The organism is Chitinivibrionales bacterium (assembly GCA_014728215.1).
Classification (GTDB): domain Bacteria; phylum Fibrobacterota; class Chitinivibrionia; order Chitinivibrionales; family WJKA01; genus WJKA01.
The window spans coordinates 1-54,394 of record WJLZ01000143.1 but is presented as its reverse complement, the minus strand read 5'-3'; the positions used below and the strand labels follow the sequence as shown (position 1 = coordinate 54,394).

The 54,394-nt window shown below is 48.9% G+C and carries 47 protein-coding genes; 22 read left to right on the top strand and 25 right to left on the bottom strand.

The genetic code is table 11. The features are described 5' to 3' along the window. The coding region (locus GF401_12635; protein ID MBD3345902.1) for a single-stranded DNA-binding protein at positions 1 to 376 on the top strand (376 nt) is incomplete at its 5' end. 86 nt (positions 377 to 462) lie between these two features. On the opposite strand, the gene GF401_12630 is transcribed toward GF401_12635, so the two are convergent. After that, on the bottom strand, positions 463 to 1,227 hold the full coding sequence (locus GF401_12630) for a hypothetical protein (GenBank protein MBD3345901.1): 765 nt from the start codon (positions 1,225 to 1,227) through the stop codon (positions 463 to 465). A gap of 21 nt (positions 1,228 to 1,248) precedes the next feature. Further along, positions 1,249 to 3,675, bottom strand: coding sequence for a glycoside hydrolase family 65 protein (locus tag GF401_12625; GenBank protein ID MBD3345900.1), 2,427 nt, complete (start codon positions 3,673 to 3,675; stop codon positions 1,249 to 1,251). 447 nt (positions 3,676 to 4,122) lie between these two features. On the opposite strand from GF401_12625, the gene GF401_12620 reads away from it, so the two are divergent. After that, positions 4,123 to 5,589 carry a radical SAM protein gene (locus GF401_12620; protein ID MBD3345899.1) on the top strand — a complete coding sequence of 489 codons (1,467 nt, stop codon included), beginning with the start codon at positions 4,123 to 4,125 and terminating at the stop codon, positions 5,587 to 5,589. A gap of 4 nt (positions 5,590 to 5,593) precedes the next feature. On the opposite strand, the gene GF401_12615 is transcribed toward GF401_12620, so the two are convergent. Then, positions 5,594 to 6,046, bottom strand: a complete 453-nt coding sequence (locus GF401_12615; protein MBD3345898.1) for an archaemetzincin family Zn-dependent metalloprotease — start codon at positions 6,044 to 6,046, stop codon at positions 5,594 to 5,596. Next, entirely contained in the window at positions 5,974 to 6,159 is a 186-nt protein-coding gene (locus GF401_12610) for a hypothetical protein (protein ID MBD3345897.1), read from the bottom strand. The genes GF401_12615 and GF401_12610 overlap by 73 nt, the downstream gene beginning before the upstream one ends. 405 nt (positions 6,160 to 6,564) lie before the next feature. Between GF401_12610 and GF401_12605 the strand changes: the two genes are divergently transcribed. From GF401_12605 to GF401_12585, 5 genes are all read left to right on the top strand, one after another. Continuing rightward, positions 6,565 to 6,951 (top strand): Rubrerythrin, encoded by a 387-nt coding sequence (locus tag GF401_12605; protein MBD3345896.1) that lies wholly within the window; start codon positions 6,565 to 6,567, stop codon positions 6,949 to 6,951. Between the two features lie 9 nt (positions 6,952 to 6,960). Then, the gene (locus GF401_12600; protein MBD3345895.1) at positions 6,961 to 7,791 is read left to right on the top strand and encodes a DUF2184 domain-containing protein; all 831 of its coding nucleotides are present in this window, start codon (positions 6,961 to 6,963) and stop codon (positions 7,789 to 7,791) included. 43 nt (positions 7,792 to 7,834) lie between these two features. Beyond that, the gene (locus tag GF401_12595) at positions 7,835 to 8,230 is read left to right on the top strand and encodes a Neelaredoxin (GenBank protein MBD3345894.1); all 396 of its coding nucleotides are present in this window, start codon (positions 7,835 to 7,837) and stop codon (positions 8,228 to 8,230) included. A 220-nt stretch (positions 8,231 to 8,450) separates the two neighbouring features. Continuing rightward, positions 8,451 to 9,656: an NAD(P)/FAD-dependent oxidoreductase gene (locus GF401_12590; GenBank protein MBD3345893.1), complete on the top strand. Its 1,206-nt coding sequence runs from the start codon at positions 8,451 to 8,453 to the stop codon at positions 9,654 to 9,656. 140 nt (positions 9,657 to 9,796) lie between these two features. Then, on the top strand, positions 9,797 to 10,669 hold the full coding sequence (locus GF401_12585; GenBank protein ID MBD3345892.1) for a hypothetical protein: 873 nt from the start codon (positions 9,797 to 9,799) through the stop codon (positions 10,667 to 10,669). 7 nt (positions 10,670 to 10,676) lie between these two features. Here the strand turns inward: GF401_12585 and GF401_12580 are convergent, their stop codons facing one another. Beyond that, positions 10,677 to 11,360, bottom strand: coding sequence for a BON domain-containing protein (locus GF401_12580; protein MBD3345891.1), 684 nt, complete (start codon positions 11,358 to 11,360; stop codon positions 10,677 to 10,679). Positions 11,361 to 11,536: 176 nt separating this feature from the next. Between GF401_12580 and GF401_12575 the strand changes: the two genes are divergently transcribed. From GF401_12575 to GF401_12565, 3 genes are all read left to right on the top strand, one after another. Further along, positions 11,537 to 12,199 carry an isochorismatase family protein gene (locus GF401_12575; GenBank protein ID MBD3345890.1) on the top strand — a complete coding sequence of 221 codons (663 nt, stop codon included), beginning with the start codon at positions 11,537 to 11,539 and terminating at the stop codon, positions 12,197 to 12,199. A 156-nt stretch (positions 12,200 to 12,355) separates the two neighbouring features. Continuing rightward, the gene (locus tag GF401_12570; protein ID MBD3345889.1) at positions 12,356 to 12,826 is read left to right on the top strand and encodes a superoxide dismutase family protein; all 471 of its coding nucleotides are present in this window, start codon (positions 12,356 to 12,358) and stop codon (positions 12,824 to 12,826) included. A gap of 87 nt (positions 12,827 to 12,913) precedes the next feature. Further along, complete coding sequence (locus GF401_12565; GenBank protein ID MBD3345888.1) at positions 12,914 to 13,639, top strand: rhomboid family intramembrane serine protease; 726 nt, start codon at positions 12,914 to 12,916, stop codon at positions 13,637 to 13,639. 87 nt (positions 13,640 to 13,726) lie between these two features. Here the strand turns inward: GF401_12565 and GF401_12560 are convergent, their stop codons facing one another. Continuing rightward, positions 13,727 to 14,572: a hypothetical protein gene (locus GF401_12560; GenBank protein ID MBD3345887.1), complete on the bottom strand. Its 846-nt coding sequence runs from the start codon at positions 14,570 to 14,572 to the stop codon at positions 13,727 to 13,729. A 55-nt stretch (positions 14,573 to 14,627) separates the two neighbouring features. Between GF401_12560 and GF401_12555 the strand changes: the two genes are divergently transcribed. The 4 genes from GF401_12555 to GF401_12540 all read left to right on the top strand — a co-directional run bounded on the left by GF401_12555 (position 14,628) and on the right by GF401_12540 (position 19,116). Then, on the top strand, positions 14,628 to 15,452 hold the full coding sequence (locus GF401_12555; protein MBD3345886.1) for a rhomboid family intramembrane serine protease: 825 nt from the start codon (positions 14,628 to 14,630) through the stop codon (positions 15,450 to 15,452). A gap of 81 nt (positions 15,453 to 15,533) precedes the next feature. Further along, complete coding sequence (locus GF401_12550; GenBank protein ID MBD3345885.1) at positions 15,534 to 17,390, top strand: BamA/TamA family outer membrane protein; 1,857 nt, start codon at positions 15,534 to 15,536, stop codon at positions 17,388 to 17,390. Positions 17,391 to 17,502: 112 nt separating this feature from the next. Further along, a complete protein-coding gene (locus tag GF401_12545) occupies positions 17,503 to 18,006 on the top strand; it encodes a hypothetical protein (GenBank protein ID MBD3345884.1) in 504 nt (167 codons plus the stop codon). 216 nt (positions 18,007 to 18,222) lie between these two features. Beyond that, complete coding sequence (locus tag GF401_12540; GenBank protein ID MBD3345883.1) at positions 18,223 to 19,116, top strand: diguanylate cyclase; 894 nt, start codon at positions 18,223 to 18,225, stop codon at positions 19,114 to 19,116. Positions 19,117 to 19,150: 34 nt separating this feature from the next. On the opposite strand, the gene GF401_12535 is transcribed toward GF401_12540, so the two are convergent. The 6 genes from GF401_12535 to GF401_12510 form a co-directional block, all read right to left on the bottom strand. Then, on the bottom strand, positions 19,151 to 19,573 hold the full coding sequence (locus GF401_12535; protein MBD3345882.1) for a polysaccharide deacetylase family protein: 423 nt from the start codon (positions 19,571 to 19,573) through the stop codon (positions 19,151 to 19,153). A 369-nt stretch (positions 19,574 to 19,942) separates the two neighbouring features. Continuing rightward, entirely contained in the window at positions 19,943 to 20,515 is a 573-nt protein-coding gene (locus GF401_12530) for a hypothetical protein (protein ID MBD3345881.1), read from the bottom strand. Positions 20,516 to 20,534: 19 nt separating this feature from the next. After that, complete coding sequence (locus GF401_12525) at positions 20,535 to 22,835, bottom strand: T9SS type A sorting domain-containing protein (GenBank protein MBD3345880.1); 2,301 nt, start codon at positions 22,833 to 22,835, stop codon at positions 20,535 to 20,537. A gap of 338 nt (positions 22,836 to 23,173) precedes the next feature. Further along, positions 23,174 to 26,320 carry an MMPL family transporter gene (locus tag GF401_12520; GenBank protein ID MBD3345879.1) on the bottom strand — a complete coding sequence of 1,049 codons (3,147 nt, stop codon included), beginning with the start codon at positions 26,318 to 26,320 and terminating at the stop codon, positions 23,174 to 23,176. Beyond that, positions 26,317 to 27,543 (bottom strand): efflux RND transporter periplasmic adaptor subunit, encoded by a 1,227-nt coding sequence (locus GF401_12515; protein MBD3345878.1) that lies wholly within the window; start codon positions 27,541 to 27,543, stop codon positions 26,317 to 26,319. The genes GF401_12520 and GF401_12515 overlap by 4 nt, the downstream gene beginning before the upstream one ends. Next, complete coding sequence (locus tag GF401_12510; protein MBD3345877.1) at positions 27,536 to 29,035, bottom strand: efflux transporter outer membrane subunit; 1,500 nt, start codon at positions 29,033 to 29,035, stop codon at positions 27,536 to 27,538. Before GF401_12510 ends, GF401_12515 begins: the two co-directional genes overlap by 8 nt. Before the next feature lie 506 nt (positions 29,036 to 29,541). Here GF401_12510 and GF401_12505 point away from each other — a divergent pair. From GF401_12505 to GF401_12480, 6 genes are all read left to right on the top strand, one after another. Further along, positions 29,542 to 29,985, top strand: a complete 444-nt coding sequence (locus GF401_12505) for a hypothetical protein (GenBank protein MBD3345876.1) — start codon at positions 29,542 to 29,544, stop codon at positions 29,983 to 29,985. Between the two features lie 147 nt (positions 29,986 to 30,132). Further along, a complete protein-coding gene (locus GF401_12500) occupies positions 30,133 to 30,546 on the top strand; it encodes a hypothetical protein (protein ID MBD3345875.1) in 414 nt (137 codons plus the stop codon). A gap of 182 nt (positions 30,547 to 30,728) precedes the next feature. After that, positions 30,729 to 31,169 (top strand): OsmC family peroxiredoxin, encoded by a 441-nt coding sequence (locus GF401_12495; protein ID MBD3345874.1) that lies wholly within the window; start codon positions 30,729 to 30,731, stop codon positions 31,167 to 31,169. A gap of 180 nt (positions 31,170 to 31,349) precedes the next feature. After that, the gene (gene nifJ / locus GF401_12490; protein ID MBD3345873.1) at positions 31,350 to 34,949 is read left to right on the top strand and encodes a pyruvate:ferredoxin (flavodoxin) oxidoreductase; all 3,600 of its coding nucleotides are present in this window, start codon (positions 31,350 to 31,352) and stop codon (positions 34,947 to 34,949) included. Between the two features lie 54 nt (positions 34,950 to 35,003). Continuing rightward, positions 35,004 to 36,032 (top strand): dihydroorotate dehydrogenase-like protein, encoded by a 1,029-nt coding sequence (locus tag GF401_12485; GenBank protein ID MBD3345872.1) that lies wholly within the window; start codon positions 35,004 to 35,006, stop codon positions 36,030 to 36,032. 11 nt (positions 36,033 to 36,043) lie between these two features. Then, on the top strand, positions 36,044 to 37,090 hold the full coding sequence (locus GF401_12480; protein ID MBD3345871.1) for a hypothetical protein: 1,047 nt from the start codon (positions 36,044 to 36,046) through the stop codon (positions 37,088 to 37,090). Between the two features lie 93 nt (positions 37,091 to 37,183). Here the strand turns inward: GF401_12480 and GF401_12475 are convergent, their stop codons facing one another. The 7 genes from GF401_12475 to GF401_12445 all read right to left on the bottom strand — a co-directional run bounded on the left by GF401_12475 (position 37,184) and on the right by GF401_12445 (position 44,650). Beyond that, positions 37,184 to 37,600 carry a DUF1318 domain-containing protein gene (locus GF401_12475; protein MBD3345870.1) on the bottom strand — a complete coding sequence of 139 codons (417 nt, stop codon included), beginning with the start codon at positions 37,598 to 37,600 and terminating at the stop codon, positions 37,184 to 37,186. 24 nt (positions 37,601 to 37,624) lie between these two features. Then, the gene (locus GF401_12470; GenBank protein ID MBD3345869.1) at positions 37,625 to 37,855 is read right to left on the bottom strand and encodes a hypothetical protein; all 231 of its coding nucleotides are present in this window, start codon (positions 37,853 to 37,855) and stop codon (positions 37,625 to 37,627) included. 58 nt (positions 37,856 to 37,913) lie between these two features. After that, positions 37,914 to 40,472, bottom strand: a complete 2,559-nt coding sequence (locus tag GF401_12465) for a hypothetical protein (protein MBD3345868.1) — start codon at positions 40,470 to 40,472, stop codon at positions 37,914 to 37,916. Between the two features lie 235 nt (positions 40,473 to 40,707). Continuing rightward, the gene (locus GF401_12460; protein ID MBD3345867.1) at positions 40,708 to 41,460 is read right to left on the bottom strand and encodes an outer membrane beta-barrel protein; all 753 of its coding nucleotides are present in this window, start codon (positions 41,458 to 41,460) and stop codon (positions 40,708 to 40,710) included. Between the two features lie 347 nt (positions 41,461 to 41,807). Then, positions 41,808 to 43,328 carry an FAD-containing oxidoreductase gene (locus tag GF401_12455; protein MBD3345866.1) on the bottom strand — a complete coding sequence of 507 codons (1,521 nt, stop codon included), beginning with the start codon at positions 43,326 to 43,328 and terminating at the stop codon, positions 41,808 to 41,810. Between the two features lie 85 nt (positions 43,329 to 43,413). Beyond that, complete coding sequence (locus GF401_12450) at positions 43,414 to 43,857, bottom strand: hypothetical protein (protein MBD3345865.1); 444 nt, start codon at positions 43,855 to 43,857, stop codon at positions 43,414 to 43,416. 112 nt (positions 43,858 to 43,969) lie between these two features. Continuing rightward, the gene (locus GF401_12445) at positions 43,970 to 44,650 is read right to left on the bottom strand and encodes a DUF1614 domain-containing protein (GenBank protein MBD3345864.1); all 681 of its coding nucleotides are present in this window, start codon (positions 44,648 to 44,650) and stop codon (positions 43,970 to 43,972) included. Positions 44,651 to 44,853: 203 nt separating this feature from the next. Between GF401_12445 and GF401_12440 the strand changes: the two genes are divergently transcribed. Continuing rightward, positions 44,854 to 45,693: a DNA-binding protein gene (locus GF401_12440; protein ID MBD3345863.1), complete on the top strand. Its 840-nt coding sequence runs from the start codon at positions 44,854 to 44,856 to the stop codon at positions 45,691 to 45,693. A gap of 104 nt (positions 45,694 to 45,797) precedes the next feature. Here the strand turns inward: GF401_12440 and GF401_12435 are convergent, their stop codons facing one another. Continuing rightward, positions 45,798 to 47,342: a nicotinate phosphoribosyltransferase gene (locus tag GF401_12435; protein MBD3345862.1), complete on the bottom strand. Its 1,545-nt coding sequence runs from the start codon at positions 47,340 to 47,342 to the stop codon at positions 45,798 to 45,800. A gap of 272 nt (positions 47,343 to 47,614) precedes the next feature. Further along, positions 47,615 to 48,496 carry a DUF91 domain-containing protein gene (locus GF401_12430; protein ID MBD3345861.1) on the bottom strand — a complete coding sequence of 294 codons (882 nt, stop codon included), beginning with the start codon at positions 48,494 to 48,496 and terminating at the stop codon, positions 47,615 to 47,617. Positions 48,497 to 48,919: 423 nt separating this feature from the next. Between GF401_12430 and GF401_12425 the strand changes: the two genes are divergently transcribed. Next, positions 48,920 to 49,132, top strand: coding sequence for a helix-turn-helix domain-containing protein (locus GF401_12425; GenBank protein MBD3345860.1), 213 nt, complete (start codon positions 48,920 to 48,922; stop codon positions 49,130 to 49,132). 98 nt (positions 49,133 to 49,230) lie between these two features. Here GF401_12425 and hypE read toward each other — a convergent pair whose 3' ends face one another. From hypE to hypF, 4 genes are all read right to left on the bottom strand, one after another. Further along, on the bottom strand, positions 49,231 to 50,238 hold the full coding sequence (gene hypE, locus GF401_12420) for a hydrogenase expression/formation protein HypE (protein ID MBD3345859.1): 1,008 nt from the start codon (positions 50,236 to 50,238) through the stop codon (positions 49,231 to 49,233). A gap of 168 nt (positions 50,239 to 50,406) precedes the next feature. Continuing rightward, the gene (hypD, locus tag GF401_12415) at positions 50,407 to 51,489 is read right to left on the bottom strand and encodes a hydrogenase formation protein HypD (GenBank protein MBD3345858.1); all 1,083 of its coding nucleotides are present in this window, start codon (positions 51,487 to 51,489) and stop codon (positions 50,407 to 50,409) included. Next, complete coding sequence (hypC, locus tag GF401_12410) at positions 51,486 to 51,713, bottom strand: HypC/HybG/HupF family hydrogenase formation chaperone (GenBank protein ID MBD3345857.1); 228 nt, start codon at positions 51,711 to 51,713, stop codon at positions 51,486 to 51,488. The genes hypD and hypC overlap by 4 nt, the downstream gene beginning before the upstream one ends. Positions 51,714 to 51,724: 11 nt before the next feature. After that, a complete protein-coding gene (gene hypF / locus GF401_12405; GenBank protein MBD3345856.1) occupies positions 51,725 to 54,025 on the bottom strand; it encodes a carbamoyltransferase HypF in 2,301 nt (766 codons plus the stop codon). Between the last annotated feature and the right edge of the window lie 369 nt (positions 54,026 to 54,394).

The window sequence follows — 54,394 nt, the reverse complement described above, 5'->3', positions numbered from 1 at the left end:
GGCCATGACACGGTATGGTATGCCGCAGACCTTTTTTGAAAGATATTTCGTGGCCAACTTTTGTCCGCTCATTTTTTTCGATTCATCGGGTAAAAATATCACACCGGACAAAATTCCGGTTGCCGAACGGAAACCCCTGCTCGATGCATGCAATAAGGCACTTCTCCACACGGTCGAATATCTTAAACCCCGGTATGTCGCTGGAATCGGCCGGTTTGCAGAAAGGCAATGTCGTGAAAGCCTGGCCGGCGCCGAGGTCGTTATCGGCAATATTCCGCATCCCAGTCCCGCAAACCCCCGGGCACGAAAGAACTGGGGAAACCTTGCCGAAAAGGCGCTTGAGAAAATGGGGGTGAAAGTGCGCGTTTTGAAATAGTACCTGATGCTGCGGGTACAGACCTTTTTCACGGAACGTTGTTCCTATATCACCTACTTTCGTCGATCATTACCCTTTTTTCTTCCTCACCCTCCAACATCCGGGTAAATATTTCGTACCAGGATAGCTGTTACATAGGCCAGAACGGCTGCTGCGCCACCGGTGAAAAGGGTTTGAATTCCTGAGGCAAATACCGGGCGCTGAAGGATTTTCCCTTTTGTCATTCCGATGCCGAGGAACGTGAGTGCTGTCAGACCCACACTGAAAGGGAGGGGGACCGAAAAAAGGGGAAGAGGAAGCAGAAAAGGGATGAGCGGGATGATACCGATTACCAGAAAGGTTGTAAAGGTAGCAGCTGCCGAAAGGACAGGTTTTTTCCTTTCTTCGCTTACACCGAGTTCTTCATGGAGCATCGTATCGATCCACACCTGCGGATTTGCGGTAATGGTGGCGACAATTTTTTCCAAAATATCGCCCCTAAAACCCTTGATCCGGAATATCGCCCGGATTTCTTCTTTTTCACCTTCAGGAATTTCACTGACCTGTCGTTCTTCCTGGGCTTTCAGCTTTTTAACCTCATCTTTTTGCGCAGTCTGGGCTTCATAATTACTCACCGCCATACTGAAACCATCGGCCAGAAGATTGGCAAGTCCCAGGACAATTGTGACCATGGGCGCAAATCCACCTCCCCGGGCGCCCGCTACAACCGCAAATGTTGTCACCGCACCATCAATGCCGCCCAGAACCGAGTCACTCAGAACGCTCTCTTTTCTGGTGTGGCGTATGCGTTCCTGGACACGTTCCGGTAGATGCTCGCTTTTGAGCTTTTCCTCACGGCTTTTTCGTACCATCGCTGGGTTTCGCTCCTTATTTTATGTAAAGGAAATTGTTTTACTGCCTTTTTCGCTGAAAGTGAACCGTTCGCCGTCCGCTTCAATGGTAACAGGATTTCCCCAGCCCCCCTCAAAGCATATCCGGAGCGATGTTCGGTTGATAGTCAGGTCCATCCAGTGGCTCCGGTATCGTATGCGGAACGATAATTCGTGCAGGTCTTCCGGGAGGTGAGGATTGATATAGAGAACATCGTCTCTCACTTCCACGCCCGAATAGCAGCGCTGCATGATATCGAGTGTCCCGGCCATAGCTGCAAGGTGGATCCCTTCCGGGGTAGTGCCACCCTGGACATCGCGGAAATCACTGACCAGTGCCTTTTCATAAGCTTTCCATGACGAATCACGGTCGGACCGGGCCTGAACCCAGGAAAAAACCAGGCGGCTGAGGGTGGAACCGTGCGATGTCCGGGAACGGTAGTAATCGATTGCGCGCCGTATGAGATCGGGGTCGAATGGATATTCCAGCCGTTCGAAAAGTGAACGAAGTTCGGCAGAGGAGAACAGGTAAAAAAGCATGAGCACATCGGCCTGCTTGCTTGCCTTATAATTGTTTACCGAATCGTTTTCGCTTTCGAGTATACGATCGAGGCGCAGGTTTTCACCATGTTTAGTCCGGTAGGTTACCCAGTCGAGTTCCTTGAGCTGATCATATCCTTCAAACTGAGCGATAATACCGTCTTCCATAAAAGGAACAAACATTTTTCGGCTGACTTCATCCCAAAGCTGAAGCTCTGCAGGTGAGAGCTGGAGATCTTCACAGAGTTCTTCCCGCCGTGGGGTATCAAGAATGTCGAGGGTCTTTAATGCATATTTCAATACCCATACAGCCATGATGTTGGTGTAGGCGTTGTTGTCGATTCCCTGTCTTTCAGATGATGGATATGCCGTATGATATTCATCGGGTCCGATGACGCCTTTTATTTCGTAGCGTTTTTTATCCGGATTATATTCGGCCAGGGAACACCAGAAACGGGCTATTTCGAGAATAAGCTCTGCGCCGAAAAAGTAAAGAAATTCTTTGTCGTCGGTGGTCTGATAATATTGCTGGATCGAATAGGCGATTGCCGCACCTACATGCCGCTGCAAATGGGTAATATCGGATACCCACCGACCCGACAATGGATTAAGATGAATGCTCTGGCTTTCTTCCCTGCCGTCACTGCCGCTCTGCCAGGGAAACATGGCGCCTTTATAGCCTGCTTCGCGAGCGGCATTCCGTGCTGCGTCAAGACGGCGATACCGGTACATGAGCAATGACCGGGTGAGGACCGGAAGACGGTAATTGAGAAAGGGAAATACAAACAGCTCATCCCACATGATATGGCCACGGTACGCTTCCCCATGAAGGCCCCGTGGAGGAATGCCTGTATCCAGATCGATACTGTTGATCGAAATGGTTTGCAGGAGATGGAATGCATGAAGGTGGAGGATTTTTTGTGTCTGTTTATGATCTTCCACACGGTGGTCGAATCGTTCCCACAGATGTTTCCACGCCCTTTTCTGCATGGTATAAAGAGTGTCGATCCGGGGTGCTTTTACCAGTGAGTTGGTCGATTGATAAATCGATTCACTGGTTGCAACATCCCGGGAAGTATGCAGGCTGACCACTTTTTCCACATAAAGAGGATGATTTTTCCGGCACGAGAGAAAAAGATCCTGGGCGATGTACGCTTCTTCCTGGCGGGTTATCCGTTTCGCTGCGGCCGGAGAATCGTCGGCATCGAACACCTCGGTGCGCGCAGCCTGGGCCAGGTGGATATCCGATTGAACCGTACGCACTTTCAGATAGATGATGTTTTCGGTGCTGTAGCCTGTTTTGAGTGGTTGAAGGTGGTTGCCGTTCAGTTGACGGTACCGTGCTACCAGATTGTTGCTGACCCTGCCGTCAAGGGCCGAACGGATAATAATATCACCCGACCAGTTCAGGGGAGTGAGTCGCCAGCGCAGGGATGCCAGATGCCGCTTACCCATATGAATAAAACGCATGCTTTCAATTCTGGTTTTTCTCCCCCTGTCATCCATGAATTCGTGGATATAGGTGAGAGTGCCGGTTTTGAGGTCGAGAATTTGACGGTAGGTTGTCAGTTCAACCGTATCTGGTGAAAACCAGACCTCATCCTCGGTATAACGGAACGTTAAGGGGAGCCAGTTGGGCCAGTTGACCAGATCTTCATTTTCTATGATCTGTCCCCGGACATTGGATTCCAGACGGTTATAGCCGCCTGGTATATAGGTGCCGGGATAATGGATCGAATCGTCGGTCGTACTCTCATGCGCACCCCGGGTGGCAAAATAGCCGTTTCCCAGGGTGCATAACGCCTCCCGTAAAGGCTCTTCTTCAGGATTATACCCTTCATAGATAAGTTGTCGGTCTGTGGTATTGAAATTTTTATCGATAGACTCCATTATGGTGAGATCCTTTGATAGAAAAATAAATAGTTCAGATTCTTATTATACGCAATTATTATGCCTAAACCCTTCTGAAGTAAATTGCCGGGAAGGTCTCCTCCTGTTCTTTTCAAATACGCAAAGTAGATTCCCGATAGTGGGAAAAAGATGAGAGAAGTACTATGATTTTATTTAAACAGGAGAAGTCGCTCCGGTAGACGAAGGCGGTATGCACGATGGTATACTTTTTGCGTGATTGGTGTTATCGGTTGTGAGTAATATTTGCCCAGGGGTTAAGTATTATCCGAGGGGAAAAGTATTTATCACTAACTTTTCGGAAATTGTCCTGTCCCGGCGTCGTGACTGGAATTACTCGCAGCCTGTCAAAAATAGAGGTGGTGTAGGAGATGGGTGTCATACCCGGGTGATCGAAACGCAATTACAAAAAGTAAAAAGGAGTGTTATATGCTGTTCAATAAAAGTGCCATTGTTTCCGTTTTTACGCAATTGCTGCTTAATGAGGGAATGACGGGAGAGTTTACGCGGAAACATTTTGAAGACTGGTTTTATCATGCCGTTGTTGACGAAAAGAATTCCAATCTGACCAGAAATACAAGGATAGAGCGATATCATGTACTGCGGAGCATGTATGAATGTATCCTGAACAACATTAAGCAGGGAAGGGTTTCCCGCAAGGCGGTGGTGAGTGCTATTGACAAACTGATCTCACCGGCTATTCTTGGATATTCCAAAAATACGGTTGGTCAAAGATATACAAAGGAACATAACGTTCCGCCGCCCTATTTCATGGTGCTGAGCCCCACACAGCGTTGCAATCTCAACTGTGCCGGTTGTTATGCATCTTCATTGCCCGGAACGCAGCAGACACTGGAATGGCCCGTCGTCGAGCGGATTATTTCCGAAGCCCACAATCTGATGGGAATGCGGTTTTTTGTCATTTCAGGAGGTGAGCCGCTGCTGTACGAGAGTGAGGGGAAAAAGATTTTCGATCTTGCCGAACAGTTCAACTCCGATGCCTATTTTCTGATGTACACCAATGGAACACTTATCACTAACGATATCGCCCGTCGTCTGGCCGACCTTGGTAATCTCACTCCTGCGGTATCACTTGAAGGTTTCGAAGACCAGACCGACAAGCGCAGGGGTAAAGGAACCTACGGTAAAATCATGAACGCCTTTGAAAAGCTCTGTCACCAGGGCGTGCCTTTCGGTATTTCGGTAACAGTTACCCCTGAAAATATCGATCTGATGCTGTCGGACAGATTCTACGAGTACTGCTTTGATACGCTCGGAGCAACCTATATGTGGATGTTTCATTATATGCCGATCGGACGGGAGTTCGCTCCTCATCACATGATCACGCCGGAGCAGCGGTTTGAACTCTTTAAAAAATGTAAAAAGGTCATCCGGGAGCATCCGTGGTTTATCGCCGATTTCTGGAACAGTGCGCACGCGTCACGGGGATGTATCTCCTGTGCCAAAGGCGGTAACGGGTATTTCTATATCGACTGGAACGGCAATATCATGCCCTGTGTCTTTGTCCCCTATTTCAAGGATAATGTCCGTAATCTCTATGCTCAAAACAAGACCCTGGTTGATGCCCTCTTTTCTGATTTCTTTGCCGGTGGAAGAAGCTGGCAGCAGCGGTATATCGATCGCAAAGAAAATCTGCTCAGGCCCTGTCTGTTCAGAGACCATCATGGCGAATTCATGGACATCGCACAGGGCTGTAATGTAAAGCCCCAGGATGACGCTGCCCGGCATGCGATGGAAGATACCGGCTATCATGCTGCGCTGGAAGATTTCGGGAGTCGTCTCGCCGAATTAACCGATGCCTACTGGCGGGAGTATTTTGTCGAATCCGGAGAAACTTCGGGTGATAACAAAAACAAGGCAGCTGACAGAACATAAACTGTTACGCTGTATTTCCATCCCTTTCCAAAATCTTTGACTCCCTCTTCACCGCACATTGTTTGCAAAAAGAAGAGCTTTTTTCGTCAACTTCGGCCAGGGTCAATGAGAAACGCATGACACAATCGGGGTTATTGCAATGATCGAGACCCCAGTTGTGGCCGAGTTCATGGAGTGCTTCTTTCAGAATACGATTATCAATGGTTTTCGGGTCCGGGCGGCGGCCGGCAATGCCTGCACGAAGGCGGGGGAGTGCAATCAGCGCTTCCCGTCCGCCCCGGGTTGCAAGGCCAAACACAAAATTGAGACTCTCCACATAGCAATCCCCTTCGACAAGACCAAGCACTCGGCCGGTTTCCCGGTTCCGGTATCCACACAGCATATCTAAAAGAGGGCCACCCCGATACTGCCGTCGTCGGGGATTATACGCCTTATCGGGCAGGTCGATCTCTCCCAGAACGACAACACTACCGAACTACCGATATCCCTTTCTTCAAGATCTGTCTTAAGGCGGTTAATCAATTGCCGATCAACCGGTCCCATGCTTACAAGGCCGATATCAGTTTTCATAGAACTCATCCTCAACTTTGACAGTAGTTTATTACATCACCGGATAACGGAATTCGCAATTGTTATACCAATCTTTGAAAGTGGTGGAGTTATTATCGGGCAGAATTAGAAGTCTTCCGGTGATTGGGGCTGCCTTTTTCAAATTCGCAAACATCTTTCTTGAAAATGCGAAAAAAATGGAGAGACCGTGATTTGGGGGTAGGGAACCGATGGTTCCGAATTCAGGGAAAACCGGTGAGGTGATGATGGAATAGAGGGCCGTGGCATAATATTTGCGCTTGCTTCAAGGAAAATACAAGCGCCTTTTTATCAAATACAGACCGGTTATGGGTTTGGTTGTTGTTTTCAGTGATGCGGTAGATAAAAATACGCCGCAGGGTAATCAATTGAAAGGAGATTGTCATAATGCCCGAATTTGTAAATCCGTTCACAGGGTTGGTCCCCGACAGGAAAATCACCACAAGAGAGCTGCTCCGGGGCCTGAGGCTTTCGTTGAGCGCGGAAGAAGAAGCTACACATTTATATGAAGCGCTGGCCGATGCCACCGATAATCCTCTGGCCAAAGCAGTCCTTCAGGATGTCGCCAATGAAGAACGAGTCCATAAAGGCGAATTTCAACGCCTGATCAGTATTCTTGCCGGCGATGAGCAGGGATATATGGAGGAAGGCGCTGAGGAGGTCGATGAGATGAGAGAGAGTCTGAGCAAGGGTGAAAAGCCTGTGGATAATGAAGAATCAAAGGAAGAATCAAAAACGATCCCGACAATCGGGGATCTTAAAAGCAGATCCTAGGAGGCATAGATGAGCGAAAAATTTTTAATGAGAGACGATGCCCCGTTCGGCGATAAGGTATGGGAGCTGATCGACAGGATTGTGGCAAAATCGGCTGAAGCTGAATTGAGCGCCCGGCGCGTGCTGGCAACAATCGGACCCTATGGGCTAGGATTTAAATCACTCCCCTCCGGAGAAAGTCCCCTCGAACGCGACAGCGATGAAGAGACAAGCGTGACCGCCGACTGTTCTATACCGGTCCCGCTGATTTCCACTTCATTCACCATTTCGGCACGGGATATCGATACGTATGAGCGCTATGGATTACCCATGAACATGAGAAATGTTGTTCAGGCTGCTCAGCGGTGTGCTCGTAAGGAAGACCGGCTGCTGTATTACGGATCGCAGAGCCTTGGTTCCAAAGGACTGTTGAATTCGGATGGGGTGCAGTCGGTGAGTCTTAAAGAATGGAAACAGGTTGGAGATGGTGTTCATGATGTCATGAAAGCGATCGAGAAACTCGACAATGCAGGACACCACGGTCCCTATATTCTTGCCCTTGATCCTGCCCGGTATACCGCACTTTTCGAACGGTATCCCCAGGGGAATGTCCTTGAAATAGACCATATGCGTCAGATGCTTGGTGGGAATGTAGTTAAAGCCGCATCAGTTGACCGTGGAGGAGTCCTTCTGGCCGAGGGAATGCAGTATGCCTCAATTATGCTCGGTCAGGATATAATGACCGCTTTTGAAGGACCTGAAGGAAGAAACTATACATTTATTTTATCGGAAAGCCTTGCCTTACGCTTAAATGTCCCATCGGCAGTATGCCGTTTGCAGGCGTCGGGTAAGACGCCCTGAATTTCATCACCATAAAATTTGGAGGTAGTTAATGGAAGCTACAATGGAAACGTACAGTGACCTGTTTCAGAGTGCAGATTGGAAAACCGAAAAACATGTGCCGGTAATCGAAGCTCCCGACAGCGGAAAAAAGAGCGAGTATATTCAGGTAAATGTGACTATCGGTAAAGAAGTTGCTCATCCCAACAAAACTGAGCACCATATCCGATGGATCGGTGTGTACTTTCATCCGGAGGGAAGCAAGTTCCCCTATGAGATCGGCAAGGTTGAATTTGCCGCCCATGGAGCTTCAACTGAAGGTCCCGACACCAGCGGTGTGTATACGCATCATGGTGCATCCGTGAGTTTTAAAGCCGATAAACCCGGTACGATCCTTGCATCGAGTTACTGCAACATTCACGGATTGTGGCAGAATTCAAAGAAAATCGATATTTCGTAAGGTATAACGGTTAAGGTTGATGAAGGGTGTTGGATTTGAGATCACGATTTCAGATCGGGAACCAAAATTGCCGTTTCTGATCCGAATTCGTGATCTCTTATCCTCTCCTTAACTCTATGAAACGATACACCCATGATAGCATGGAGATGAGAGCGTTTTCTATCAACGGGGTTTGCAAATTTTTGAACTGAGACTTTTCACCCTCCAAGGGAGTTTTATCATGGCTAAAGAAATGTATAAATATGTAATAGTAGGCGGCGGTCTGGCCGGTATTTCAGCAGCAAAGGGTATTCGCACCATCGACGCTGAAGGTTCAATCCTTCTGATCGGGGCCGAAAAACACCTTCCTTATCATCGGCCTCCGCTCACTAAATCATTATGGAGCAAGACCAAAAGTATTGATGACATTTTTGTTGAAGATTTTTCGTTTTACGGCGATAAGCAGGTAGCGACAAAGCTTGGCGTTACCATAACGCAATGTGATGCGCAGAATAAAACGATCAGCGACAGTTCCGGAAATCAGGTCGGCTATGAAAAGCTTCTCCTTGCAACAGGAGGTATACCGAAAAAACTGTCCATACCCGGAGGGGATGATCCGGAAATCTGCTATTATCGGTATCTTGACGATTACAAGCGGATTCGCGATCTTGCAAAAGAAGGAACCCGGGTGGTGGTGATCGGCGGTGGATTTATCGGTTCGGAAATTGCGGCATCTCTCAGCCAGCAGAACCTTGCCGTGACTATGGTGTTTCCCGAAGATTACATGTGCGGGCGTGTTTTTCCCGAATCACTGGGTACGACTGTTTTGCGTAAATATCAGGAAAACGGAATCAGGATCGATGCCGGTGATATCCCGACCGCCATTGAACGCAAAGACAAACTCTTCATAACAACTACCAAAAAAGGGAAGCGTTACGAAAGTGAAATCGTCATTGCAGGAATCGGAATCACCCCTGCGATTGCGATAGCTGAAAATGCCGGTCTCGCTCTCGAAAACGGGATAATTGTTAATGGATATTTTCAGACCTCTAATCCGGATATATACGCAGTCGGTGATAATACCAATTTCCACTATCCCGCCCTGAATTCACGCCGTCGGATCGAACATTGGGATGCTGCAATGACCCAGGGCGAGCATGCAGGCAAAAACATGGCTGGCAGTAAGGAACCATTTACTTATCTGCCCTACTTCTTTTCCGATCTCTTTGATTTCGGCTATGAAGCGGTCGGCGAAACCGATCCTTCATTGGAAACAGTCTCCGACTGGCAAAAGGAAAACCAGATCGGTATCATCTACTACCTCAAAGACAATCGGGTAAGGGGTGCCATGATGTGCAATGTATGGAACAAACTCGATGCAGCCCGTGAACTCATCGAATCCCATCAGGAAATGACCGAACCGCAGTTGCAGGAGGCGATTAAGTAGGGTAAGAAAGAATAATGGATAAGGATGGTGGATTAAGGTAATCGACCTGACCGCTCAATGGTATGGCCATTAGGCCATGAACTGATAATTATTTCGGATTTCGAATTTCGGATTTCGAGTTTTCCCCCCAGGAGGTGTTTATGTTGCGCCGAGCAACAGAATTTTTCGGTATTATCGTGCAATGCAGTGATGGAGATGTTGGTACAGTAAAAGATCTCTATTTTGATGAAGAAGAATGGAATATGCGTTATATCGCTATTCAGATTGAAGAGCCCATTGAAGCGCGGACCGCGCTGGTTGCCATTACTGCCCTGGGAAGTTTTGACTGGGATAACAGGATTTTAAAACTGCCCTTAACCCGGGAAAAGGTATATAACAGTCCTGAAACCGATGTTGACTTACCGATCAGCCGGGAGTATGAAATGGCCTTGCATCGGTATTACGAATGGCCCGTCTACTGGGGACAGTCATCGTTTATGGATACCCCGCGAGTGAAGAAAATGGATGAGACAGGAATTCCCTATGAGGACGGTACGAGGGGTGTCGATGAGGAACGGGAGGCGCCCGATGCCTATAATTACGATGAAGGTGATTATGGGGCCGCTCAGACACTTGCTTCCGGTGAACCTGAAGACGAGGAAATGAGAGAGCTGGAATTTGCCGAACCTTCCGAAGAACGCTCCTATTCGGCATCGATTCACAGTGCCGGACGGATCAGGGAGTATACGATTCTTACCACCGATGAACAGGGAGCTGCCTGCAATGATGTTTTAATTGACGACAGCGACTGGTCGGTGCGCTACCTGATCGCAAAACCGCCTCAGAAAGTAAAAGAAAAATATATCCTCCTTCCGGTCGGGCATATAAGCGATTTCCGCTCCGCCACATCCGAAATCGAACTTACCCTGTCGAATGATGACTTGCAGAAATCGCCTGCCTACGATGAAAAAGAAGGTACGGATGTCTATGAGCGCAAACTGTATGCATTCTATGATGAGCGCGGGTTGACCTGAGAGGGTATTATCGTGTACTGAGTTCGTTGATAACATCCACCACACCCATCGAATGACCAGCGATGCTCTGGACGGCAATGCGCTGCTGTCGGTCGGGAATCTTTCCCTGCAATTTGACAATACCGTCGGTTACCGATACCTCAATCTCCCTCTGATCGATTGTTTTGTCTCGCTTGAGCGCCTCGGTTATCGATTGTGCGATCTCCCTGTCGCTCAGGGATCTGCGGGGGTTTACATTGAGATGGTTACCGACCGAAAGAACACCGGTCACATCAAGGACCAGTTCTTCAACCCTCGATTTTTTCCAGTAGGCATCAACTTCACCATTGAGCACGGCCGTTCCTCCACGCATTTCAACGCTGATCCGTTTTGCGTCGATATTGGGGTTCCACAGGAGGGTCCGTTCGATTTCTCTCTGGACCACTTCACCGCTGGGGAGTTCGGTGGTTTGGGGGTATTCGATAGTCAATTCATTGTCTACCGATTTTACGCCTTCAACAACCCAAGCATCGTATTCCGCCGAAGCCCGGGCCAGTGCTGAGGGGACTGAACCTGAAAGACGAACTGTTTCATCGGCTATTTCGACGGTAACGTGCGATGCATCAACACGCTGGTCCCAGTAGAGATGGTCGATAATGCTTCTTTTGATGGTCTCACTTTCCAAGATAAACCTCCCTTTAGAGAAATACATTTTTAAAATATCTACACTGCTTCTACATTGATGCAAAGAATATGCCAACGTCTCACCAAAGGTCGATATTGGTCTGGTTTTTGCTGTTCTTTGTAGATCTACTTAGCTCGGCAGTTCTGTAAAAGCCGGCATTTGGCAAACGATCAGTATCAATGCAAGTGAAAGGTAATCTTCAAATGGCTTCATCCGGCATCCAAATCATCAAAGAAACATCAGCGCTTCTGGTAGTCGATATGCAACCCGATTTTTTGCCCGGAGGCCTTCTGGGAGTTGATGGGGGAGATCAGATTCTGGCCCCTGTCAGTCGTATAATGCAATCTGGGTGGTTTTCTCTTATTGTGGCAACACAGGACTGGCATCCTGAAGGGCATATCTCATTCGCCTCTCGTCACGAAGGAAAAAATCCTCTTGAAAGTATCGAATTGTACGGCCATGAACAAACACTGTGGCCCGACCACTGTGTTCAGGGTAGCAAGGGTGCCGACATGCATCCTGAGCTTCCCTGGAACAATGTATTGGCATTTATTCGCAAAGGTGAGAATCCGGCGGTGGATTCTTACAGCGGATTTCGCAATAACTGGGCTCCCAATGGCTCCCGTCCCAAAACAGGACTGGCCGGCTACCTGCGTGAACGGGGTATCGAGACAGTCTATATTTGCGGACTTGCCCGTGATGTCTGCGTACGCTGGACTTCCGAGGATGCTGCCGATGAAGGCTTTGCTACCGTGTTGTTATGGGACTTAAGCCGCTCGGTTAACCCGCAGGCTGATAATCAGTTGCAAAAGGAGCTTAAACACAAAAAGGTAACTATCGTTGAATCCTCGACGCTGGAACTCTGATCCTGCGTCGTTTATTATCACTTCATAAAAAGGAGGAAGAAAATGCATTTCTTGGAAAAAGGTGTTTTTTCGGCAGTAACAATCGCTCTGTTTTTTACCGCTTGTGATGAAGGCACGCCGCAAGGAGGCGCCGCCGAATCTCAGGCTGCTCAAACAATGTCACCCGAGGTAATGTCTGCGGTCGCTGTCCTTCACCCGACCGAAGGCAATGATGTCCGCAGCACGGTGCAATTCGAGAAGATCAACAACGCGATTCGGGTACAGGGCGAGGTTACCGGATTAGAACCCGGCAAACATGGCTTTCATGTGCATGAATATGGCGACTGTTCTGCCGATGATGCTACTTCTGCCGGAGGACACTACGCACCGCGCGGAATGCCCCACGGCGCTCCTACCGATTCTCTCCGGCATGTGGGCGACCTTGGCAATATCGAGGCAAACCAGCAGGGAATGGCAACGTTTGAGTTTATCGATTCGGTCATCGCACTGAACGGAGAATATTCCATTATTGGACGGGCACTCGTGGTCCATGTCAATCCCGATGACCTGGAATCACAGCCCACCGGTAATGCCGGCCCCCGTGTGGCCTGCGGCGTTATCGGTATCGCAGAAACAAAAACGGAATAAGTCCATGAATACACCTTTTTTTCATTGTGCAAATTGTGCACCGTTATTGTATCTGTGGTGCCGAGTACGTAACAGAAAGAGCTTACTATGTTTCCGCTTCGAGACGATAACCCGACAATCCATACCCCGGTCATTACTTATGTGATTATCGGAATCAATGCGGCCGTATGGATACTGATTCAGGGGCTGGGTACACAACCAGCCCTTATCAAATCGGTATGTAACTACGGGCTCATTCCCGGTGAACTTCTCGGCACGGTCCCGGCAGGAACTCAGATTCCTATCAGCAAAGGGGTGGCCTGTACGATCGACCGTTCTCCCGACTGGTTTACTCTTGTTTCCTCGATGTTTATGCATGGTGGATGGCTTCACATTATCGGCAACATGTGGTTTCTGTGGGTATTTGGTGATAATATTGAAGATACCTTTGGTAAGGTTAAATACATTATTGTTTATCTTCTTTCGGGTCTTGTCGCCGCCGGCGCGCAGATTATGATAAATCCATCAAGCACTATCCCCATGGTAGGGGCATCAGGAGCAATAGGAGGTATTATGGGCGCCTATGCCGTACTCTTTCCCCGTGCGCGGGTCGAAATGCTTGTGTTCCTGGGATTTTTTATAACCCGTATCGATGTGCCGGCCATTTTTATGCTCGGATACTGGTTTTTTATCCAACTTATCTCCGCACTGCCCACAATCGGCACCGCCACCGGTGGTGTTGCTTTCTGGGCTCATATCGGGGGGTTCCTCGCCGGAATCGCATCAGTCTATGTTCTCGGAATCAAACAAAAGCAAAAACAAGATCGCGGATAACCACGGGACAGCTCATTGTCTCCTCTCGAGGGTGTCCAGCGAAGCGGGGCTTCCGCTTACTTACGACGCAGTTCATCCTCATGCTCTTTACACATTGTCCCATATATCCGTAATCGTCCTGCTGGTAGCTTCGATGTCGGCCCAGAGGCGGGCTCGGTGTTTGGAGGCACGGTGTTCTATGCCGTGGGGAATATCCTGATAGAGCACCGATGACTCCGGGAGAACTTTTCCATTTCGCATAACGGACTCATACATGCAAGTGCAGAGTATACGGATATAGTCTTCCGAAGCCCGGCTTTTTCCGAATTCGAATTTAATTATTTTCTCCCTGTTACCTTCACGCACGTGCATGTCGGGATAGAATGCAACAATGATATCATCGAGCATAAGATGAAAGTTCATGCTATCGAGGAGTTCATAGTTCCTGTTGCCGAAGTTTTGGGCATAGGACCTGAGAACATCGGCATTGTGCAGGAGACGGGATTGGGTATTGCCGATGTTTCCCGATGCAAGGCGTTGGAGATGTTCCCCCTGCATGTGCAGCCAGCCGGGTTCTTCCCCAAGACGGTGAAAAGCTTTGATCGTATAACGGCATTCTTCATAGTAAATGATCCTCACACCCGGTTCGCCGGGCCGGGGGTGCTTGTAGGAACTGAGAAGCTTCCGTTGTGTCCGGGGCGAGGCGGTTACGAGATTTACAAACCCCTTAAGTGAAAATGTCTTGGGATATCTTTCGGGCGCAATAAACCGCTCCTCGGCAGCCGGGGACTTCACGATCTGTGGAAATGAAAGATGACCTGGTTGTCGTTGCTGCATAGTGCCTTCCTTTCTGAAATCGGCGTTCCTTACTCCTGCAAACAGTATGCCGGTTTCGTGGTTTTCCACTTTAAAAAAGGGTGAAAGAGTGGAGTCGGCGGATTTCCGCTTTCGCAAATGAATCGCAGGAACGCAAAACAACTTTTAGTAAAGGGGAAATCGGCAGTGAAATATGAGCGTATGGGTGTGGCATATACTTTGCGTTTTACGAAACTGTAATGGAGAGTATTTGCAATCACCAAGGAGTCGGCTCTTGCAGGGGGAGTCCATGTTTCCAATTCGCGATAATAATCCGACTTTAAAGAAGCCGATTGTGACGTGGATAATCATTGGTATCAATTGTTTTATATGGGGTGCGGTTCAGCGGTTCGGCGCCCATCCATTTCTCATAAAATCAATATGCAATTTTGGTCTCATTCCCGGAGAGCTTCTGGGTACCGCCGCTCCCGGGACAATCATTCCGGTCAGCAGAACGTTTGGATGCATGATCGGAGAGTCGCCCAACTGGTCCACCCTTTTTTCATCCATGTTTCTCCATGCGGGATGGCTTCATATAATCAGTAACATGTGGTTTCTGTGGATATTCGGGGATAATGTTGAAGATGCTTTTGGGCGGTTTAAATTCATACTGGTCTATCTTCTCTCCGGTCTTATCGCCGCGGCCGCGCAATTGACAATCACTCCATCGAGTGTTGTTCCCATGGTGGGCGCTTCGGGTGCAATAGGAGGGGTAATGGGGGCCTATGCGATACTCTATCCCCGGGCCAAAATAGAAATTTTGATTTTTCTGGGATTTTATGTTGCCCGTATCGATATCCCTGCCATTTTCGTTTTGGGATACTGGTTTATGCTCCAGCTCTTTTCTGCACTGCCGACAATCGGGATGGACGGCGGCGGGGGCGTGGCGTTCTGGGCCCATATCGGCGGATTTCTGATGGGTATCGCAACCGTAAACTTTTTCCGTGTCAGGCCCCGGCCCCGGAGAAAATGGCAATAGGAGCAGGTACCAACCTGTTCCGGTCGAGCGGGAAGGAGAAACCTATGACTTGAACAGCACATCAACCATAAGGAAGAGCGTATGCACACGATATCGAAACCATCAGCCAGTCTTCCTCAATCAATCCTTGCTCATTGGCTTCCTGAAATTTTTATTCTGTTCTTCCTGTTCCAGAATGTCCTGTCGGCTCATGGTGGTTGTGACGGCGAGTGGAGTGTTGAAAAAATTACCTTTACCGGCAATTCAGTACTGGGGAGACAGCAGTTGTTGAAACATATGACAACACTGCCATCGCGATTCTGGAAATGCCGCCGGTTTTCCTTTCTGCAGCTGATGGATGACCTCGATTCGATTAAAGCGGTATATTACGACCGGGGATATCTCGATGCCGACATTCGACTGGATACGATATACCGTGATACTTCCGAAATGGAAGTGGCGATTACAATTGCGATCGAGGAGAATTCCCGGATCGCCGTTGATTCGCTATGGGTGAGCGGTAATACCCTTTTTCCCGATTCGGTACTGAAGCAGCAGTTTGAGGTAACGACGGGTGATTTGTTGGTCCCCTCGGAGCTTCGTGACGATGCCGGACGGTTGCGTGAATTTTATACCGGTGAAGGCTATCTCTTTGCAGAGGTGGACCATTATTTCGAACGCATGCCCGGGGATGAGGGGGGCACGGTTGTTTTTGCCGTCGAACCGGGACCAATCGTGCGTGCGGGAACAATCGATATCACCGGCCTCAATAAAGTACGGCCTTCAGTGATCGACCGCAGCCTGTTGTTTGAGCCCGGTGATACATTAACTTCCGAAAAGCTGGAACAGTCGCAGCGGCGGCTGAATACAACCGGCCTGTTCGACTGGATTGCCGTCGAAGCAGAAGACACCCTGGTTGCTCCCTACAGGGTCGATATCGTGTATGCTCCGGTGTATGTTGAGCTGGAAGAGACCGAGATGCTGAAATACCGTCTCAGCGGGGGATGGGAGCAGTTTGCAGGATACGGTGTCACCGGAGCCATCCTCTATGCCAATCTCTTCGGCAGAGGACACGCGATCGCTCTGAATATCGATGCGGCCACCGAATTTCAGAATCTTCAGCTCCAGTACTCCTTTCCCCTTCTCACGGTACCGTTTTTTCTGGTCGATATCGAATTATTTCTGGGGCGGCGGGACAGGATCAACTACGAAGGCGCCTTTACCGGCGGCCGTATCGGGATGAGTATGTATCCTGCACAACGGACTCGATTGCAGTGGTGGACACGATTTGAGAATGGAAACAGTATCGACCCCGCGGGACCCGCGGATATACAGAGTGTCAATCGATTTCTGGCTGTGGGAACAGGAATCGATTTCGAGTCCCGCCGCACTACCGTGGGATTCGCCCGTTCGGGATTGGCTCTTCAGATGGATACTGAACTTGCCGGACCGTTGAAAGATGAAAGCAGCGGGTTCTGGAAAAGCTGGATTGATGCCCAGTCGTTTATGCCGCTTTTTCGATCATCATGGACCCTTATATCACGTGTCAATTCCGGAATCGCTCTGTCCGCTTTTACCGCTTCCGATAGAATACCAACCCAGGAACGGTTTGTCATAGGCCAGAACCGGATCCGTACTGTCAGAGGATATGATCGTGAGGATCTCTCGCCGAAAAACGAGACGGGTAATGTGGTAGGGGGTAATCTTGCACTGGTCGTTACCCCCGTGGAGATTGCTTTTCCTATTTACAAATGGGTTCGAGGCGCGGTTTTCGGCGATGTCGGCTATGTCTGGCCCAAAGTCGATTCTTTTTCTCCCGGCGATATGCAGTGGGGTGTCGGAGCTGGGATACGGGTAACCCTGGCCATGGGCACGGTCGGGTTGGACTATGGTGTGCCACTCAACGATGAAAAGGATGGAATGATTCATTTATCGGTTGATGTCCCGGTTATTCGGTGATACTCAGGAGATGTAATGATTTCCGGCACGATTGGCACATCAATTGCTTTAATGATAGTATGCAGGCACTAATATGCAGGCATTATTGTAAACTAAACGAAGGGAGGTCTCCATGAAATGGAGTAAAGCAATTTATGCTGGAGTCCTGGGTGGTTTGGTAATGACCATCATCCTGGCTATAGTACGTGCCATTGATATCCCGGTAAATTTGAGTATGTTGCTTGGTACCCTGTTCGGACTTGAGCCGAGTGTCGGTACATGGATCGTTGGATTTATCGTTCACCTGGTCATCTCCGGGCTCATTGCTCTGGGTTATGGATGGGCATTTGAGCATGCCGTTCATCATGCGGGTACCTGGACCGGGGCTGCACTTTCGGGAATTCATATTATTCTCGGCGGGCTGCTTTTGGGCGTGATACCGGCACTCCATCCGATGGTCCCCGGAACAATGAATGCGCCGGGAATATTCATGTCCAATCTGGGAACTGTTGGAGTTGTCGCCTTTATCGTTCTCCATGTCATTTACGGCATGATCGTGGGTGGTTTGTATGGTGAAGTACTCCATAAGGCTCCTGCTGCAGGACGAGCGCCGGAAGCGCATGCACCTGCACGGTAAGGATGATAAGCACGGGGCAGGCCCGCAGTATCGATTTTCATGCCGCGGATGTCTACCTCGAGGCTTATCAAGGAAATAACTTTTTTGATCGCTCCGGTTTGTGAAAACAGGAAAAAAGGAAATGTTGACACATGGTATCACGAAGCAGGAACGGTATGAGATTATGTGAATGATACTCGATTTGAAAATGGGACATGCCGTTTAAAGGAAGGAATAATGATGATGATAAGCGCTGAAAACATCAACGGGTCGGCACGAGTACCGGATGATGAAGAGCTGATGTTCGAGCTTCTCGAAGAAAAGCCGCTCTCCGTGGATATTGTGTCGGCATTTGCAGGCGATCGTGAACTTAATCATGATGAAATGGCGGAGATCGAGCGAAAACGGGATGAACAGGGGATAGTCTTTTTCTCCGAACTTCTCTATGCGGTTACTCACCAGGTATTCCGGCCCGAGACGGCAAAAGATCTCTGGTACAGAATTCTGCGACATAAATACGAGATGTCGACACTGGTCCGCAGGAATATTAAAATTACAGTCGCAGCACTCGACTATCTCTCCAACGTCTCTAATTTGGTCGGCTCCGCCACATTTGTCAGCGAACAACAGTTTAGAGATTTCGTACGGCTTTCCAGTCACGATGGACTTACGGGGCTTTACAATCATTCGTATTGTTTTCAGCGCCTCGATATCGAAATGAAACGGTATGACCGCTATGGTGATACCGTTTCATTGATGATGATTGATATTGACAATTTCAAGCAATTGAACGATCAGTACGGTCATCCAGAGGGAGATATTGTCTTGTGTAAACTGGGGCGATTCCTCGATGCCGAGACCCGGGAATGTGATACCTGCTGCCGGTATGGAGGAGAAGAATTTGTGGTTATCCTTCCCTCAACCGATATCCTTCATGCCGCAGCCCTGGCCCGACGGCTCCGTGAGCGGGTGGAAGAAAATTTAAGTAATCACCCCTCTATTACTATCAGTATCGGTGTTGCCTCCTGCGGCAACGGTATTACCTCCTCCGATGCCCTGGTTAAAAAGGCCGATGTCGCCTTGTATAAAGCCAAGCGGGAGGGGAGGAATATGGTGGTGGTGAGTTCGTGAAAAAATAAATATTGAAGGGGTTATTCCCCTTATTTTACACTATATCAACAAAGCGCATAAAATAAAATCCCCAGCTTTGCAGAATGCAGATTATGCTTTCGGTAGCATCGGGAATCCAGCTCCGGTTGTATTTCGGACGAGAATCTTTATTCCGAAAGACTTTTCCATCATGAAGGACGATGATTCCGCCATTCTGATAAATAATACCATCAATATTCCTTCTAATAACCGTATCCATGTTCTTGCCGATTAATGAAAAGTGTGCCTTAATATTGTGCTTTTTTAATGTAGATAGCAGCCGCTCGGTGGTTGAGTTTTCGCTATTCGGGCCGTCATCAAAGGTCAAAATAACTGCTTTGGGAGGCAGTCGAAGTTGAGCATTTGATCGAATAATCGTAGCGGAGCCCAGGAAAGGAGCCAATTTAATCTGCGCTTCAATAAAAGATAAAAATGACATACGATAATTTCCATGGTGATAAATAATCGTTTTTGCTTATGCTCATATTCCTGCTTATACCGTTATGCTGATATAAATACTCTTTAGCAATTTATAGACCACTATTGCAGAGAGTAAACTGAATTATGAATGGGGATGAGGCTTGATATACATGTAATAATATGGAAGGGGTTTCCACCCCTTGAACCCCACGTTGAAAATGCTTTTTAATAGCTATGCGCCCTGTGGCGCATAGGAAGAATGGTTTGGGCGGGAATTTTTGGGATACAGTACTACCGAATAAATACTGTACGGTTGCTGCTAAAGATCAAATATTTCCTGCCTTATGATAATAAAACCGGAAAAGTCACAACTCCAATGTTTAATTAATTAGAACCTGTAATTGATTTCAAAGCCGCTTGCAACAAGTTCTTTGCTTAGTGCCGGTGTAATTGAAACAGCGATTTTCCTGTGCGGCGTATATTGGATATTAAAGGGAGAGAGCTCAAATCCAAAATCTGAACGTATATAGTTGTTCTTTTTATTAGAAGCAAACTTATAAATGGAATCCCGGGAATGCAGAGCGTTTCGAAGTGCTTTATTAGTATGGAAATTCCCGAGATAAATCCCTGATTTGGTATTTCCAAATGATTTTTCTGCGGCAATAAATGGTTCTAAAGAACTAAAAATGCCGCTAACATTATCATACATCGTAGGAGGGTGCCATACATAATTGGGACTGTTATTATGATTTTTTAAGAAGCCTGTTGCAATATTCAGAACAGAAGAATCATTACGGTAGCCTGGATATCGAACCGAAGAAGAAAATCGAGCAATTGAATCACACAGGTTTAATCCCGGTGGAACGATTGTATCCAATTGAGTCATTGCGTATTCAGCATTAGCAGGCAACAAAAGAAAGGCAAATACCAGTGGGGCAATAATAAAATATTTTATACTCATAATAAAATATCCTTCTAATTTAAATGATTTGAAAGTTTTTCACATAGCGGTTTAAATCAGTTTCTACAACAACGGCATACATACCCATGCCTAAAATCCCATGGTTTTGAAAAGTAATAATATTTATTGAATTGAAATCATTAATACTTAACTGATGGACGAGTCTTCCTTTAAGATCATATATTTTTACGCTTTTTACCTTTTCTTTGCTCGGTATCAATAGCTTAAACGAACCGTTGCAGTAAGTAATAAATGCGAATGAATGTATATGTATGGATTGTGCCTTTGCCGAAATTGAAGTTGAGGGATTTTCCTCGGTAAGATCAGGAAGAAAAATTTCATCATTGGAGAGAAAAGGAAGTTCTTCGTTTTCCAAGAGTGCTTTTTGATCAGCGCTCACAGTATCCTGTTCCAATGCTAACAAGGAGTATTGTTCGTCAATAATACCATAGCGCGCCCCCCTATTTAAAATGTACGTCGTATCCGAAACGGGATGATTTGTTCCTGCCCAGAGTTTTGCGCAGAAAGTATCGGAGGGTGAATTAATTGTGAATGGAATTTCGCTGTAGGTTGCCAATTCATTATTCTGAGTGTCAAAAGCCTTCCAATCGATTGCATCATGCCAATCTGTTACCGAATGGCCAGCAAAAAACATTGTGTCAACACTCAAGGTATCATAATAATTCTTGCTGCAATAATAATAATTACAACCTGAATATCTGTTTTGTATTTCAATAAGATTTGTTTCATAGCTGTTTTTTTCGCTTTTAACCGTTGCTGAAAAATGTGCCTGCCTTTTTTCCGGAATCCAGAAATCATTGCTGTAGGTACCCTCGGTCATTAACGCATGGTTCTCAATAATTTTATGCATCGGCACACCGGGCCAGTATCCGGTTGGGTACCGCGGTGATGATCCATAAGCAGAAACCGATATGCTATCGCTCAGGACGCTGTCACTATTCATGTAATAATCTTCGAGATTGGGCATTTCAGGAACAGGTCCGGCAGAAATAAATACAATGTGTTTGAGTATTTTTTCATGATCAGAAAAGAGGCTGCAGATTAATTTTAAAGAAATGTCAAATGCTTCAGTGTTTTTTCTAAAAAAATTCTCACGCTCATTTTCATCGATTCTGATTTTAACAGGAGGGGCGGCGCCTCTGATATGTGATAAAAGATAGGTCGAATCGATGGATGAAAGAAAATCCTGTAAACTATCAAATATTGCAGTGTTTTTATTCGAGAGCGGAAACATCTTGTTAATATCTGGATTCCCTTTTTCCAAAAGCAACCCGACTTTGTCGCCGGCGTCGGCGATCTCGATATTTGAATTGTAAATTCGTCGTGCCTGGTTGATTACCTCTATGCCGTAAGGTGAAATGCTTTTTTGAGAATTATCGTTATAGACAAAAGAATGCTGGAAATTCCATTTCCAGAGAAAAACTATTTCTCGTTTAAGCCCTGCTTTAATTAAAAGACTTTCCGGCGGCGCTCCCCAGTACATCAAATAATTTCCCTTCCAGTTCCCGTCATCAAATGAGGTTTTGACCATCATCGATTTTTGGCTTTCGGCTATCTGAATATAGGTGGAAGCCAACTTGTATCTATTGTAAATATCATCAAGTGAAACAGGCAAGGAGGTCGATATGGTATCCCGAGGTGAAATGATATTAATCCGTTCAATGTTTCCGTAAGCACGAATTGTCTGTGATATTTCCTGAGGATATTTGGATACTTCTGTTGTTATCGATGAAGGTATTTGCATCATCAGATCATTATTTATGTATCGTTGAGGACAGAGGTATCGAATACGGATTTTTCGGGATTTACCCCATTCCACCGGGTAGATTGAGAGATTATATCGATCGATATTACCGCTGGAGCTGATTTTTTCTATGAGGATTGGATCCCGCGGTCGTGGGGGTGGTGCAGTCTCTCTATCTACAACATCTTCGTACTGTTTTCGTGCAGTTTCTTTTCCCTTAATTTTGCCCTTAAGAATTTTCCCTTCATACCAGATAAGAATACCGGTGATTACTGATTGTGCCGGCAAAGTGAATTGGCCGTATATTTCAAGTGTATTTAAATTGTCGGAAGGGGGTCTCCAGTTAAAAGGCGCTATTTCTATATCTTCTTCAATATCAAGGAAATAGGGGTGAACAGTTACCCGGCGAGTAAATTTTTTCATTTCGACTGCTCCATCCCAATATATTCCGCGAGTTTGTCGGGTGCTCAGGAATGCAGATGATGAAAACCCAAAAATTAATACAAAAATTGGCAAAACAATCAATGAACACTTAAATTTGGATTGTATAGTCATAAAACCTATCCCTGTTAAAGTTGAATCGCTTGTTTCTCTTTCATTTTAGAATATATGCCTTATGCCGCCATTTTTCACTATGGCAATTAGATTAGTGTTTTCTAACAGAAAACGTCGTCTGCTTTGCAGAAATGGATGTGATTATGCTTTTGCTCGTCCCATAAGCCCTCCTTCACAGTCGGGCTACGGTATGGGGGGAGATGCCTTGTGGTATTTAGTGCCTGTTCAGAAAAGCCTTTTGCAAATACTTTTCTGAACGGAGTGATGGAGTACCCGAGTGATGGAGTTTTGTTGTAAGTGTTTGATATAGCAACGGCAGTCCTTTCCCTGTGCGCTATTTACTTAACAACTAATCGTTTGATATCCTCTATTGCCATATACCCAGCCGGAACAATAACAAGGGCGATTGACGTGACGAAGAGCACGCCGAAACCCAGGCTGAGGGCCATGGGGATGAGGAACCGGGCCTGGAGGGAGGTCTCGAAAATCATGGGGGCCAGGCCGAAGAATGTTGTTAAGGATGTGAGGAGGACCGGGCGGAAACGGCGCTTTCCTCCATTAATCACGGCGTCCCTGGGCTCCATGCCTTCGATGCGGTGATCGTTGATTACGGTGATAAGCACCAGGGAGTCGTTGACTACCACCCCGGCCAGGGCGACGATTCCGAGCATACTCACCAGGCTGAGTTGATAGCCCATGATCAGGTGGCCCAAGAATGCGCCGACCACCCCGAAGGGGATTGCCGCCATGACAATCAGGGGCTGGATATAGCTTTGAAACACCATGGCCATCAGGCCGTACATGATCAGCAACGCGATTGCCATGCCGACCCGCAGGGCGCTGAAGGATTCGGTCATCTCTTCCTGCTGTCCTGCCCGCTCCCAGCTCAGGCCGGGGAATTCCTGTTGGAGTGCGGGAAGCGCAGATTCCGCCAGGTCGTCGAATACCTGATTGGCATTGGTCACTCCGGTATTGACATCAGCGGTAACTTCCACGATACGCCGTCCGTTTTTCCTATTGATAGCGGTAAAGGAGCGGCCCGGTATGATATAGGCTGCCAGTTCGAGTGGTATTTCACCGCCTTGTGCGGTCTGGATTATCATTTGTTCGAGGTAGAATTCCGATGTCCGCTGTTTTTCGGGCAGGCGGACATAGACCCGGAGTTCTTCACGGCCCCGTTGCTGACGGGTGGCTTCGGCGCCGAACCAGGCATTGCGCAATTGACGGGCCAATTCGCCTTCGGTAATGTTTAGTGCCCGGGCTCCCGGACGGAGCTTGAAATCGAGCTGCCGTTTTCCAAGCCGGAAACCGTCGTCGATATCAAAAACGCCGGCATAGTCTCCTATACGTGCAGCAAGTCGTTCGGCTGCTTGTTTCAGAAGGTCGATATTCGAATGGGAGAGTTCCACGGCGAGTGCCGCCCCGCCCGAGGGACCAATACTGTAATCGAAAGCCAGGCGCTCCACTCCTGGAATTTCTCCTGTTGCGCGGCGCCACCGCCGAGAAAATTCTCTGGAGGAGATATCCCGCTCTCCCGCGGATACCAGCTGGACCGTTATAAATCCCTGATGCGCTGCGCCTCGTCGCATTTCACCCATCGGACCACCAACATCACGTAACCCGCCGGCTTCGGAAAAAATGCCGGTCACAATCTCTTCACCCGCTTCCTTTTCAATCGACCGGCGGACCTCCCGGGCTGCCTCGATAACCCGGTCCATGACCCCCTGAGTCTGCTCCAGTGTAGAGCCGAAGGGTAGTTCGATAGTCGCTACAACAACATCGCCTTCGATTTTTGGAAAAAACATGAACTGTATGATTCCGCCTCCAACAAGTCCCAGAGCGATAATAAGAATAGCCAGGGCCGCTGCAAGGGTAATGGCCCTGTTGTCAATAAGCTTCCGGAGTTTCGGCTCATACCAGTTGTTGATAAATCGTTCGAGACGCCGGGATATTTTCTCCTGCCCGCGGTTCAACCGGGCTATGATGCCTTTACGGGGTTTCTGCTTGTGATGAGCAAGATGGGCAGGAAGGATAAACAGAGATTCGAAAAGTGAAAGCAGCAGGATCGGGATCACGATCAGGGGGATGTTACTGAATAACTTACCCATGACACCGGGTATGAAAAGCAGGGGGCCGAAAGCGATTACTGTTGTTAGTACAGAAAACACCACCGGGGTAGCGACTTCCCGTACGCCGTCGATAGCGGCCTGTATTGCCGGAGCCCCGCTTTGCTGCCTGTTGTAAACAGCTTCTCCCACAACAATGGCGTCGTCAACGACAATACCCAGTACCAGAATGAAAGCAAAGAGTGAAATCATGTTGATCGATACGCCTAAAAGGGGCATGAAAAGAAAGGAGCCGCAGAATGAAGCTGCCATGCCGACAGTCACCCAGAAGGCGTGGTGGATTTTAAGAAACATCCCTAATATTATCAGAACAAAGATGAGTCCGAAGAGGCCGTTTTTTAAAAGAAGTCTGATTCGATCTTCGAAAATCTCCGAAGCGTCATCCCAGATTGCCACTCCCAGTTGATCCGGTAGGTGCTTTCTTTTTTGTTCCACATACTCATGCACCGCGCGGGAGACTTCAATGGGCGTTTCTTCACCAACGCGATAGGCGACAATCTGTACAGCTCGTTGACCGTTGAAGAATGCCTTCATGTCCTGGACTGTATAATCTTCATACACGCGGCCGAGGTCACCGACCGTAATCCTGCTGCCGGATTCACCGGCGATAATTGCGATATTCTCAAACTCTTCTACCGTCTTTCGCCGTTCGGTTGTTCTGAGGAGTATTTCACCGCCGGGGGTTTCGATTGCGCCACCGGGTACTTCCACCGAGGCATTACCGATAACGGTGGCTATCTGCTGAAGGGTAAGGTTATGGCGCCGGAGGTTTTCGAGCGGCACTTCAACACTGATTTGCGGTGAAGGGATCCCTTCTATTTCCACCTGGGTAATATTGGGCGTGTTCAAAAGCTCTTCTTTGACTATTTCGGCTACCGAACGAAGCTTATCGGGCGGGATATCGCCGTAGAGAATAACCGTCACCACCTCCCTGCGGGGGGAGAGGAGCCTGATTGTCGGTTCTTCGGCATCACGGGGGAATGAGGTGATACGGTCTACTGCACTCTGGATATCGTTGAGGGTTCGGTCCTCGGGGGCGGCTGAGTATAATTCGGCGCTGACCTGCGCCACTCCCTCGGATGCGGTCGCGCGGACCTCCTTAACACCATCGATACCCCGCACCGCCTCCTCGACCGCAAGGATAATCCCCTGCTCCACTTCTTCGGGACTGGCGCTGGGGTAAGGTACAGTAATCAATACTTGATCGAGCGTAACTTCGGGAAAGACTTCCTGTTTGATCCGGGGGAAAATGAGTAAGCCTCCCACTACCATGATGCCCAAGATCAGGTTTGCGGCAACGCTGTTTTTTGCCATGTAGGCCAGGGGGCCGTGCTTCCGCTCCCCATTGTTGTTGTTCATAGCCCTTCCCTTTGTTCCAGGTCCGCCTGAAGTGTATCGTTGAGGGATTGCAAGAGCCGCAGATCCATGCCTTCGATTGGCGTGGCGATAGTGCTTGTTATGACGTTGTCGCCGGGGTTGAGTCCCTGGTCGATATAGATCGTATCCGGTGCACGCCAGAAGATTGTGGGCTTGACAACAAGAAGTGTGCTGTCGGTGCCGAAGAGAAAAACATTTTCATTATCCCGTAACGCCTCGCGGGGGAGGGCGTAGAGCCCTCCACGGTGGGGACCTCGGATGTAAACTTCCACGAAAGCATCGACCAGAAGAGGCTGGAATGTCTGGATTGTATCGGCTACATCGCGAATGCCGGTGGGATTCTCGATAACGACCAGGACCTGCGCCATCCTGCCCTGGGGCTCGAGATCGCCGAAGAGTTTTTCCACCCGTCCTTTGCGGATAATCTCTTTCCCATCAACAACATGGCGAATCATCACGGCAGATCCGGTATCGGCGTTGATTCCCGGGATGCTGACATAGGGGATATCTTCTTCCGGCACGGTTACCTGTACCCAATACCGATCGGTGCCGATGATAACGCCGATACTGCTTTGCGGATCGACCAGTTGCCCCACATCAGCGTCTTCATTGCGGACAAACCCGTTAAAAGGCGCTTCGATTCTGGTCCGGTCCAGATTAAGCCGGGCCCGTTGCACCCGCGCTTCTGCTGCATTGATGGCCGCGCGCGCGGTCTGAAGCTGGGGTTTGCGTAATGCCAGAGAGGTATCCGCAGTGGTATCGAGACGGTCGGAAAAGAGTTCCCATTCCCGTCGTGCAATCTCCTGCTGTCCCAGTTCCTGTTCATATTGTGCCCGTGCCTGTTGAAGCGATGCCCGTGCTTCACGAAACGCGACGACATATTCGCTGCTGTCGATAACAACGATACGGTCATTTGCCCGGACAATGCCGCCGGGAACGAAATCGGGGCTGACCCATATGATTTTACCCCCCACCTGGGGCAGGATAGTGACTTCCCGGGCAGGCTTAACCGTCCCGTAGACACGGAGTGTCAATTGTTGGGTGTCGGGGTAGACAGTAATCACATTGACGGGAACCGCCTGACGGGCTTGCTGTGCGCGGGGGGGGGCTTTTCGAAGAATTACAAGCATGAATGCAATAAATATCGCAGCTGCGGTAATCACCAGCGGAATTAAAAACCTTCCCTTCTTTTTTTTCTCACTCATCTTCCGGCTCCTTTTCGGTTGGATAGTCGCCGGCCAATTCGGGATAGCTTCCTCCCACAGCACGGTAGAGCTGTACGTGATAGGAAAGCAGTTGCCGGATCGCTTCGACAAGGGTCTGCTGGGTGGACTGCAGTGAATTGAGGGCGGTAAGGACCTGAAGATAGGATTCCACACCCTGCATGTAACGTTCCCGCGAGAGATCGAGCCGGATTTCGGCATCTTCCACCTGTTGTTTCAGGCTGTTCACCCAGGTTTCCTGGCCGCGAATCAATACCAGGGCATCCCGAACCTCCCGGAGGGCGGTGAGTGTGGTATTTATATAGGTATAATAATCGGCTTCAGCGGCAGCCCGGGCCCGGCGGACTCCGGCAATCAGACGCCTCCCCTGAAAAATGGGCTGGGTAATCGTTCCGGAAAGCGACCAGAGCAATTCATCGAATAGATTATTTATCTCCTCGGCATCAGTGAAAAGGCTTGCGGAAAGATTTATTGACGGAAAAAAGTCCAAAATTGCAGCAGCAGCTTCGGCATCGGAAGCTTTGAGACGCAGCCATGCCGCACAGACATCGGGACGGTGTTTGAACAAATCGGCGGGCACACCGGTAATGGGTACCTCGGGTGCATCGGGAAGCGTGCGGGTATCAACAGCCGTTGCTGCTGTGGGTGGATAGCCGAGTAAAACATCCAGTTGATGTTTCAAGGTTGCTGCCCGCGCCCGTGCCAGGCCAAGTTGTCCCCGCAGCCGTTCGATCTGCTGCTCTTGCTGAATGACACTAAGAGCCGAGGCCTGGCCATAGGCAAATCGGAGCTCGGTCAGTTCACCGAACCTTTTTGAATTTTCGAGCTGGGATTCGAGTAAATCGATTGTTTGCCGTTGTGCCACGAGCATAAGCCAGGTGTCGGTTACCTGTGCGGCAAGGGTAATGCTCATGGCCCGGGCATCAGCCTGGGCGGCCATCGCCTCTTTCACTGCCGCCTGACGGCGCCTGATGAGCCGGGTGAAAAGATCGACTTCGTAGGAAGCTGCCAGGGAGGTCTGGTATTGGGTGAATATGTTGTTGTCGATACCGTCGGTAAAAGGGGTCGTACCAGCGCCACCACCGATCGGAGTGCCCCCGGGTTGTCCCCCTGTGATTGGTCCACCGCCAAAGGTAAAATCGGATAATTTCGTGCGGAACGACTGGCCCGATGCCGACACCGAGGGAAAAAGCGGCGCAGTCGCAATGACCGCCGCGGCTTTGGCCTGCTCTACCCGTGCCCAGGCAACTAACATGTCGGGGTTGCGGTTGAAGGCGGCCGAAAGAAGAGAGTCTAGTTCGGGTTGCTCGATCCAGAATTTCGGGGAAGCTTCGAGTCGTATGGTATCGTATACCGATGTAAAGGAAACGAATTCATCGACTCGCGTGTGATATCGGGGACCGACACAGGTATTGAGAATAAGGGCAAGTAGGGATACCAATATAAGGGCACGGCGGATAAGCAGATAGTGCATAATACTCCGGATTTACATTTATTAAGAACATATTCAATTATTCCTCATTTTGTCGAATGCAATTGTCATGCCAGATTACAACGCCCTTTGACAGGCAAATAGATCTTTGTCCTCATCAAAAGAGGTTTTCCAGTAATGGGAAATAAATTTTCTAAATCTGCAAATAAGCAGGATACAGGGAACAGGGTACCGCTTTTATTTTCAAATTGTTGTCGCTCTCCCGGTAGCGCCTCGAGACAGGTCTTTGTCTCAGATCTCCATTTTCTTCTCCTTCACTTGTCGCAACCATACTCTTTACATTGTCCTGAGCGTGTGCCCCGCTGAGCATACCCGAAGTGTCGAAAGATCTTTTCTCTCTTTTCCTTCCCTTAAATCTCAAGCATCTTAACAACCGGTGGCATAATAATTGCTTCTGATGTTGCGGGCTTAATTCTCAGAAACACAGTGTTTATTTCCCGCGGGACAAAGTCGTGATCGTAACAATTCACTTTTATGAGGAGGTTATCATGAAGAGGAATATTCCGGTGTTGAGTGGTGCAATTATTGCCCTTGTCTTTCTTGTCGGGTGCGGTGATGACGATGATAATGGAGTAAGTGCTCAGGAGCCCGGTTCGGTTTCACTGACTCCCAATTTTATCGGAACAGTCACCGATACGACGCCGATTGTGATTGAAGTCAAGGAGAGTAAACTGGGGGACCCGGTTGTGGACACCATGGTGACACTCAACAACACCGAAGTCCTTATTGGCGACATACCGCCGGATCAATATGTTGTGGCGCTCTGGTGGGATGAAGACGGTGACGGGCAACTGGATGAAACAGAAGAACCACTTGTGTTTTACAGCATTGGTGAAATCGACCAATCGGTTGGAATTCTTGGCGATGCAACTGAGATTGCGATTCAGTCGGGTGACGTTGAAGCACTGGGTGAAATCGCATTTTCCGATTGACGAGAATCTCTTGTCGGTGCAATGACAGACCGGGAAAGCAGCTCCGCAGCGGGCGGGGCTGCTTTCCTAAATTACCAAATAAGAACATTTATTTACTATTGTTCCTGTCGAAAATCGAATACTACAACACACTAAAGGAGGTGCTGTATGCGACATGTACTCAAGAGTGCAACCGGTTTTGTCGTACTGCCGGCAATACTGATTATGATCGGGCTCGGATGTGACGATGAAAATGGACCGGTGGAAGACGGACAGGACACGGTTCAGACACAGGAGAACGGCAACGATCCCTTGAAGAATGCCGTCGATGAAGTTGAAGAAATCGGTCGGCAAGCCAGAAAGAGAGTCGATACTCTGACCGATCAGGCAACTGAGGGCCTGAATGGTATGGATGTGGAACAGAGGATCGACAATATTATAAGTAGTGCACGGGATCGGATTGTCCGTGTCAGACGGGAATCGGGGGAAGCCACCGCAAAGGCAAATGAGAGGATTGAAGATATAATTACGAACACCCGGAAACGTGTCAATGCGCTGATCGATTCGGTTACCAACGATTAAAATCAAGTAGAGAGAGTACTAGTGTAAGTGTACTGGCTGTCCGGGACTTATGACGATTTAAGAATTCCGGTGGCATATAATTTGCTGCTTTTAGTACTCCCTTTATCTCAACCAGTCCTGATCGGCAAATTTGTGGACTGGATGAGAATTTTTCATTCTTAATATTGCGAAAGGAGGCCTTCATGGCTACACGAAAAGCAGAAGCACAATGGAAGGGCAGTTTTCCCAAAGGAACAGGAACAATACAATTGGGCAGCGGTGCTTTTGAAGGCGCCTATTCCTATGCCTCCCGGTTTGAAGAAGAAAAAAATACTAATCCCGAAGAATTGATCGGTGCGGCTGAAGCCGGATGTTTTTCCATGGCCCTCGGTAAAATGCTTTCCGAAGACGGTCATCCGCCGACATCGATACATACCACCGCCAATGTACATCTCGACAAAGTGGGTAACGATTTTTCCATCTCCAGCATAGATCTTGAGTGTGTCGCCGAGGTCGCCAATATCGATGAAGACTATCTCAAGGAAACAGCGGAAAAAGCACGCAAGTCTTGTATTGTCTCCCGTGCTCTTACGGGAACCGAAATTTCATTAAACGCCAAACTTCTGGCGGTAGCAACACATTAATCATACATAATAAAACATTATCACGCAGCGCATTCCTGATCCAGGCGGCAGAGAAGCACTGCTTCTGTCGGCTGGAAAGGGTGTGGTCCATCCCTCCCCTCAGTTATTGCTTCGCGAGGTTGCTGTACGGGAAGTTGTTGAGGGGAAGGGGCCGGACCGGGAGGAGGAGCCATGCCCCCTATGCAGCAGGAACGGTTAACTGTCGACGGGAATCATGCTGCGGCACATGTCGCCTATCATATGAACGAGGTCATTGCGATCTATCCCATAACACCGTCATCACCAATGGGAGAGCTTGCCGATGAATGGTCGACCCGGGGGAAACCGAATATTTACGATACGGTTCCCCAGGTAACCGAAATGCAGAGTGAAGGCGGTGCGGCGGGCGCCGTCCATGGCGCTCTGCAGCGTGGTGCGCTGACAACAACCTTTACATCTTCTCAGGGTCTGCTGCTCATGATTCCCAATATGTATAAAATTGCGGGTGAGCTGACACCCACGGTTTTTCATGTTGCCGCACGGACCGTCGCTACGCACGCCTTGTCGATATTCTGCGATCACAGCGATATCATGGCGGTCCGGGGTACCGGTTTTGCCATTCTGGGAGCGACAAGCGTGCAGGCAGCGATGGATTTTGCCGCCGTGGCACAAGCCGCAAGTCTCCAGTCCCGTGTTCCCTTTGTCCATTTCTTCGATGGTTTCCGGACATCCCATGAAGTGTCATCGGTGTATCCCCTTACTCTCGAACAGATGAAAGCGATGGTTGATGAAGGGTGGGTGAGTGCCCATCGAAGTCGTGCCCTGTCACCCGACCATCCCTTTATCCGGGGGACCGCTCAAAATCCCGATGTCTTTTTTCAGGCGCGGGAAGCATCAAATCCCTGGTACCGCCAGTGTCCCGATATTGTCCAGGGCGCCATGGATCTGTTTGCACAGGTTACCGGAAGACAATATCATCTTTTTGATTATGTGGGAGCCGATGATGCCCGGTTTGTTATTGTAATCATGGGCTCGGCCGCTCAAACCGTTGAAGAAACTGTGCGGATGCTTATTAAGCAGGGCGAAAAAGTCGGCCTGATCAAAGTACACCTTTACCGCCCATTTGCGGCGATAACGTTTATCGATGCCTTGCCTCAAAGCGTCGGCGTGATTGCTGCCCTCGACAGGACAAAGGAACCGGGGTCCACCGGCGATCCGCTCTATAACGATATCATTACGGCGCTGTACGAACACGGAACCGCTCGTCTGCAAACGACGCCCCTGGTGATCGGTGGACGGTACGGGCTTTCGTCGAAGGAATTTACTCCTGCGATGGTAAAAGGCGTGTTCGATCATATGGCCGCAGAAAAGCCGTCACGGCATTTTACTGTTGGTATAACCGATGATGTGTCGCATACCAGTATCGATTACCCCTGCGGATTCGGTTCCGAACCGTCCGGAAGGACCCGGGCGCTTTTTTATGGATTGGGCTCCGACGGGACGGTCAGTGCAAATCGCAACACTATACGAATCATCGGAGAGCAGACCAACAACTATGTCCAGGGCTACTTTGTTTACGATTCACGCAAAGCCGGATCATTAACCGTCTCCCATCTCAGATTCGGTTCCGAACCGATCAATGCTCCCTATCTGGTGCACAATGCCGACTTTGTCGGTTGTCACCAGTTCTTTTTTCTGGAACGACTCAATGTTCTGGGCGGTGCTCAGGAGGGGGCGATATTTTTGCTCAATACACCTTATCCCCCCGATCAGGTATGGGATCATTTGCCCCGGGAGGTTCAGCAGACGATTATCGACAAGAAACTCCGCTTTTTTGTGATCGATGCCTATGAACTCGCACGGCAGGTAGGACTGGGAAAGCGTATCAATACGATCATGCAGGCATGTTTCTTTAGCCTGAGTAATATCATCGATCTTGATACGGCCCTGGGCGCAGTTAAAAAGCATATCGGCACAACCTATGGGAAACGGGGAGAAAAAGTTGTAAAAATGAATAATGAAGTTGTCGACCGGGCTCTCGACCATCTTCATCAGATCGAGGTTCCTTCAAAAGCCACAAGTCGGTTTGGAATGCGTACAACAGCGCCCCCCTCTGCGCCTGAGTTTGTACAAAAGGTAACCGCGGCCATGATTGCCGGTGAAGGGGACAATTTACCGGTGAGTGCATTTGCTCCCGACGGCACCTTTCCCTCGGGAACAACCCGGTACGAAAAACGGGACATCGCCCTCGAGATACCGGTGTGGGACCCGCAGGTGTGTATTCAATGCGGGAAATGCGTGATGGTGTGTCCACATGCGGTTGTTCGGTCCACGATTTGCGAACCCGCTGCCCTGGCGAATGCACCGGAAGGATTCAAATCGGTTGAAGCCCGTTCATCTCGTCACCGGGGAAAACAGTTTACAATTCAGGTTTCAGTTGAAGACTGTACCGGATGCCGGCTCTGCACGGCAGCCTGTCCGGCCCGGAACAAATCCGAGCCCCGGCTGCGGGCGATCAATATGGAGCCCAAGGAACCATATAAAGAACAGGGTGTTCGCAACTGGGCATTTTTCCTCAATATTCCCGATCCCGATCGAAGATTGTTGCGGGCAGAATCGATAGCGGATGTCCAGTTTATGAAACCGCTCTTTGAGTTCCACGGCGCCTGTGGGGGTTGCGGTGAAACACCCTATCTCGAATTAATGAGCCGGCTTTTCGGCGACAGGGCGCTGATCGCCAATGCTACCGGCTGCTCGTCAATTTATGGCGGAAATCTTCCTGCAACCCCCTGGTGTACCAACGAACACCATCAAGGACCGGCATGGGCAAATTCACTTTTTGAGGATAACGGCGAATTCGGTTTTGGTATGCGATGTGCTCTCGATAAGCAGATTGACATTGCCCGTGAGTTTGTTGGACAGCTTGCACCGCAAATCGGTAACGGGACGGCGCAGGAAATTCTGGAAGAAAGCGGTACAAACGAGGAAGCGATCGAGCGGCAACGGGAGCGGGTTGATAAAATCAGACAGGTACTGCAGGGGAGCGATGACCCAAAGGCTCGGCGATTGCTGGCGGTGGCCGAAGTTCTGGTAAGAAAAACCGTCTGGATTGTGGGCGGTGACGGTTGGGCCTATGATATCGGCTATGGTGGGTTGGATCATATCCTGTCGCTTGGGCGTGATGTCAATATTCTGGTACTCGATTCGGAGATCTATTCCAATACGGGCGGGCAGATGTCCAAGGCGACACCTATGGGCGCGGTGGCAAAGTTTGCAGCGGCCGGGAAACCAACGGCGAAAAAAGATCTGGCGGCAATGGCCATGACCTACGGCACGGCCTACGTGGCCCGGGTGGCCATGGGAGCCAACGATACCCATACACTCAAGGTGTTCAGGGAAGCCGAAGCCTTCCCGGGAACTTCACTGATAATCGCTTATTCCCATTGTATCGGTCAGGGTTTTGATTTGTCAAAGGGCATGGAGCAACAGAAAGCTGCGGTCGCCAGCGGATACTGGCCCCTCATGCGGTATAATCCTCTTTTGAAAAAACAGGGTAAGAATCCTCTGAAACTCGATTCAAAACCGCCGAGTATTCCGCTCGAAGATTACATCTATAATGAAACACGCTACCAGATGCTTCGCTACAGCAATCCCGAGCGGGCCGAAGCGTTCCTCAATAGTGCTCGTGATGAAGTCGATTCCCGCCGGCGGTTCTATGAGCATTGGAGCAGTATGGAACCGGCTGAGAAGGAGGAGCCTGAAAAGGAGAAGAAGAAAAAGGAGTTTGCCGAAAGTGTATAACAATTGTTTGTCCATCATGTTCGGTACAATCGGAGTATCTGTATGAAAACCACGATAGATTTGAATACCCGATATATGGGACTTGCCCTTTCCAGCCCCCTTGTCGGTTCCGCTTCACCGCTCTGGCGGCATATCGACAGGGTGAAAGAACTGGAAGACAATGGTGCAGGAGCGGTAGTGCTCGATTCGCTTTTTGAAGAGCAGGTGAGTCTTGAGCAGCGGACGCTGAATAAGTTTTTACTTCAGGGAACAGAGCATTTTTCCGAAGCTCTTACTTATTTCCCTGATACAGGGCCCTATCGTTTTGCGCCGGATCAGTATCTCGAACGGCTGGAGCGGATCAAGGGAGCGACCGATTTTCCGGTAATCGCCAGTCTCAACGGAATTTCGCCCGGGGGATGGCTCACCTATGCCGCCGAAATGGAACAGGCGGGCGCCGATGGTATCGAACTCAATATCTACTATCTGCCAGCCGATCCGTCAATGAGCAGTGAAGAGGTGGAAAACAATTATGTCGAACTGGTAAGGGAGATAAAGAAACATATCAAAATCCCTCTTGCGGTCAAACTGAGTCCCTTCCTGACATCGACTCCCTGGACAGTTTCCCGCCTCACCGATGCCGGAGCTGATGCACTGGTGATGTTCAACCGTTTTTATCAGCTCGATTTCGACCTGAAATCGCTGTCGGTAAAATCCAATCTCCAGTTGAGCACATCGCAGGAAATGAGACTTCGGATCCGGTGGATTGCCCTGCTCTATAAAAAAATTCCCCTCTCTATGGCACTGACCGGAGGGGTCCATACTTCAAATGATCTTGTCAAGAGCATTGCAGCGGGTGCAACGGTCGCCATGACAACGTCATCCCTTCTGAAAAATGGTATCGCTCATTGTGGTACCCTGCTTAAGGGGCTGGTCGAATGGATGCAGCACCGGGATTACGATTCGGTCGATGCATTACGGGGGGTCCTCAGTCACGACAAAGTAGCCGAGCCTGCAGCATTCGAACGGGCAAATTACATGCACGTACTCGCTTCATGGGTCCCCGAAGAGCAGGATGAACTCACAGTGAAAAGTCACCGGTAAAAAGGATTTTAATGAATTTCGGAAAGATCGCATTCCTTGCTGGTTGTGTGTTTTCAGCACTAGCGTATCTGCAGAAGCTGGAGGTTACTCCCTATGGCTTTCTGAAAGGGGACTTTTATTTTGCTGCAAACGGTGTCGTGTCGTGGGGAACACCTGCGCTTACCAGTGTGTCGAGGGCGTCGGGGGTAGACTCAACAGCGGTAAGCTTTACTGCCCAACATACTCGACTGGGCCTTAAAATACAAAAAGAAGAGATAACGGTCCCTTTTGGCGGAGTGGCGGAAATTGATTTCTGGGTAATTGCCGCCAATTTCAATGCCGTGCCGCGAATGCGTCTGGCATACGTATGGATGAAACCCCTGCAGAATCTGAAAGTTGACATAGGACAGCGGTGGGATTTTTTCTCTCCCCTCAATCCGACTACCAACAACACTAACGCCAACCTCTGGATGAACGGCAACTATGGTTTCAGGCGTCCGCAGTTTGCCCTGACCTGGCTTACCGAACTCGGCCGAACCCGACCGGTGTTTCAGGTGTCGGTAGGGGAGGCTTCGAAAGAAGACCAGACCCGTCTCGGTCTGGAGTTTAATGAAGACATGGAAACCGGCGTTGCGGCATTAATGGCCGCCTATGATGAAGACCGGGAATTCTGGATCTGGGGAATCAGTGTGGATGCCAATCTGCCGGTCCATCGACTGCCTTCCTTTTTAGCCGAATTTGCCCTGGGAGCAAATCTGGACAACGCCGACCTCTTTACTATCGGGGGTGACGGCACTCCGGGCAATGATGTCCGCACCTGGGGCTTCTGGATCAATTATATTTCCAAGCCCTTTATATATCTACATGGTGTGGCCGGTTTTGCCCGTGAAAGTGTCTACTCGGGTGTGGCTCCCGGAAGCCCCGAAGACAATACGACCTTTTACCTCACCGCCAGAGTACCGGTCAACGAGCATATCTCACTCGCCGCCGAATACCAGTTTTTTTATACCAACGAACAAGGCCTCCCCGACAACCACACTGCAAGCCTGATCGATGTCGCGGGGAAGCTGGTGTTTTGATGATTGGAGTAATGGACGGATAAGGGCTCAGGGTTCAGGATATAGGATTCAGATCCATTATCCTCTTTTACCTTCACCCTTCACTCCTTCCCCTCATTCCGCAATCTTCACATCCTTCTTCTGTTTCCACACTCCCTGATCGGTTTTATAATACATATCGGGATCGGCTTCCTGGAGGATCCGATTGGCATTGATTCTCCCGACAGCTTCGGCGTTAGTCCCCACATCCTGGGCGATTATCTCGTACAGGGCTTTACGTTCGGCATTTTCGGTTTTGATAAGCTGCTGGATTTCTTTATCATTTTTTGCCTTTTTAGTTACCGCTTCAACGTAACCACGATAGGTTTCTCCTATTTTGCCTTCGTCCCGCAACTCCTGCAGCTCGGGATAGCGCTGTTTCATGCTTTCCTGCAATTCTGCTTTACTCTGGGCTTCGGATGAGGATTGCATGGCCATGAATACAACGAGCAATAAACCGAAAATTATTTTTTGACGTGCATATGATCTCATAAATAGAACTCCTTATTGTTGAGATTATTTTTGCGACGCTCCACCTTCTTCGGCGGGGGTCTCCTGCTCCCGGGTCGGTTTTTCTTCAAATTCCTCTTCGAACCGGAAGAAATCTTCCAGTTGTTGTTCTGCTTTAAGGTAGACATCCACGGTAACATGGATCGGCTCTACCTGGTGTTTCACTGTTACTGTTGGTGAGCACAACGCCATCATCAACAGCACCGTAACTGCTGTACCTGCAACAAAATGGTACATTGCATCCTCCTTTTTGTCATTGGGTAACTCCTTTCGATCACAATTAAATTTATGCTTTTTATCGAAATTGGATTCTTCTTCTGCCGCTTTGCCGGATTATTTGGTTAATAATCCCTTCGATATTATGAATCCTGAGATTGAGCCCGCCGATCGGTATCTGATTTTCCACAGCACCGCTCGGCCCCTGTCCTTCCAAATGAACCCGGGCCATGGTTTGACCATTGGGCTGGGGTTCGAAAGCCACCTCAAGATCGGTATAGAGCAGGTCCTGCAGAGCGCCCAGGGCCATACTCCGTACTTTTTTTTCGAGATCCCTGGTATCCGCAGGGATATCTTCTTTAATGCCCAGTATTGTCATGGCGGTTTCTTTGGTAAATTTGACGGTTCCGGTTTCCGGCCCGGTTTTCAGTGTCCCTGCGCCTATTTCCACTCGTATATCGCCATTCCACCGTAAGGTAATGGGCAGTTCTCCCGACGCCTTTCCGGTTATGCGTGCCCCCTTGTACCTGAAAAAATTAAGTATTTCCTGCAAATCGACCTGGTCGACAGAAAGGGTGAACTGAAGTCGGGTTTTTTCAAAATCGATTACAATGTCGTGGCTTCGGAAATTCCCTCCGGCCCATTTGAAGGCAACTGTTTGAACGAGCAGGGGAGCGGTTTCGGTTATGGCAAGTTTTACCGCTGCTTCATTAACACAAAAAGAACCGGTATATGCCGAATCGACTGCAAACCAGTAGGCATCAGGGGTGAGAGGCGGAGTAAGATTGTCAAGCTCAAGCTCACCTTCAACGCCAAGGATTCCCGTGGTGGCTGAAGGCCGCCTCCAGCTTCCGTTGCGGGTGGCGATTTTCAGGCGCTGAATGACTGAATTGCCGGTCCACCAGATGTCGTGCTCCAGGGCATAGAATCCATTCAGGATATCGCCTTGCAGCGCGGGAAGCCATCTTTGGGTCAGCAGCTTTTCATTGTCCAGTTCGAATTCGGGCACCCTGCCTTCGATATGACCGCTTGCTGGAGTGGAGCTCCAATCAATCCATCCTTCAATCCCAAGCGGTGCTTCGGGAAGAGGCGTGCTGCGTCCGGTGAATCCCAGGCGGTTGTTTCGGATAGCAAAGTTTCCCTGCACCGACGGCATTGGTTGATTGCTCAACGTGATCTTGCTCAAAGCAAAGGAGCCTTCTTCAATGAGAGAACCATTAAAGGACAGGGGGGCGGTTATGGAGATACTGTCGGCCTTGAGAGCAGGAGTGCTGCTTGTGAGACGGCCCTCCGGTATCCGGATGAGGAGATCCTGCATACGCCAACGGTTTCCGGGAGAAACAAGAAGCAGGGTGGATTGGACCGTATCCGGATAGAATTGTATATCGTATTCACCACCGGTTGTTGCTATGTAAAAGTTGCGTCCCCCGATTGACACGTTTGCATCGATTCGATTTAAATCGTAGATGCCGTCGGCTTGCAGGGCAACCATGCCTGCGGTGGTTATCTGAGGAATCTCAACAAAGGGCCGCACTATTTTCAAGATACTGTCTGCAGCAAGTTCATCGCCGGCAAAGGCATATTCACCCTGAAATGTGGCAAGATCAAAGGCTCCCCGGGCCGAAAAGTTTCCTCCGGCAAAGGTGCCGGTTAACCGGGCAGTGCTGGTATCATCGGTACCACGTGTCAGGAAGGTGGTGATGGTATCCACACCAATTGTTGATGTAAAGCTCTCCGAATTGATTTGTACCACCATATCGGTGCCGTAAAGCAAGGCATCGGCGCGCCAACTGCCGGTGTCGACACTTATTTCGGCCCGGGCCTGCATACCCTGCCAGGTTGCCATGGCAATATCGGTATCAGGAAAGTACGTTTCTCTGATTTCATTCAACAGAGCGAAGCTCATGCTGTCTATCGCCACCTCGTAGTGCCCTGTCAGTGCGGGAATCCGGACAACCGCCACTCCATTGGCGGCAGCATCCTTGGTTTCTGCCCGGGCTTGAATATCAAGACTGTCGGTGCCGGCTTTTTTCACACTGCCCTCGATAGTAACCGAATACCGCCGGTTTTCTAATTGTATCTCTATGGTTGATGAATAGAGTTTTATGAGTTCGAAAGGCAAGGTGATCTCACGCAATTTTTCCTGCCAGTCCGGAAAAGGCGATGGCCCCACTTCCCTTTCTCCAGGTGCCAGAGTCGTTTTAAGACCATAAATTGCTATCGTGGTTACTTCCCGCTCCAAAAGCAGTGCCAGGGGACAGAAATAAACAATGACATTTTCGGCTGCAATAGTGTCGGGTGTTCCGATCATGATGTTTTTTAAAACGATTTTATTGTATTCGATAGAGGCGATTTCAATTGCTTTCGGATCAATTCCCTGTTGGACGAGCGTTTCCTGTATCCGCCTTTCGATAATTCCGGGAACGATCCGGATCCATGCCACCCAGAGTGCAGCGCCTGTCCCAACAACAGCAACAGCGACAAACAGCAATATCCTGAGCTGTTTCTTTGACATAACAAGACGCCCTTCAGGAAAACAAATCCACCGGTATCCGGTCGGGGACAGATTTCCCGACTCAGCCGGTATTAAGGTCGGAAACAGGTAAAGCTGAAAAGACTTAAAATTTGCAAAATCCATGCCACTCCCTAAAGGAAAGAATGAATTTCCCGGAGCCCATTTCCTTAGTGAAATTAAAATCCCGTGGAGCCATTACCTAAAAACCCTCATGTGACCGGCACGTAGGTGGCGGGACGAAAAATAAAGCAGAATAAAATAAGCGGTCCGACTCCAGGGAAGTATTATCCCGTTGTCGCACCGCTTTAATCCGGATCATTTTATTTTACAAAAACGAAGCACAAGCCCTTGTTTTTGTTTAGAAATCATATGCATAACCGGCAAGGATTGAGACTGCAGCATTTTTAAAGTCTTCGGCATTCGGGTTTTTATCAAAGGCATTTGAAAATCCGGTTGTATAGCGGATTTCGAATGAGAAATGCCCGTGACCGGCTTTTGCATCAATTCCCGCACCCATAACTATGCCAAAATCCGTAGACCGGACCTGGTCATTGATATCTTCATCTTTCCGGAAGTTATCCAAAATACCAATTTTCTCTGCACCCGAGGGCAATTGCGGCACCCCGGTAGCTTTTGCGTCGAGCAAAATACTCAGAACAGGACCTATAAAAAAGTTCGGTCTGAAAAGCATGTCGGGAGATGGTGCCATGATTTTGATAAGAAAGGGAAAGGTTACGTATTCTGCCGTCAGATCGAATTCATAGGTTTCCCCACCGTAGACACCTTCATAATGCTCGCCATTGCGCAGATAGATTACCTCGGGCTGAAAAGCAAAGTTTTCGGAGAGCGCCAACGTTGCAAAGACACCACCGGTAACATATGGCAGCGGGTCATTGACAAATTCCGAAAATTCATGCTCCAGCCTTTCGTCAAGAGCATCGGCGGCCATCCCTCTGAAATAGGAAACACTGAGACCACCCTTGATTCCTATGGAAAAACTTTCTCCATAACGGAATCGTTCTACCGGATCGTATTCTTCAGTCTGATACGCCGCCGCTTGAGTAATGAGCAGTGCGACGGCAATAAATAATGAATATGCTATTCGTTTCATGATTAGCCTCCTTTGTTACATAATCATACGCTGCCATTGTTATCCGGCAGGTATGAATATTCTGGTTCTGTATAAATTCTTCAGGCTTCACAACCAGGAAAACCCGAGATGTGCTTCCGGTACTGCACTGTCGGACGGCTTTTCATGGATGTGTGTGCTTCGCCGATCCCTATCGGACCTACTTTACATCGAGCAATTGGTATGCCAGCGGCGGAATCGGGTGGTATTAAAACGGATAAATATATCTGCTATTGCTGGTTGGCAAGGTGGTGGTTCTCGTATGAAAAGTTATTTTGAATGTTGTTCCCGGTTGCGGCAAGTCAATTGCGGAATTGCCAAGCGTATTACTACCGGCGCCATTGAAGCCACAGGGAAAACAGTTTCTTTATGCCGGGAGTTAACCGGGAACGGTTGTAGGCGTCCGCGGCATGCTTGATAATTTCCGACTGGGTAGGGTAGGGGTGAATTGTTGCAGCGATTGTTTTGAGGCCGATATTTCCCGTGATTGCCAGGGTGAGTTCGCTGATCATTTCACCTGCATGACGAGCCACGATAGTAGCCCCGAGTATTTTGTCCGAATTCCGTACCGTATGGATCTTTACAAAACCATCTTCTTCGCCGTCGACAACCGCCCGGTCGATTTCAGAGAGATCGATTTTAAAGGTGTCCATCTCAATATCGCGTCCCTGCGAATCCTTTTCATACATTCCTGTATGGGCGATTTCGGGATCGGTATAGGTGCACCAGGGTATAGTCAGGGAACTCATCTTTTTCCGGCCCAGAAAGAGCGCATTTTGCAGGGCAATCCGCGCTTGGGCTTCGGCAATATGAGTGAATTTGTATCTGGAACAACAGTCACCGGCGGCATAGATACTGGAGTTGGTTGTTTGGAGATGGTCGTCGACAATAACGCCTCGCCGAGGATCATATTCGACCTCGGCTTTTTCCAGATCCAGACCATCGATATTGGGCGCACGGCCTGCGGCAAGGAGAATTTCATCGACGATCACTTCGGCGTCCGTATCGTTTTTCCGGTAGCGGATAACCTTGTCGCCATTATGTTTTTCGATCCGGGATACTCGTACTGTCTGTTTCAGGTCGATATTTTCTCCGGCAAATATTTTCTGGAGTAATTCGGCGGCTTCCTGGTCTTCACGTGGCAGCAGGTGCGGCGCCTTGTCGAGAATTGTGACCGAGGATCCGAGGCGGGAAAATGCCTGAGCCAGTTCGCATCCCAGAGGACCGCCTCCGATAACGGCAAAACGCCGGGGGAATTCGGTGAGTGAAAAGATGGTTTCATTGGTCTGATACCCGGTTTCGGCAAGGCCTTCTATGGGAAGGGCCGCCGGACGGGCGCCGGTGGCGATCACGGCTTTCCTGAATGTAAGTGTCGATGATTCAACCTGGACGGTGTCCGGGCTCGTAAAGCGTCCACTACCTAAGAAGACATCCACACCCAGCTGTTTGAACCGTTCTGCCGAATCATGGGGGCTGATCCGCGCCCGTAAACGCCGCATACGGTCCATAACTGCGGTAAAATTCTGACTGGGCGCCTGAGACAGATCAATACCAAACTCTTTTGCAGAACGTATATCGGCATTTTCCCGGGAAGACCGAATGAGCGCCTTTGAGGGGACACAGCCGAAATTCAGACAATCACCGCCCATAAGACGTTCTTCGATAAGCGCAACCTTGCCGCCCAGTCCGGCAGCACCGGCTGCGCAGACAAGGCCCGCAGTTCCACCGCCAATCACAACCAGATTGTACGTGGGCGCAGGTGAGGGGTTTTTCCATTCGGGAGGATGAGTATTGGCTTCAAGCTCCTGATTAAATCGATCATGAGGTTGTAGTGGAAGTGTTTCATTCATATTTTCATACTTTCAATGCAAAATCAGGTTTATCCATCCCGGGAAAAACCTTCCCGGGATGGGATATTCGACCTTCAATAATTTCTTACTTCTGTTTCTCGTCTTCTGTTTCCTGTTCCTGTTCCTGCATCATCTCTTCTTCCCCGTTTTCCTGCTCTTTGGATTGGGGCGCCATCATTTCCATGCACATCGAACGCATCTTCTGCATATTTTCGAACATGGCTTGCATGTCCTTTTCGTCAACCTCAAGAATGACTTCTTTTTTCTTGTTCAAATTGCTGTCGTATTTAATCAGCTTGTTCCCCATCAATATAAAGATTGCATTATCCATGGTTGCGACGACACGGGGCATCATCATCCCCATTCCCATGCCGGGGCCCATAGGGCACATGGCCGAGTCGGTACCCATCATCATGCCCTTATGCATGCTTCGACCGCCTCGCATCATTTGCCCCTGCGCATAACCATCCGAAAAAAACGTCATGCCAAAAAGAACCGCCAAAACCGTCATAGCTCCAAGTCGTTTCATAGAAAACCTCCTTTGGGTAATTGTGGATATTACTTACGTTGGTTAGATGTGAGCAATAATCATGCCGTTAAGCACCCAAAATGCCTATTGATCAGGATTAGGGCAGCCTCGACTACCAGGTAAGGAGTGTTGCCAGAAAACCCGAAATAACGATCCCATCGAAAGTCCCTGCACCGCCGATACTGGCGACTCCGGTACTGATTTTTGAAATTTTATTCAGATTCAGAAGGTCCGCTCCTACCAGTGGACCGGTAACCCCTGAAACAAAGGCAATGACCGGCGCAAGATCGGGGATAAACAGTACTCCGCAAAGGGCGGCGACAACCGCCGGAATGATTGGAGAAAGGGCAATACCTACCCCTCGTACCGGGCGCGCAAAGAAATAGCAGAATACAATGTTTATGAGCGCAGCACCCGAAACGGTAATAAGCGCCATGCTTCCTTCGCCGGCAAGTCGAATTATCTGGTAGATAACAATTATCGATGGAACAACGCATCCTCCGATATTGACCGCAATGGTGGTATAGTTGCTCTGTTTGACTAACCCCGGCATCATTCGTTCAATTCCATACAAACCGGAGGGTGTGTGTTTTACCGGATTTTCCCGTCGAATCCGTTTCACCGGAATATTGATCATGCCGCCAAGCAGGATGCCAAGGGCGGCGAGCAGTGACGTTCCCGGGTCGAGGCCCAGGCGAGCCAGGGCACTCAACATTACATCAGCAAGAATAAGGGGAAATAAAATAAGCAAAAAAAGAAACAGTAAAAGTGGAATCAAACCAAAGGGAAACATCAGATCCTACCTTCCTATGTGCTAGAAATGAAAAACGTTTTATTCAATAAAGAATTATTCAGAGCGCAAAGATTGCGCCAATCAGAACCATTTATGGCATCATTATTGCAGCTATTATTTCGGATATATATGATGAAACCGGATAATTAATATAAGATCGACAAAACAGTTATTGTATCCATCATCCAGTAATCAGCACAAGTATGAGTCAAAACACCGTATCGAATGAACAGTTAGCAGACATTTTCGAAGAAGTGGCGGAGCTTCTGCAGCGCAAGGATGGCAATGAACACCGGGCGCGCGCCTATCATATCGCCTCATCGGTAATCAGGGGAACCGAATTTTCTGTAAGTGAACGGCTGAAGAAAGATGGCCCCAGGGCAATTACCGAACTACGAGGGATCGGTAAAGGAATTGCAGCCTCTATCGAGGAAATCAACAATACCGGCAAATTGAGCCTCCTTGATCATCTTCAATGCGAACAATCGTTTATGGATACGCTGAAGTCTCTTCCGGGTATCGGACAGAAACTGGCTGAGGAGATTCATGATAAGCTTGGGATTGAATCACTTGAAGAGCTGGAAATGGCGGTGCATGACGGAAGGGTGGAGCAGTTATCGGGCATGGGAAAACGGCGTACTGAAGGTCTTGCTGAAACGCTTAATTCCATTCTGAGCCGCTCCAAAAGAAGGCGTATGCATGAAATAGAAAAACAGCCATCGGTTCCCCTGCTCCTCGAAATAGATCGGGAATACCGTCAGAAAGCAGATGAAGGCAAGTTACATACAATTGCTCCCCGCCGATTCAATCCCGACCATGATGCATGGTTGCCCATCATGAATACCCAGCGTGACGGCTGGAAATTTACCGCCATGTACTCCAATACCCATAAGGCTCATGAATTCGGTAAAACCCATGAATGGGTGGTGATATACTACAGCCATGACAGCGTTGAAGATCAATGCACGGTTGTAAGCTATTCCCGCGGTTCCATGAAAGGAAAACGCGTCATACGCGGCAGAGAACAGGAATCGCTGAAATAAAGGGGATTATGGATGGGGAGAGGAATGGACTATTAATAAGCGTGCATATCCGTAAAAATCCGTGGTTTCCTTCATTTCCCCAAATCGATCTTAACCTGCATATGTCATTTTTTTGCCTGCTCTATCAGGTCTTGTTTCAGCTCCCATAATTTCCGGGTAAGTGATACGTGATAAATATGAGGATTGATAAATCGCTTGACTCCGGAATCGAGATATTCTTCATCGGCTCTCCGTATTTTTCTCATTTGGTCGATAGAGGCTTCTTTTTCTCTGATCCCGCCATTTTTAAAAAGGGGAACGTGAAGCTGTTCGATTCGACCCAGACTTGTTGCATCAAGAGCGCGGGATCTGGTGTAATCCACCGGATGATGAAGGTGAATCGATGAATATGTTCTGAGATCTTCATCGCCGGTCGACAGACAATCGGCAATTGCTTTGTTGTTTTTATCATAGAGGCGCCATACATTTTTTTTACCGGGATTAAGTGTTTTGCCCGGTGTTTCGGATAATTTGAGCGCCGGTATCCACTTTCCCTCCTGCTCGATTGCCGTCAACTTATAGACACCGTCAAGCGCACCTTCTCCCCTGGATGTTATCAGCCGGGTCCCAACGCCGTACACCAGGCGGTTGATAAGTTTATCGGGATCCACTCCCGCCGGAGGAGCTTCTTCTTTGATCTGTTTGATAATCTGCATCAATACCAGTTCGTCGAGTTTATTTGACAGCACAATCGAAACATCTCCGAAGCCTGCTTTGTCAAGCATCATGCTCGCCTGGATACTGAGATAGGCAAGGTCCCCCGAATCCAGTCGGATTCCCACCGGAGTGTGACCTTTACTCCGCAGTTCTTCGAAGACTTTTATAGCATTGGGGATACCACTTTCCAGTGTGTTGATTGTGTCAACCAAAAGAATGCAGTTATCGGGATAAACATCCGCATAGGCTCTGAATGCTTCCAATTCTCCCCGACCCAGTGACATGAAAGCCTGGACCATACTGTGCGCATGGGTGCCTTTGGGTGGTAGACCGAGTTTATAGGAGATACCGGTATTTGAGGTAAAATCGGCGCCGCCGATAAGGGCGGCTCGTGCACCGGCATTCGCCGCCTCGCTCTGCGCCCGTCGCATGCCGAATTCAATGGTCATCTTATCCGCACCGGCCCGCTTGACCCGGGATGCCTTTGTGGCAATCAGAATCGGATAATTCATATGATTCAGAAGCGGTGATTCGAGTATCTGTGCCATAGCAAGCGGCCCACGAACAACTAAGGCCGGTACATTCGGATGAATCACCCGGCCTTCGGCAATCCCCTCCATGGTTATCCGGTTAAAATTCCCGTTTTCTTCAAACCAGTCTAAAAAATCATCCGAAAAAATCGGCTTTCCCGATTTTCCCGTGTGATCGCGCAGCTTCTGGATCGACTGTTTATCGACCTTTACATCGCTCATCCATTCTTGAAGCCATGATGTTCCCGCCATGATACAATAACCGGCCTTATGGGCCCCATAATCGGGACAGGTCCGGAAAAAATATTCGAATTGAGCATTCGTCTCATGCATACCCATTTTGAAATAGAGCTGAGCCATGGTAAGCTGGTAAAAATCCGTATACAATATTCCATGCGTCAAACCATCCTGTACAAAGGCCATCCATACCTCTCTTTCTTATCGATTCGAAACTATTGAGCCGATTGCGCTAATTTATGTGAAATACTGTTTTTGCAATTCTCATTCCAGCAGGTGTAAGCCTCCAGCTAAGTTCTTGATACTGAATAAAAAGGAGAATATACCGAAGCGTATTTTCGCATATTTAAGAAAAGTGAATTTTCATTTATGGGAGACTGTGATTGAGAAGAAGAAGTGGAAGATTATTCCCAATAAATTGCTCACCCAGACCCATGCTTTTGACTTCTATTTTCCCATCACGCTTTCTCGACGTCTTTTAAAATGATATTGATTTCGTATTCTTTAAGGAAGATATCTTCACGATTGGCCAGGGCATAGCGCATGTGGGGTGAAATCTGGGTGGCAATGACATATCCCCAAACCGCTTTTTCGCCGGCCAGATACTGTTTGATCCAGTTCATGAAACCGAGAATCTGGCCACTGACTTCCTCGGCCGTTCGCTCGACTTTGAGCACGACAATATGGAAATTACCTTCCCGATCAACGCATAAAATATCGATAGCACCGATATCGGTTAAATATTCGAGACCGTCATTACCCATGTCATCAACGAATAATTCAAGGCCCTGCTGAATACTGTCGAGACTTCGGGCCAGGTAGGTTCGAAGCTGTTTTTCTTCAATCATTCCTCCGCCGACAAAGATTTCTTCGGGTTTTCCCCGGGCTGCCGTATCGGCACGGCGGACAAATAAAAAACCATGAGGGTCCTGGACTATTTCCCATTGACCATGAATGCGGGAATCGTATAATTCCAATTTGCCCGGGGAGGGACGGTAAAGGAAATCGTATTCACTTTCCGCACGCCGGGGTTTCTGGTTTTCGGGATAATGGACCCGTGATTGATGATTAACCGTACAGATGATTATATGGCATTGAATGGTGTTGGCATTCGCTTCAGGATATCGTTCCAGTATCCAGTCACGAACAAGCACATTGGTCGATTTCCCCCCCATCGCTTCGATAGCCTCACGGATCATCTCCCATATAAAAGGTCTTCCACGTTTGTCCATACCCGGCCCCCTGTTTGTTGTTCGAAACACGTGCATTTTTGCCGGCCGGTTAATCCGGCCCGGTTGTTCTTTTGTGTTTACAGTTTTCTCATTATGTGCAATTACCATACCAGAAATGGCGTAATCCGTTCAAAAATCGGGAATTATATTCTGGAATCGTCCACCGAAGTTCCCTTTGCCGTACCGGTGAAATTCTTACTTTCTAAAATTTTCCAACACCCTTTGCAATTTTTGCAAAGCTTCATCACCCAAAAGACACCGTTCATCGCCGTATTTTTGCACCAATGACCTAAATTGTTAGCGCATTTACATAATTATAGGCGAATTTTTCAGAGAATTTTTTCTTTTTTGAATGCTTTCAGTAAGTTAGAGGGTTGGCATAATGTTTGCTAATTTATGTTTTTTAGAAGTAAATTGGGGGGGGGATTTGACCCAGAATGAGAAAACGATTAAAATGTCTTCAAATATCATACCAGTATAAAAAAGTGTTTTGGATTATTTCACAATCCACCTTAGAATGGAGGTTGTGCTATGGCTGAGAGGAAAAAAGACAAACAGGTGAACATTCCGATTCCGACCTTGTTAACCCCAAGCGATATCGCGCAATATCTTCGGGTAAACTATTATACGGTTCGCGATTTACGTCATGCAGGACGTATCCCGCCTCCGGATATCACCATCGGTAACCGGCCTCGCTGGAAAACCGAGACGATTACGGCGCTGCTCAACAAAGGACATATTTAATAGTCTGTCCCAATGATCCCGTACCTGTAATTAATCACTGCAAAATCTTGATTACAGGTGCGGGAATAATTCCGGCGGATAACACCGCTTTCACCCCCTCAACAAATTCTGGGAAGCAGCCGTCCGGGTGGAATTTCTACCGGTCTGGTCCCACCAACTTCGGTTTCCAGAACAAGGGGGAAACGTCCCTTATTTTCGACCTTTCCGATAATTGCGGCATTTTTTGACTGCGGGCACGAATATAAGGCCTCCAGAGCTTTTTGGGCCATATCTGAGGGTACAACTGCTGCAAAGGTGCCTTCATTGGCAATCTGGAGTGGGTCGAAACCCAGAAAGGCGCAGGCGCTTTCGACAACCTGGGGGACGGGGATATCGGTTTTTTTCAATCTGATCGTTACTCCGGAATCGGCGGCAATTTCATTGAGGACCGTGGCACACCCACCCCGTGTGGCATCACGCATCACCCGAGTTTCAGGAACCGCTTCGAGCAGGGCAAGGGCCGGTTCGTGAAGGGGAGCGCAGTCGGAAACAGCACTGGAGGCAAATCCCAGATTTTTACGCTGCGCTAAAATTGCAATTCCATGCAAGCCCACAGGCCCGCTAATAATGATCGTATCATTCTTGCGGGCAAATCCGGCAGAAAGATTGATGCCTTCATGCACACTCCCGATTCCAGCGGTAGTAATAAAGATGCCGTCAGCTTTACCTTTTTCCACGACTTTCGTATCCCCGCAGCTTATGGCAACATTGGTAAGGGCACACATATCCTTGAGCGATTTTAATATTTTCCTGAGCAGCCCGGCATCAAGATCTTCTTCGAGAATAAGGGAGACGGCAAGATGGGTCGGTACCGCACCCATCATTGCAAGATCATTGATTGTCCCGCAGGCGGCAAGCTTACCGATATCACCGCCGGGAAATTCAAGGGGATTAACGACAAAGGAATCGGTGGTGAATGCGATCTTGCCGCATCCCGGAGAAATCACCGCCGCATCTTCAAAGGCACCGGTATGATCCGATGCAAGAACCGGAAAAATTATTTCACCCAACAATTCCTGCAATCCCTTCCCGCTTCCATGGGAAAGTTCGATTCTGTCAATTGTCATAAGCTGCTGAACCTCCTTTTTAGTAAGGTAAACATCTGAACCGAAGCGCCGGGAGTCTTTTCTCCATCCTTGGCGTGAGTTTGTTCATTTCGAGACCACACTTGACAAGTGAACAGCGGTGTTTTTCCGGTTTCGTTTACAAGTTCGCAGGTCCATGGTCTTGCACACTCACCGTTCGTACCGGTAGTATGCCGCGCATGAACCTTCACTCGACACCATGCAAGGACCCACCGGTGAGTTGGGGGTACAGGCGCCGGCAAAGAGTGGGCACTGGTCGGGACGTATAATACCTTTCAGTACTGCACCGCAGGAACATCCTTTCGGCATGATATCTTCTTGTATGTCTATTTTGTATTTGCGGCATGCATCATAGGAGCCGAATTGCTCCTGTAAAGCAAGGCCGCTGTTCGGTATCGGCCCGATACCCCTGAACACAGCATCGGCCGGGCTGAAAACCTCACTCATGAGCTGCAGGGCATGGGGATTACCCTCTGGTTTGACAATGCGCGGATATCGATTGACAACCTCATATCGGTGTTCTGTCAGTAGAGTCATGACAGCTTGAATGCCGCCGATAATATCGAGGGGTTCAAATCCGGTAACCACCCCGGGGATTTTTGCACCGGTGAGCCCGGCATAGGCTTGCATGCCGATAATGGCGCTGACATGGCCCGGGAGAAGAAATCCCGAAAGTGCAATATCCTTATCGTCGATAAGGACATCGAGTGCCGGGGGCACCAGACGGTGACAGATGATAAAGCTTATATTGGATAATCGTTTTTCGGATGCTATAACAACGGTTCGTGCAACAACCGGTATCGTTGTTTCGAACCCCACCGCAATAAACACATATTCTTCGGAAGGGTTGGACTCGGCAAGCTGAAGTACCTGAAGTGGTGATGTGACAACCTCGATTGCGGCGCCCCGGCGGCGGGCATTTTCAAGAGAGGTTTTGTTTCCGGGGACCCGCATCATATCACCGAATGTACACACGGTGACATCATGCTCAAGTGCAAGCTCTGCTGCCCGGTCGATTACCGTCCCCGGTGTCACACATACCGGACAGCCGGGCCCGGAAACGAGTTCAACATTTTCCGGGAGGAGGGGCCGCAATCCGAGGCGGCCGATCTCCATGGTATGCGTGCCGCATACTTCCATAATTGTAACCTGATCGAGCTTCCGAGCATGGGCATGGATGCCGTCAAGAAGCTTTTTGGCAGTTGATGGATCATTGAAATGCACTAAATTCATTGCGACTCCGTTGTATCGCCAAGCTCTTTAAACAGCGCCAGAGTCTCTAAGGCTTCCTGTTCATCATATTTCTGAATGGCCAAACCTGCATGGATAATCACATAATCGCCCACGCCTGCCTCGGGAGTCATCGAGATATCGGCATTCGTGGTATTGCCCGCCATATCACAGGTGGCAACCGTGCCGTCGATGCTGAGTATCTTTGCCGGGACTGCTAAACACATGTCAATACCTCTCAATCTTTAAGCGTACTACTCCTGATGTTTTCATTACTTATATTCGCTCTCCTCGCCCCTCCGATCACCGCCTGCCCAAAGGAGATGCACTCATCTCCTGGAGATAAAATACGATGATACACGGGCTTTAGTTTAAGATCGTGCAGTTTTTTAACCAAACGCTCGAAAAGTAATGCATTCTGGAAACATCCACCGCTCAGGCACACTGTGCCAATGCCGTTCTTTTTCGCGGCAATGTTCGCCGCCTCCGCACTTATATCCACAATTGAATTATGGAACCGCGCTGCGACGATCGATGTATCCGTGCCCGAAAGAAAATCATCGATTGCTTTCTTAAGCAGGAGGGGACCATCGAGAAGCAGTATTCCATTATCAACAATATCGAGGGAATAGGATCTTCTTTCGTTCCTGTCGGCATATCCTTCAAGCTCAATGGCCGGTTGTCCTTCGTAGGTTTGAACTCTGCAGATATCGAGGATCGCAGCGAGGGCATCGAAAAGCCGTCCCATACTCGTGGTTACCGGGCAATTAATATCCGATTGGAGCAGGGAGATAACCGCCTGCCGTTCCTTTGGGGAAAGCCAGGGACAGATTTTTTGAGCGGTGTGGGGGTACGTTTCCCACAGTGCACCGATTGCCATTCGTGCGGGATTACGCGTGGCTGCATCGCCGCCGGGCATTTTCATGGGGCTCAGATGGCCGATCCGTTTATATTCCCGGGTATCGGCAACAAGTATTTCGCCTCCCCAGAGTGTCTCGTCATCCCCGAGACCAAGACCGTCATAAATAAGGCATACCGACGGCCCGTCTATTCGGTTTTCCGCCATACATGCGGCAGCGTGGGCGTGATGGTGTTGTATTTTTATCACCGGACAATCATCCGTCGTGATGACCGATGAAACAAATCCACCCGGGTGAAGATCGATGATATACCGTTCCGGTTTCACCCCCAGAACGCCGATAAGATGATCGAGTACATGGACACCATTCTCAAGGGTTTCGACATTTTCGGCTTTACCGAGATATTGAGAGACATAGCAGGTTGACTTCCGGCCGATACAGACCGTGCTTTTCATAATGCCTCCCAATGCCACCATGCCCTCAACATTATAATTCACCGGAAGGGGAGCGGGGACATACCCCCGGGCCCTTCTCAGGAGTACCGGGTTTCCGGAAAGTATCCGCACAATGGAATCATCCACCCGTATATGGATCGGACGGTCGTTGACGAGGAAATAATCGGCAATACCGGTAAGCTTGGCAACCGCTTCTTCGTTGGTTATGCAGATCGGTTCCGAACTGAGATTACCGCTGGTCATAACAAGCGCATCATAACGATCGGTATCGAACAGCAGGGCATGAAGAGGCGTTGAGGGAAGCATCATGCCAAGAGTGGGAACACCCGGCGCGACCGATTCGGCTATTCCCTGTAGATCGCCTTTTTTGTCACAAATGACAATAGGACGTTCGATTCCTTCAAGCAAAAATTTTTCGGTTTCAGATAATGTGCAGAATTTTTTTACATTCGGTATACCGGCGGTCATGATCGCCAGAGGTTTCTGCTCCCGTCTTTTGCGGTTGCGGAGTATAACCACCGTTTCTTCACAATCGGCTCTGCAGGCAAGATGAAACCCTCCCAGACCCTTGATTGCCAGAATTTTGCCCTGGGCAAGCAGGTCGACGGCGCGGCCGACCGGATCGGTATCCTGAATCGCTTCTCCTTTGCCGTCAAGAAGCGAAAGTGAAGGACCGCAGTCGTTGCAACAGACCGGCTGAGCATGAAACCGGCGGTTTCCCGGGTTTTCGTATTCGGCTTTGCATAATGGACACATGGCAAAGTCGGTCATGGTAGTATTGGGCCGGTCGTAGGGGAGTCCGGTAATTATTGTATATCGGGGACCGCAATCGGTACAATTGATAAAAGGATGACCGTACCGGCGGTTGGAGTGGTCGCGCATTTCTTTGAGACAGGCTGCACATGGCGCGGTATCACGAGTGATGTCAACATCAGGTTTTTCCCCGTGTTTACTCGCAACGATAACAAAATCGTCATAAGTCTCGCCAGGGCTCTCTTCTTTAACATCGCACGAACGGATCCGGGCAAGGGGAGGAGTTTTGGTACAAAGATCCTCAAGAAATGCATCCAGCTGTTTTTGCGTACCCCGGGCGCGGATTACCACCCCTGAAACATCGTTCCGTACATCACCCCTGATCCCATGTGCATGGGCGGTTCGATAGACAAAGGGGCGAAACCCTACTCCCTGAACAGTGCCGGTAATGGTGATCGTGTATGAAATCATGGGAAAAAGGTAGAATGAAAGAATGGAGTGACGGGGTATCCTTTAGGGAGCAAGACAGCATTCTGAAGCATTCAAACCTTCCGCTACTCCATTACCCCATTCTTCTTTACTTTCTGTTTTAAATAATCAAAAAATCCATCCATGCCTTCCCCGGTTTTAGCGGAGACACTGAATGTTTCGAATGTCCGGTTCAGGCTTTTACATTCGTTAATTGCTTTCTGTATGTCGAAATCGAGATAGGGAGCCAGATCGATTTTGTTGATAAGCAGCATGCTGATCCTGTGAAAGAGCGCAGGATATTTCAGAATTTTATCATCCCCTTCCGGCAGAGAAAGAATCGCCGCTTTTTCATGTTCGCCCAGATCGTAG

Coding starts and splice junctions, on each gene's coding strand:
- GF401_12585 (MBD3345892.1), top strand. CDS start 9,797: ATGTTGCGCCGAGCAACAGAATTTTTCGGTATTATCGTGCAATGCAGT.
- GF401_12575 (MBD3345890.1), top strand. CDS start 11,537: ATGGCTTCATCCGGCATCCAAATCATCAAAGAAACATCAGCGCTTCTG.
- GF401_12480 (MBD3345871.1), top strand. CDS start 36,044: ATGAATTTCGGAAAGATCGCATTCCTTGCTGGTTGTGTGTTTTCAGCA.
- GF401_12470 (MBD3345869.1), bottom strand. CDS start 37,855: ATGTACCATTTTGTTGCAGGTACAGCAGTTACGGTGCTGTTGATGATG.
- GF401_12595 (MBD3345894.1), top strand. CDS start 7,835: ATGGAAACGTACAGTGACCTGTTTCAGAGTGCAGATTGGAAAACCGAA.
- GF401_12520 (MBD3345879.1), bottom strand. CDS start 26,320: ATGAACAACAACAATGGGGAGCGGAAGCACGGCCCCCTGGCCTACATG.
- GF401_12525 (MBD3345880.1), bottom strand. CDS start 22,835: ATGACTATACAATCCAAATTTAAGTGTTCATTGATTGTTTTGCCAATT.
- GF401_12430 (MBD3345861.1), bottom strand. CDS start 48,496: ATGGTAATTGCACATAATGAGAAAACTGTAAACACAAAAGAACAACCG.
- GF401_12555 (MBD3345886.1), top strand. CDS start 14,628: ATGAGCGTATGGGTGTGGCATATACTTTGCGTTTTACGAAACTGTAAT.
- GF401_12500 (MBD3345875.1), top strand. CDS start 30,133: ATGCGACATGTACTCAAGAGTGCAACCGGTTTTGTCGTACTGCCGGCA.
- GF401_12510 (MBD3345877.1), bottom strand. CDS start 29,035: ATGCACTATCTGCTTATCCGCCGTGCCCTTATATTGGTATCCCTACTT.
- GF401_12605 (MBD3345896.1), top strand. CDS start 6,565: ATGCCCGAATTTGTAAATCCGTTCACAGGGTTGGTCCCCGACAGGAAA.
- GF401_12435 (MBD3345862.1), bottom strand. CDS start 47,342: ATGGCCTTTGTACAGGATGGTTTGACGCATGGAATATTGTATACGGAT.
- hypF (MBD3345856.1), bottom strand. CDS start 54,025: ATGATTTCATACACGATCACCATTACCGGCACTGTTCAGGGAGTAGGG.
- GF401_12505 (MBD3345876.1), top strand. CDS start 29,542: ATGAAGAGGAATATTCCGGTGTTGAGTGGTGCAATTATTGCCCTTGTC.
- GF401_12600 (MBD3345895.1), top strand. CDS start 6,961: ATGAGCGAAAAATTTTTAATGAGAGACGATGCCCCGTTCGGCGATAAG.
- GF401_12570 (MBD3345889.1), top strand. CDS start 12,356: ATGTCACCCGAGGTAATGTCTGCGGTCGCTGTCCTTCACCCGACCGAA.
- GF401_12610 (MBD3345897.1), bottom strand. CDS start 6,159: ATGAAAACTGATATCGGCCTTGTAAGCATGGGACCGGTTGATCGGCAA.
- GF401_12440 (MBD3345863.1), top strand. CDS start 44,854: ATGAGTCAAAACACCGTATCGAATGAACAGTTAGCAGACATTTTCGAA.
- GF401_12540 (MBD3345883.1), top strand. CDS start 18,223: ATGATGATGATAAGCGCTGAAAACATCAACGGGTCGGCACGAGTACCG.
- hypC (MBD3345857.1), bottom strand. CDS start 51,713: ATGTGTTTAGCAGTCCCGGCAAAGATACTCAGCATCGACGGCACGGTT.
- hypD (MBD3345858.1), bottom strand. CDS start 51,489: ATGAATTTAGTGCATTTCAATGATCCATCAACTGCCAAAAAGCTTCTT.
- GF401_12460 (MBD3345867.1), bottom strand. CDS start 41,460: ATGAAACGAATAGCATATTCATTATTTATTGCCGTCGCACTGCTCATT.
- GF401_12445 (MBD3345864.1), bottom strand. CDS start 44,650: ATGTTTCCCTTTGGTTTGATTCCACTTTTACTGTTTCTTTTTTTGCTT.
- GF401_12580 (MBD3345891.1), bottom strand. CDS start 11,360: ATGTATTTCTCTAAAGGGAGGTTTATCTTGGAAAGTGAGACCATCAAA.
- GF401_12535 (MBD3345882.1), bottom strand. CDS start 19,573: ATGTCATTTTTATCTTTTATTGAAGCGCAGATTAAATTGGCTCCTTTC.
- GF401_12425 (MBD3345860.1), top strand. CDS start 48,920: ATGGCTGAGAGGAAAAAAGACAAACAGGTGAACATTCCGATTCCGACC.
- GF401_12630 (MBD3345901.1), bottom strand. CDS start 1,227: ATGGTACGAAAAAGCCGTGAGGAAAAGCTCAAAAGCGAGCATCTACCG.
- GF401_12565 (MBD3345888.1), top strand. CDS start 12,914: ATGTTTCCGCTTCGAGACGATAACCCGACAATCCATACCCCGGTCATT.
- GF401_12495 (MBD3345874.1), top strand. CDS start 30,729: ATGGCTACACGAAAAGCAGAAGCACAATGGAAGGGCAGTTTTCCCAAA.
- GF401_12530 (MBD3345881.1), bottom strand. CDS start 20,515: ATGAGTATAAAATATTTTATTATTGCCCCACTGGTATTTGCCTTTCTT.
- GF401_12515 (MBD3345878.1), bottom strand. CDS start 27,543: ATGAGTGAGAAAAAAAAGAAGGGAAGGTTTTTAATTCCGCTGGTGATT.
- GF401_12545 (MBD3345884.1), top strand. CDS start 17,503: ATGAAATGGAGTAAAGCAATTTATGCTGGAGTCCTGGGTGGTTTGGTA.
- GF401_12455 (MBD3345866.1), bottom strand. CDS start 43,328: ATGAATGAAACACTTCCACTACAACCTCATGATCGATTTAATCAGGAG.
- GF401_12625 (MBD3345900.1), bottom strand. CDS start 3,675: ATGGAGTCTATCGATAAAAATTTCAATACCACAGACCGACAACTTATC.
- GF401_12465 (MBD3345868.1), bottom strand. CDS start 40,472: ATGGATTTTGCAAATTTTAAGTCTTTTCAGCTTTACCTGTTTCCGACC.
- GF401_12450 (MBD3345865.1), bottom strand. CDS start 43,857: ATGAAACGACTTGGAGCTATGACGGTTTTGGCGGTTCTTTTTGGCATG.
- GF401_12475 (MBD3345870.1), bottom strand. CDS start 37,600: ATGAGATCATATGCACGTCAAAAAATAATTTTCGGTTTATTGCTCGTT.
- GF401_12590 (MBD3345893.1), top strand. CDS start 8,451: ATGGCTAAAGAAATGTATAAATATGTAATAGTAGGCGGCGGTCTGGCC.
- nifJ (MBD3345873.1), top strand. CDS start 31,350: ATGCAGCAGGAACGGTTAACTGTCGACGGGAATCATGCTGCGGCACAT.
- GF401_12620 (MBD3345899.1), top strand. CDS start 4,123: ATGCTGTTCAATAAAAGTGCCATTGTTTCCGTTTTTACGCAATTGCTG.
- GF401_12550 (MBD3345885.1), top strand. CDS start 15,534: ATGCACACGATATCGAAACCATCAGCCAGTCTTCCTCAATCAATCCTT.
- hypE (MBD3345859.1), bottom strand. CDS start 50,238: ATGACAATTGACAGAATCGAACTTTCCCATGGAAGCGGGAAGGGATTG.